The 56160-nt window shown below is 71.8% G+C and carries 54 protein-coding genes, 1 tRNA gene and 1 riboswitch (1 of these 56 only partly in view); of the genes, 28 read left to right on the plus strand and 27 right to left on the minus strand.

Going from position 1 to position 56160, the window contains the following annotated elements; genetic code table 11:
* Nucleotides 1-145: 145 nt before the first annotated feature.
* Nucleotides 146-2206 carry a glycosyl hydrolase family 28-related protein gene (locus ABZ565_RS22660; protein ID WP_361029712.1) on the minus strand — a complete coding sequence of 687 codons (2061 nt, stop codon included), beginning with the start codon at nt 2204-2206 and terminating at the stop codon, nt 146-148.
* Between the two features lie 367 nt (nt 2207-2573).
* Here ABZ565_RS22660 and ABZ565_RS22665 point away from each other — a divergent pair, with 367 nt between their 5' ends.
* The 5 genes from ABZ565_RS22665 to ABZ565_RS22685 all read left to right on the plus strand — a co-directional run bounded on the left by ABZ565_RS22665 (nt 2574) and on the right by ABZ565_RS22685 (nt 7084).
* Nucleotides 2574-3938, plus strand: a complete 1365-nt coding sequence (locus ABZ565_RS22665) for an MBL fold metallo-hydrolase (protein ID WP_361029715.1) — start codon at nt 2574-2576, stop codon at nt 3936-3938.
* Nucleotides 3939-3975: 37 nt separating this feature from the next.
* Entirely contained in the window at nt 3976-4341 is a 366-nt protein-coding gene (locus tag ABZ565_RS22670) for a rhodanese-like domain-containing protein (protein ID WP_361030089.1), read from the plus strand.
* Nucleotides 4338-5081 carry a sulfite exporter TauE/SafE family protein gene (locus ABZ565_RS22675; protein ID WP_361029718.1) on the plus strand — a complete coding sequence of 248 codons (744 nt, stop codon included), beginning with the start codon at nt 4338-4340 and terminating at the stop codon, nt 5079-5081. Before ABZ565_RS22670 ends, ABZ565_RS22675 begins: the two co-directional genes overlap by 4 nt.
* A 135-nt stretch (nt 5082-5216) precedes the next feature.
* Complete coding sequence (locus ABZ565_RS22680) at nt 5217-5792, plus strand: rhodanese-like domain-containing protein (RefSeq protein WP_361029721.1); 576 nt, start codon at nt 5217-5219, stop codon at nt 5790-5792.
* 371 nt (nt 5793-6163) lie between these two features.
* Nucleotides 6164-7084, plus strand: a complete 921-nt coding sequence (locus ABZ565_RS22685) for an SGNH/GDSL hydrolase family protein (RefSeq protein ID WP_361029724.1) — start codon at nt 6164-6166, stop codon at nt 7082-7084.
* Nucleotides 7085-7112: 28 nt separating this feature from the next.
* On the opposite strand, the gene ABZ565_RS22690 is transcribed toward ABZ565_RS22685, so the two are convergent.
* Complete coding sequence (locus tag ABZ565_RS22690; protein ID WP_361029727.1) at nt 7113-8798, minus strand: CocE/NonD family hydrolase; 1686 nt, start codon at nt 8796-8798, stop codon at nt 7113-7115.
* Nucleotides 8799-8925: 127 nt separating this feature from the next.
* Between ABZ565_RS22690 and ABZ565_RS22695 the strand changes: the two genes are divergently transcribed.
* Nucleotides 8926-9636 carry a TetR/AcrR family transcriptional regulator C-terminal domain-containing protein gene (locus ABZ565_RS22695; protein WP_361029730.1) on the plus strand — a complete coding sequence of 237 codons (711 nt, stop codon included), beginning with the start codon at nt 8926-8928 and terminating at the stop codon, nt 9634-9636.
* 87 nt (nt 9637-9723) lie between these two features.
* Here ABZ565_RS22695 and groL read toward each other — a convergent pair whose 3' ends face one another.
* The 4 genes from groL to thrC all read right to left on the minus strand — a co-directional run bounded on the left by groL (nt 9724) and on the right by thrC (nt 13877).
* Nucleotides 9724-11346: a chaperonin GroEL gene (groL, locus tag ABZ565_RS22700; protein ID WP_136201462.1), complete on the minus strand. Its 1623-nt coding sequence runs from the start codon at nt 11344-11346 to the stop codon at nt 9724-9726.
* A 369-nt stretch (nt 11347-11715) separates the two neighbouring features.
* Nucleotides 11716-11922, minus strand: coding sequence for a cold-shock protein (locus ABZ565_RS22705; protein WP_003967346.1), 207 nt, complete (start codon nt 11920-11922; stop codon nt 11716-11718).
* A 355-nt stretch (nt 11923-12277) separates the two neighbouring features.
* Complete coding sequence (locus tag ABZ565_RS22710; protein ID WP_018101573.1) at nt 12278-12556, minus strand: MoaD/ThiS family protein; 279 nt, start codon at nt 12554-12556, stop codon at nt 12278-12280.
* 28 nt (nt 12557-12584) lie between these two features.
* Nucleotides 12585-13877, minus strand: coding sequence for a threonine synthase (gene thrC, locus ABZ565_RS22715; protein WP_361029734.1), 1293 nt, complete (start codon nt 13875-13877; stop codon nt 12585-12587).
* A 17-nt stretch (nt 13878-13894) separates the two neighbouring features.
* Nucleotides 13895-14021: riboswitch (SAM riboswitch) on the minus strand.
* A 153-nt stretch (nt 14022-14174) separates the two neighbouring features.
* Between thrC and ABZ565_RS22720 the strand changes: the two genes are divergently transcribed.
* Both ABZ565_RS22720 and ABZ565_RS22725 read left to right on the plus strand, forming a co-directional pair.
* On the plus strand, nt 14175-15113 hold the full coding sequence (locus ABZ565_RS22720) for a glucosyl-3-phosphoglycerate synthase (protein ID WP_361029737.1): 939 nt from the start codon (nt 14175-14177) through the stop codon (nt 15111-15113).
* Between the two features lie 64 nt (nt 15114-15177).
* On the plus strand, nt 15178-16569 hold the full coding sequence (locus tag ABZ565_RS22725; protein ID WP_361029740.1) for a trehalose-6-phosphate synthase: 1392 nt from the start codon (nt 15178-15180) through the stop codon (nt 16567-16569).
* Here ABZ565_RS22725 and otsB read toward each other — a convergent pair.
* From otsB to ABZ565_RS22740, 3 genes are all read right to left on the minus strand, one after another.
* Nucleotides 16566-17387 (minus strand): trehalose-phosphatase, encoded by an 822-nt coding sequence (otsB, locus tag ABZ565_RS22730; RefSeq protein WP_361029743.1) that lies wholly within the window; start codon nt 17385-17387, stop codon nt 16566-16568. The genes ABZ565_RS22725 and otsB overlap by 4 nt on opposite strands.
* A gap of 217 nt (nt 17388-17604) precedes the next feature.
* Nucleotides 17605-17865 carry a DUF3263 domain-containing protein gene (locus ABZ565_RS22735; RefSeq protein WP_361029746.1) on the minus strand — a complete coding sequence of 87 codons (261 nt, stop codon included), beginning with the start codon at nt 17863-17865 and terminating at the stop codon, nt 17605-17607.
* A 44-nt stretch (nt 17866-17909) separates the two neighbouring features.
* On the minus strand, nt 17910-19160 hold the full coding sequence (locus tag ABZ565_RS22740; RefSeq protein ID WP_361030092.1) for an extracellular solute-binding protein: 1251 nt from the start codon (nt 19158-19160) through the stop codon (nt 17910-17912).
* Between the two features lie 293 nt (nt 19161-19453).
* Here ABZ565_RS22740 and ABZ565_RS22745 point away from each other — a divergent pair, with 293 nt between their 5' ends.
* The 5 genes from ABZ565_RS22745 to ABZ565_RS22765 all read left to right on the plus strand — a co-directional run bounded on the left by ABZ565_RS22745 (nt 19454) and on the right by ABZ565_RS22765 (nt 24630).
* The gene (locus ABZ565_RS22745; RefSeq protein WP_361029749.1) at nt 19454-20362 is read left to right on the plus strand and encodes a sugar isomerase; all 909 of its coding nucleotides are present in this window, start codon (nt 19454-19456) and stop codon (nt 20360-20362) included.
* A 165-nt stretch (nt 20363-20527) separates the two neighbouring features.
* On the plus strand, nt 20528-21460 hold the full coding sequence (locus tag ABZ565_RS22750; RefSeq protein ID WP_361029752.1) for an ROK family protein: 933 nt from the start codon (nt 20528-20530) through the stop codon (nt 21458-21460).
* Nucleotides 21460-22620, plus strand: coding sequence for an N-acetylglucosamine-6-phosphate deacetylase (gene nagA / locus ABZ565_RS22755; RefSeq protein ID WP_361029755.1), 1161 nt, complete (start codon nt 21460-21462; stop codon nt 22618-22620). The genes ABZ565_RS22750 and nagA overlap by 1 nt, the downstream gene beginning before the upstream one ends.
* 150 nt (nt 22621-22770) lie before the next feature.
* On the plus strand, nt 22771-23715 hold the full coding sequence (locus ABZ565_RS22760; protein WP_361029758.1) for a 1-phosphofructokinase family hexose kinase: 945 nt from the start codon (nt 22771-22773) through the stop codon (nt 23713-23715).
* A gap of 63 nt (nt 23716-23778) precedes the next feature.
* The gene (locus ABZ565_RS22765; RefSeq protein WP_361029761.1) at nt 23779-24630 is read left to right on the plus strand and encodes a class II fructose-bisphosphate aldolase; all 852 of its coding nucleotides are present in this window, start codon (nt 23779-23781) and stop codon (nt 24628-24630) included.
* A gap of 67 nt (nt 24631-24697) precedes the next feature.
* On the opposite strand, the gene ABZ565_RS22770 is transcribed toward ABZ565_RS22765, so the two are convergent.
* Entirely contained in the window at nt 24698-25672 is a 975-nt protein-coding gene (locus tag ABZ565_RS22770; RefSeq protein WP_361029764.1) for a carbohydrate-binding protein, read from the minus strand.
* A gap of 143 nt (nt 25673-25815) precedes the next feature.
* Nucleotides 25816-27450 carry a diguanylate cyclase CdgB gene (gene cdgB / locus ABZ565_RS22775; RefSeq protein WP_361029767.1) on the minus strand — a complete coding sequence of 545 codons (1635 nt, stop codon included), beginning with the start codon at nt 27448-27450 and terminating at the stop codon, nt 25816-25818.
* 325 nt (nt 27451-27775) lie between these two features.
* Here cdgB and ABZ565_RS22780 point away from each other — a divergent pair, with 325 nt between their 5' ends.
* The gene (locus tag ABZ565_RS22780; RefSeq protein WP_361029770.1) at nt 27776-28282 is read left to right on the plus strand and encodes a flavin reductase family protein; all 507 of its coding nucleotides are present in this window, start codon (nt 27776-27778) and stop codon (nt 28280-28282) included.
* A 38-nt stretch (nt 28283-28320) separates the two neighbouring features.
* Here ABZ565_RS22780 and arfB read toward each other — a convergent pair whose 3' ends face one another.
* Nucleotides 28321-28755 (minus strand): alternative ribosome rescue aminoacyl-tRNA hydrolase ArfB, encoded by a 435-nt coding sequence (gene arfB, locus ABZ565_RS22785; protein ID WP_164401788.1) that lies wholly within the window; start codon nt 28753-28755, stop codon nt 28321-28323.
* 169 nt (nt 28756-28924) lie between these two features.
* Between arfB and ABZ565_RS22790 the strand changes: the two genes are divergently transcribed.
* Entirely contained in the window at nt 28925-29500 is a 576-nt protein-coding gene (locus ABZ565_RS22790; RefSeq protein ID WP_330313017.1) for a TerD family protein, read from the plus strand.
* 239 nt (nt 29501-29739) lie between these two features.
* Nucleotides 29740-31314: a M4 family metallopeptidase gene (locus ABZ565_RS22795; protein ID WP_361029774.1), complete on the plus strand. Its 1575-nt coding sequence runs from the start codon at nt 29740-29742 to the stop codon at nt 31312-31314.
* Between the two features lie 24 nt (nt 31315-31338).
* Here the strand turns inward: ABZ565_RS22795 and ABZ565_RS22800 are convergent, their stop codons facing one another.
* Nucleotides 31339-32763 (minus strand): M1 family metallopeptidase, encoded by a 1425-nt coding sequence (locus ABZ565_RS22800; RefSeq protein WP_361029777.1) that lies wholly within the window; start codon nt 32761-32763, stop codon nt 31339-31341.
* Between the two features lie 67 nt (nt 32764-32830).
* Nucleotides 32831-33388 (minus strand): heme-binding protein, encoded by a 558-nt coding sequence (locus ABZ565_RS22805; RefSeq protein ID WP_361029780.1) that lies wholly within the window; start codon nt 33386-33388, stop codon nt 32831-32833.
* A 227-nt stretch (nt 33389-33615) separates the two neighbouring features.
* On the opposite strand from ABZ565_RS22805, the gene ABZ565_RS22810 reads away from it, so the two are divergent.
* The 3 genes from ABZ565_RS22810 to ABZ565_RS22820 all read left to right on the plus strand — a co-directional run bounded on the left by ABZ565_RS22810 (nt 33616) and on the right by ABZ565_RS22820 (nt 36050).
* Nucleotides 33616-34860: a histidine kinase gene (locus ABZ565_RS22810; protein ID WP_361029783.1), complete on the plus strand. Its 1245-nt coding sequence runs from the start codon at nt 33616-33618 to the stop codon at nt 34858-34860.
* The gene (locus ABZ565_RS22815) at nt 34857-35486 is read left to right on the plus strand and encodes a response regulator transcription factor (protein WP_361029786.1); all 630 of its coding nucleotides are present in this window, start codon (nt 34857-34859) and stop codon (nt 35484-35486) included. The genes ABZ565_RS22810 and ABZ565_RS22815 overlap by 4 nt, the downstream gene beginning before the upstream one ends.
* A gap of 66 nt (nt 35487-35552) precedes the next feature.
* Nucleotides 35553-36050, plus strand: coding sequence for a hypothetical protein (locus ABZ565_RS22820; RefSeq protein WP_361029789.1), 498 nt, complete (start codon nt 35553-35555; stop codon nt 36048-36050).
* 19 nt (nt 36051-36069) lie between these two features.
* Here ABZ565_RS22820 and ABZ565_RS22825 read toward each other — a convergent pair whose 3' ends face one another.
* A complete protein-coding gene (locus tag ABZ565_RS22825) occupies nt 36070-36759 on the minus strand; it encodes a pentapeptide repeat-containing protein (protein WP_361029792.1) in 690 nt (229 codons plus the stop codon).
* Nucleotides 36760-36863: 104 nt separating this feature from the next.
* On the opposite strand from ABZ565_RS22825, the gene ABZ565_RS22830 reads away from it, so the two are divergent.
* Nucleotides 36864-37853, plus strand: a complete 990-nt coding sequence (locus ABZ565_RS22830) for a zinc-binding dehydrogenase (protein WP_361029795.1) — start codon at nt 36864-36866, stop codon at nt 37851-37853.
* A gap of 18 nt (nt 37854-37871) precedes the next feature.
* Here ABZ565_RS22830 and ABZ565_RS22835 read toward each other — a convergent pair whose 3' ends face one another.
* Both ABZ565_RS22835 and ABZ565_RS22840 read right to left on the minus strand, forming a co-directional pair.
* On the minus strand, nt 37872-38348 hold the full coding sequence (locus ABZ565_RS22835; RefSeq protein WP_361029798.1) for a GNAT family N-acetyltransferase: 477 nt from the start codon (nt 38346-38348) through the stop codon (nt 37872-37874).
* Nucleotides 38349-38379: 31 nt separating this feature from the next.
* Nucleotides 38380-39285: an aminoglycoside phosphotransferase family protein gene (locus ABZ565_RS22840; protein ID WP_361029801.1), complete on the minus strand. Its 906-nt coding sequence runs from the start codon at nt 39283-39285 to the stop codon at nt 38380-38382.
* Between the two features lie 34 nt (nt 39286-39319).
* On the opposite strand from ABZ565_RS22840, the gene ABZ565_RS22845 reads away from it, so the two are divergent.
* Nucleotides 39320-39988, plus strand: coding sequence for a rhomboid-like protein (locus ABZ565_RS22845; protein WP_361029803.1), 669 nt, complete (start codon nt 39320-39322; stop codon nt 39986-39988).
* A 32-nt stretch (nt 39989-40020) separates the two neighbouring features.
* On the opposite strand, the gene ABZ565_RS22850 is transcribed toward ABZ565_RS22845, so the two are convergent.
* Nucleotides 40021-40097: transfer RNA gene (locus ABZ565_RS22850), tRNA-Thr, on the minus strand.
* A 180-nt stretch (nt 40098-40277) separates the two neighbouring features.
* Here ABZ565_RS22850 and ugpC point away from each other — a divergent pair.
* The 3 genes from ugpC (at nt 40278) to ABZ565_RS22865 (ending at nt 42813) form a co-directional block, all read left to right on the plus strand.
* On the plus strand, nt 40278-41414 hold the full coding sequence (ugpC, locus tag ABZ565_RS22855; protein ID WP_361029805.1) for a sn-glycerol-3-phosphate ABC transporter ATP-binding protein UgpC: 1137 nt from the start codon (nt 40278-40280) through the stop codon (nt 41412-41414).
* A gap of 210 nt (nt 41415-41624) precedes the next feature.
* Nucleotides 41625-42056 (plus strand): hypothetical protein, encoded by a 432-nt coding sequence (locus ABZ565_RS22860; protein ID WP_361029808.1) that lies wholly within the window; start codon nt 41625-41627, stop codon nt 42054-42056.
* Between the two features lie 46 nt (nt 42057-42102).
* The gene (locus ABZ565_RS22865) at nt 42103-42813 is read left to right on the plus strand and encodes a nucleotidyltransferase family protein (RefSeq protein ID WP_361029811.1); all 711 of its coding nucleotides are present in this window, start codon (nt 42103-42105) and stop codon (nt 42811-42813) included.
* A gap of 73 nt (nt 42814-42886) precedes the next feature.
* On the opposite strand, the gene ABZ565_RS22870 is transcribed toward ABZ565_RS22865, so the two are convergent.
* The 6 genes from ABZ565_RS22870 to ABZ565_RS22895 form a co-directional block, all read right to left on the minus strand.
* Nucleotides 42887-44512: a DoxX family membrane protein gene (locus tag ABZ565_RS22870; RefSeq protein ID WP_361029814.1), complete on the minus strand. Its 1626-nt coding sequence runs from the start codon at nt 44510-44512 to the stop codon at nt 42887-42889.
* Between the two features lie 190 nt (nt 44513-44702).
* A complete protein-coding gene (rlmB, locus tag ABZ565_RS22875; protein ID WP_361029817.1) occupies nt 44703-45659 on the minus strand; it encodes a 23S rRNA (guanosine(2251)-2'-O)-methyltransferase RlmB in 957 nt (318 codons plus the stop codon).
* Nucleotides 45660-45740: 81 nt separating this feature from the next.
* Nucleotides 45741-47144, minus strand: coding sequence for a cysteine--tRNA ligase (cysS, locus tag ABZ565_RS22880; protein WP_361029820.1), 1404 nt, complete (start codon nt 47142-47144; stop codon nt 45741-45743).
* A gap of 120 nt (nt 47145-47264) precedes the next feature.
* Nucleotides 47265-47783 (minus strand): 2-C-methyl-D-erythritol 2,4-cyclodiphosphate synthase, encoded by a 519-nt coding sequence (ispF, locus tag ABZ565_RS22885; protein ID WP_361029823.1) that lies wholly within the window; start codon nt 47781-47783, stop codon nt 47265-47267.
* On the minus strand, nt 47773-48519 hold the full coding sequence (ispD, locus tag ABZ565_RS22890) for a 2-C-methyl-D-erythritol 4-phosphate cytidylyltransferase (protein ID WP_361029826.1): 747 nt from the start codon (nt 48517-48519) through the stop codon (nt 47773-47775). Before ispD ends, ispF begins: the two co-directional genes overlap by 11 nt.
* A 377-nt stretch (nt 48520-48896) precedes the next feature.
* Nucleotides 48897-49379 carry a CarD family transcriptional regulator gene (locus tag ABZ565_RS22895; RefSeq protein WP_006380568.1) on the minus strand — a complete coding sequence of 161 codons (483 nt, stop codon included), beginning with the start codon at nt 49377-49379 and terminating at the stop codon, nt 48897-48899.
* A gap of 609 nt (nt 49380-49988) precedes the next feature.
* On the opposite strand from ABZ565_RS22895, the gene ABZ565_RS22900 reads away from it, so the two are divergent.
* Entirely contained in the window at nt 49989-50651 is a 663-nt protein-coding gene (locus ABZ565_RS22900; protein ID WP_361029829.1) for a DUF461 domain-containing protein, read from the plus strand.
* A gap of 83 nt (nt 50652-50734) precedes the next feature.
* On the opposite strand, the gene ABZ565_RS22905 is transcribed toward ABZ565_RS22900, so the two are convergent.
* Together ABZ565_RS22905 and ABZ565_RS22910 are read right to left on the minus strand one after the other, a co-directional pair.
* Complete coding sequence (locus ABZ565_RS22905) at nt 50735-51415, minus strand: response regulator transcription factor (protein WP_018519642.1); 681 nt, start codon at nt 51413-51415, stop codon at nt 50735-50737.
* Nucleotides 51412-52683, minus strand: coding sequence for an ATP-binding protein (locus ABZ565_RS22910; protein WP_361029832.1), 1272 nt, complete (start codon nt 52681-52683; stop codon nt 51412-51414). Before ABZ565_RS22910 ends, ABZ565_RS22905 begins: the two co-directional genes overlap by 4 nt.
* Before the next feature lie 208 nt (nt 52684-52891).
* Between ABZ565_RS22910 and phoU the strand changes: the two genes are divergently transcribed.
* Nucleotides 52892-53569, plus strand: a complete 678-nt coding sequence (phoU, locus tag ABZ565_RS22915; RefSeq protein ID WP_361029835.1) for a phosphate signaling complex protein PhoU — start codon at nt 52892-52894, stop codon at nt 53567-53569.
* 226 nt (nt 53570-53795) lie between these two features.
* Nucleotides 53796-53945, plus strand: coding sequence for a hypothetical protein (locus ABZ565_RS22920; protein ID WP_185992863.1), 150 nt, complete (start codon nt 53796-53798; stop codon nt 53943-53945).
* A gap of 19 nt (nt 53946-53964) precedes the next feature.
* Here ABZ565_RS22920 and ABZ565_RS22925 read toward each other — a convergent pair whose 3' ends face one another.
* Entirely contained in the window at nt 53965-55269 is a 1305-nt protein-coding gene (locus ABZ565_RS22925; protein ID WP_361029838.1) for an MFS transporter, read from the minus strand.
* 203 nt (nt 55270-55472) lie between these two features.
* Between ABZ565_RS22925 and ABZ565_RS22930 the strand changes: the two genes are divergently transcribed.
* A protein-coding gene (locus ABZ565_RS22930; RefSeq protein WP_361029841.1) for a phosphoglyceromutase crosses the window boundary here: on the plus strand, nt 55473-56160 show its 5' portion. It continues 74 nt past the right edge of the window; only the first 688 of its 762 coding nucleotides appear in the window; it begins with the start codon at nt 55473-55475; the stop codon falls past the right edge of the window.

The raw sequence follows: 56160 nt of genomic DNA on the forward strand, positions 1-56160 counted from the left end.
ACAAGGCGGTGGTGGGGCTACAAAGCGAACTGGTTCAAGTGCCGGACCCGTTCGGTACGCCGCGACCGCCACAGCCCGCCGCCGGAGCCCTTTTCGCGGGCCCCGGCGGCGGAACCACGGGTGGCGACCGCCCATCAGGCGGCGGTCACCAGCCGGACGGCGCCGGCGGCGGGACCACCGCCGGGCGGTCGTCGCAGGTGATCGTGTTGGGCAGCAGCCACGGCGCGAGCCAGCCGCCGTCGTTGCCGCCCAGGTCCGTGAGGCCGAACTCCGACCCCGTCGACGGGAAGTGGAACGAGCCGCAGTTGTTGACGCCCACCGCGCCCACGTTGCGCGCGTCCACGTTCTCGAAGGTGGCCCCGCCCGCCGCGCGGGCGCTCAGCACCGAGGTGCCCGTGCCGTCGACCCGGATGTCCTTGAAGTGGATGTTCTCGATGACGTACCGGTCCTTCACCGCCCAGTCGGAGACCAGCATGATCGCGTTGTACGTGCTGTCCAGGAAGTCGTTACCGGTCACCCGGATATCCGCGCCGTCGATGCTCCGGTCCAGGGCGAAGACCCACAGCGCGCCGAGCCCGGTCTTCCAGTTCAGCTCGAACGTGCCCGCGCGGACCGTGGTGTTGCGGGCGAGGTCCACCTTCCCGGCGAAGGGCTCGGCGCCGAAGCGGGAGCCGAGGTGCAGCGCGCTGCCCTCGCGGACCGGGTCGGCGACGAGGTTGTCCGAGACGGTGATGTCGCTGCCGCCGTAGATCGCGATGCCGTTGGCGAGGACCGGGGTCTGCACGGTGTTGTGGTCGAACGTGTTGCGGGCGTTCGTGGTCTTCTCGGCCCACATGGCGAGGCCGTCGTCGCCCGAGTTGCGTACGAAGGTGTTCGTGACGCGTGAATCGGTCACGCCGGTGTGGAAGTTGATGGCGTCCGCGATCTGGTCCACGATCACGGTGTCGGAGACCTTCAGGTTCCTCATCGGGCCGTCGAACCACATGCCGACCTTGGTGTGGCTGATGTGCAGGCCCTTGATGGTCGAATCGCTCATCGCGCCGCCGATCGCGTTGACCTGGTCGGTGTCGATGCGCTCGCGCACGTCGCCCTCGATGGCGAAGCCGGACAGATGCACGTTGCGGCTGCCGCCCTCGGCCGCGGACTTCCCGTAGAAGCCGGCGCCGGTGTGCGTGGACCCGTCGGCGGCGGGCTCGGCGAGCGCGACCTCACGGCCCTTGATCTTCGTGTACCAGTTGCCCGCGCCGACGATCGTGACGTCGTCCACGAGGATGTGCCGGTCCACCCGGTACGTCCCCGGCGGGATGTACACCTTCAGCTGGGCGCGCCGGGCGAACGCGATCGCCTTCTCGATCGCCCCCGCCGCGTCCCGCCGCCCGGTCGGGTCCGCGCCGAACGCGAGGACGTCGGCGGCGAGCGGTTCGACGTGCGGCAGCCCGACGCGCTCGGAGTCCAGCAGGTCGATCGCCGTCCACGCGGCCCGGCTCCCGGCCGGCACGGTCAGCCGTACGGTGTCGCCCGCGCGGTACGTACGGCCGAGCAGGAGGCGCTGCTCGTCGTAGAAGTGGCTGGGCCGGAACGGCTTGTCCACGACCGGGGCGGGCGTCGTGTCGGCGGGCACGCAGCCGCACTCGGTGATCCACCAGTCGGGGTGGAGGAGCCCGGCCCCCGGGTCGTTGGAGAACGGGTACTGGTTGTACAGCCAGGAGTACCGCGAGGTCAGCGTCATCGTGGACCGCTTGTGGCCGTTCACCGAGACGTCGAGCGGAGCCGTGATCCCGCCGCCGCCCGGCGCGTCCGGGATGCTGTAGCGCACGGTGATGGCGTTGGCCGCCGCCGGAAGCGTGAACTCCACATGCTGCCCGGGCGCCAGCTCGACCGCCTGACGCCCCGACGCCTCGGACGGCAGCGTGTACGCGTCCCGGTCCGGCCCGATCACGGTCCCGTCGGTCACCGCGTTCTCGGCCTCCTGCTCCGCGAACGCCACCTTCGCGCCCCGGCCCTGCACCAGCGCGGGATCGAGGGCGGCGCGCGTGACGGCCGGGGCCGGAACGGCGGCGGGCCGGGGCCCGGCGAGCGCGGGGGCACCGGCCAGCACCCCGAACCCGACGGCGGCCGCGGTCACCGAGGCGACCGTGGACGCGTACAGCCCGGCCCGACGCGGTCTTCGCACCGCCGCCGCGACAACGGCGAACTTCCGTGACATCGCATGCCCGTTTCTCTGAGTCCTGGGTGCCAACGGCCAAGCGCGCGTGGGGAATCGCCGCCGTCGTGGGTGAGGCGACAGTAGGGCGGGCGCCTGCCCGCACACAAGCTCCGTGCATGAATTTTCCGAGCACGTGAAGCGTAGATGCATGACTGGGTCGGCTTTTTGCGCAGTGAGCGCAAGGGGCGGCGAGGTGCCCCGCGCAAAGCCAGGTCCCTCGACACCTCGGGGGGTACCCGCCGCAGTGGGAGCTGCCGCACCCGCGGTTTTCGGGGCAGGCAGAGGCCAGGAATACCCCCGGGGGTACCCCTGTTAGGGTGAGTGACAGATACCCCCCGGGGTACATCGTTCGAGAGGAGTCGTAGTCGTGTTCTTCGTTGACACCCTGGAGTTCGAGGGGCTTGGCAATCGCAGCTACCTGGCCGGCGGGGCCGCGGCCGCGGTGGTCGTCGATCCGCCGCGCGACATCGACCAGGTGATCGCCGCCGCCGCCCGGCGCGGGGTGCGCATTGCGTACGTGGCGGAGACCCACGTGCACAACGACTACGTCACCGGCGGCCTGGAGCTGGCCCGCGTCACCGGCGCCCAGTACCTGGTGCCCGCGGCGGCGCACGTGTCCTTCGCCCGCACCCCGGTCGCCGACGGCGACACCGTGGACGTGGACGAGAATCTGGTGCTGCGGGCGATCGCGACCCCTGGGCACACCCCGCACCACACCTCCTACGTCCTGGAAGAGGACGGGCGTGGCGTGGCGGCGTTCACCGGCGGATCGCTGCTGATCGGCACGGTGGGCCGCCCCGACCTGGTCGAACCAAGGCTGACCGAGCAGCTGGCCCGGGCCCAGCACGCCTCCGCCCGCCGCCTGGCCGCCGAGCTGGACGACGAGGTGCCGGTACTGCCCACCCACGGGTTCGGCAGCTTCTGCTCCTCCGCCCAGTCAGAGGGGGACGCGACCACGATAGGCAGGGAACGCACCAGCAACGACGCGCTCACCCTGGACGTGGACACCTTCGTTCAGCGGATGCTTGCCGGGCTGGAGGACGTGCCCGCCTACTACGCGCACATGGGCCCGGCCAACGCCGCGGGCCCCGCCCCCGTCGACCTGACCCCGCCACGGCGTGCGGACGCGGGCGAGATCGCCTCCAGGCTGGCGGCGGGTGAGTGGGTGGTGGACCTGCGCAGCCGCCTGGCCTTTGCCGAGGGGCATGTGGCCGGGTCGTTCAACTTCGAGGGCGAGGGCAAGCTCGCCACCTACCTCGCCTGGCTGATCCCGTGGGGCAAGCCCGTCACCCTACTCGCCGACACCCCCGCGCAGATCGCCGACGCGCAGCGGGAGCTGGCCCGGGTCGGCATCGACCGCCCGGCCGCCGCCGCCACCGGCGACCCCGCCACCTGGGTCGGTGAGGGCGAGCAGCTCGCTTCGTTCCCGCGGGCCCGCTTCGCCGACCTCGCCCACGCGCGCGACCGCGGCGATGACGTGGTCGTCCTGGACGTGCGCCGGGACTCCGAGCGGGCGGGCGGCTACATCGACGGCTCGGTCCACATCCCGGTCCACGATCTGCACGACCGCATCGGCGAGGTGCCGCACGGCACGGTGTGGGTGCACTGCGCCGGCGGGATGCGCGCGGCGATCGCCGCCTCCCTGCTGGATGCCGCCGGCCGCGACGTGGTCGCCGTCGATGACGGTTTCGACGCCGCGGCGGATGCCGGGCTGTCCCTGGCCTCCGGCTGATGTCCGACCGTTCTCCCCGCAAGGAAGTAAGCGTGTGATGTTCCTCTTTCGCCGAAACGGGCCCCGTGTCACGGTCGATGGGGCACGCAGTCGTACCAGCGGCGACCGGCCTGACGCTGTCCTGCTGGATGTCCGTGAGAAGCCCGAATGGACCGCGGGCCACGCCCCGGGCGCCGTCCACGTACCGCTGACGAAACTGGTCGCCGGCGCCGCCCTGCCCGCCGAGGCCGAGGGGCGTCCGCTGGTGGTGATCTGCCGCAGCGGTCACCGCTCCCAGCAGGCGGCGAAGCTCCTCACCGAGCGCGGAGCGCAGGCGGTGGACGTCGAGGGCGGCATGAACGCGTGGGCCGCCGCCGGGCACCCGGTCGTCGACGAACGCGGGAACAGCGGCCGGATAGCGTGACCGTACTCGTTCTCGCCCTCATCGCCGGGGCCGTCGTCGGTCTCGCCCTCGGAGCCCTCGGCGGCGGTGGCAGCGTCCTTGCCGTGCCGGCACTGATCTACCTGCTCGGCTTCACCCCGGCCGCCGCCACCACCGCCGGCCTGATCATCGTCACCGCCACCTCCGCCACCGCCCTGTACGCCCACACCCGGGACGGGAACGTGGCTTGGAAGACAGGGGCCCTGTTCGCCGCAGCGGGCATCGTCCCCGCCTTCCTCGCCGGCGCTGTCGCCGGGAGCCTGCCCGAAGCGGTACTGACGGCAGCGTTTGCGCTCATCGCCGCGCTGGCTGCCCTGCGCATGCTGCGGCCCTCCGCGTCCGAGCCGCCGGACCGGATCCGTCCCGGCAAGGCGGCCGGTGCCGGTGCCGGACTCGGCGCCGTGACGGGCTTTCTGGGCGTCGGCGGGGGATTCCTCGCCGTGCCCGCCCTGGTGAGCGTCCTGGGCCTGACCATGCGGCGAGCGGTGGGCACCAGCCTGCTCGTCATCACAGTGAACTCACTCGCCGCGCTCGCCGCACGCACCGGCACCACCGGCGGGCTCCACTGGGAGATCATCGGCCCCTTCACCGGAGCCGCGATCCTCGGCGCCTGGGACGGCAAACGACTCGGGACGAAGATCTCCGGCACCACCCTTCAGAAGGTCTTCGCCTGCGTCCTGCTGGCGGTAGCGGCCTTCATGCTCGTCGACGCGATCACCTGAACACGACGGCCGCCAACGGCTCGGACCAGGGAGGCGGGAGAACTCCTCCGGCCCACCGCGCATCCCAGGACCGCCTCCGGCCCGCTTTCGTCGGATCACGCTCCACCACGACTTCCGAACCGTAAGGACATTGCCATGACCACCCCCACAGTCCTCGCCACCGACGAGGCGCGCAGCCGCCTGCACGAACTGACCATCATCGACGTGCGCACCCCGGGTGAGTACGCCGGCGGCCATCTCCCCGGCGCGCTCAACATCCCCCTCGACCAGATCCAGCGCGCGCTGCCCGACATCCGTCACGCCACCGGCCGCGGCGACGTCCTGGTCGTCTGCGCCTCCGGCGCACGCTCCGAGAACGCCTGCAAGATCCTCGCGGAGAACGGCATCACCGCCGCCACCCTGTCGGGAGGCACCGGCGCCTGGGCAGCCGACGGCCACGAGCTCCACCGCCCCCAGGGTGCCTCCCGCGCCACCTGGGGAATGGAGCGGCAGGTGAGGCTCACCGCAGGAGTGACCGTGCTGCTCGGCCTGCTGCTCGGGCTCGTAGTCCACCCCGCCTTCCAGCTCATCTCCGCCGGCATCGCGGCCGGTCTGGTCTTCTCCGCCCTGACCAACACCTGCGGCATGGCCGCCATGCTCGCCAAGCTCCCCCACAACCGCCCCCGCGCCGCCGACCTCGACAACACGCTGGCCGCACTGCGCAGCCGCTGAACCACACGACGAAGGGGAGGGATCCGGAGCCGGATCCCTCCCCACTACAAATACCCCCCCGGGTATCTGCCCTAAGGGGTAACCCCACCCGAGCAAAGAGTGGCGCGGCGGTCCCCGAGCCCCGCACGGAAGCGGAAGCCCTGGAATGACGCTGAGCTACCCGTCCTCTCGTCGTAGCTATACGAGACCAGGGCCCAGTCCTTTGTTCGGACTGAGTCCGATCACTGGTCTCACGGTCTACTGGCCGGTATACAGAGGAGGTTGGGTCCGCCGGGCACGAGCCGCCGAGCGGCCGGGTGCCTTCTGACGCCCTGTGCGCCCCGGTCACCGCTGCCCGTCCGCGGACTGTCGTCATTTCTGGGGAGGGCACGATGATCCACCGCACGCGTCCGGGCAGGGCCGTATCCAAGCGACGTACCGCCATCGCGCTGGCGGCGCTGAGCAGCTGCGCGCTCACCGCCGGCTTCACCGGCACGGCCTCGGCCGCGACAGGGGGCGCGCACGGATCCCCCCGCACCTCCTACGTGGCGCTGGGCGACTCCTACACGTCCGGCCCGCTGATACCCACACAGGTCGACGCCAACTGCGCCCGGTCCGACCACAACTACCCGTCGATCACCGCGCGCGAGCGCCACGTCGCCTCGTTCACCGACGTGAGCTGCGGCGGTGCGACGACCGCGGAGATGTGGCAGGCCCAGGGCACCAATGGGCCTCAGCTGGACGCGGTGAAGAAGGACACGGATCTCGTGACCCTACAGATCGGCGGCAACGACGTCGGCTTCGGCTCCATCATCGGCACCTGTGCGACCCTCAGCGCCAAGGACCTCGCCGGCAATCCCTGCCAGCAGTACTACGGGGCCGAGGGGTACGACCAGTTGACGCTGAAGATCCTCCGGACGGCCCCCAAGATCGCCCGCGTGCTGCGGGAGGTGCACCACAAGGCTCCCCACGCACGCGTGGTCGTCGTCGGCTACCCGGACCTCCTTCCCGAGGACGGCACCGGCTGCTTCCCCCAGGTCCCGTTCGCCGCGAAGGACTTCCCCTACCTGCGGGACACGGAGAAGCGCCTCAACCTGATGCTGCGCACGGTGGCGCTGCTGAACCGGGCCGACTACGTGGACACCTACGGGCCGACGGTGGGCCACGACATGTGCAAGGCGCCCGCCGACCGGTGGATCGAACCGCTGAGCCCCGCGGCGCCCGCCGCTCCGGCCCACCCCAACGCCAAGGGCGAGGAGGTCATGGCACAGGCGCTCCTGAAGACCCTGACCAGGGGCGCCGGGCGCCACTGACCTCTGGCGCGCGGGGGCGCGCCTCCACCTACCCGGTCGGCTCCACCGGCAGCGTCAACTCCGAGTCCGCGTGCACCGTCACCCGCACGGGTACGAACTCCGTCGCGTCGACCCGGCCCTCTCCCGTGCCCGGGTTCAGCGCGAAGCGCGGGTGGGGGCCGGGGCTGATCTGCCAGCGGATGCGGTGGCCCGGGGCGAAGCGGTGGGCGGTGGCGGTCATCGGGATCGTGACGTGGACCGGGTCCGTGCCCGTGGTGCGGAGCCGGGCCAGGCCGTCGCAGACGTTGACCGAGCGCCCCTCGGGGTCCACGTCGCACAGCCGGACGAACACCTCGCCGTGCCCCGTGTCCGTGGCGGCGCTGATCCGGGCGGAGACCGGGCCGAGGACGGTGAGGGGTTCGGCCAGGGCGGGCCCGGTGAACGTGAGGACGTCCCCGCGCGCCTCCAGCGACGCGTTGTCCCGCGCCCCGGCCGTACGGGAGAGCAGCGCGCCGCCCAGCGTGGGGACCGGATCGTCCGGGTCGTGGCGGAAGGAGGCGACGGGGGCGGCGTCCGAGGGCGCCTCGCGGGTGAGGTGGCCGTCGGCGGTCGGGTACCAGGAGGCCGTGGCCGCGACCGGAGGCCACGCGTCCAGGTCCCGGGCGCCCGCCTCCGCGCCGCCCACGTGCACACGCACCGGCGTCGGGCGCAGTCCGGACGGGTCGTCGCACAGGTGGGCCCGGAGCCAGGCCAGGGATTCGGTGAACACCTCGGCCCAGCCCGCCTGGAGCGCCGAGGTGTGCGTCCACGGGCCGACCAGCAGGGACGCCTCGCCGCCCGCCCGGCGCAGCCGGCCGTACTGCGCGAAGGTCTGGTCCACGAGGGCGTCGTGCCAGCCGGTGACAAGGGCGGTGGGCACGGCCGCCCGGTCCGCCGCCCCGGCCAGGGACGCGCCCTGCCAGTACGGGTCGCTCGCGTCCGGGTGGGCCATCACCTCGTCCAGCCAGGGGATCTCGCCGCCGAGCGCGTCCGCGTACGCCCCGCGCAGCGGACGCGCGGTGACGGCGGAGCGCACCCGGCGCTGGAGGCGCAGGGTCGCCCGGACGAACGCGCCCATGCCCCGGTGCTGGTACGTCATGCCGGCGCCCACGGCGAGCGCGGTCTCCAGGTTGAGGACGCCGTCCGTGTGGAAGAGGGCGTACGGATCGTGCAGCCCCACCTGGACCACCATGGCCTTCAGCTCCGGCGGCGGATCGAGGGCCAGCGCCCACTGGACGTACCCGAGGTAGCTGGGGCCGACGGTGCCCAGACGGCCGTCGAACCAGGGCTGTTCGCGCAGCCAGGCGACCGTCGCGAGGCCGTCGGCGGGCTCGTTGCGCCAGAGGTGGAAGTCGCCGCCAGAGCCGCCGGTGCCCCGGCAGCTCTGCAGGACCACATGGAAGCCCTGCTCGGCGAAGAGGAGGCCGTACTGCGGGGACCATGGCACTCCCCGCCCGTACGGCGTACGGACCAGGAGGGTCGGGAAGTCGCCCTCGGCGCGCGGGAAGTAGTGGTCGGTGAGCAGCGGGCTGCCGTCTGCGGCGGGGACCGTCAGACCGCGCTCCACGCCCACCTGGTGGCGCGCGGCGGGCAGGCCGCGCCATGAGGCGCGCATCAGCCGGGAGGCGAGCGGCGGCTTCGCGGACGACGGGGTCCATGCGGCCCGGGGGTGGGCGTCGTGCGTCGGTCGGGTCATCTTCGCCTCCATCGGTACGGCACGCAGGGGTGCGGCAAACCCCGCACCCCTATTCTCGTACTAAGTACGAGAATACTGGATGCTTGGATGGACCGCGGAGGCGACCAGGGTGAGAGAGGCAGAGCACGTGACCCGCACCGAAGGTGCCGGAGGCATCGATCCGCGAGTTCTCTGGCGGGAACCGGACCGGCCCCGGCGCGGGCGCAGACCCGCCTTCAGCCGCGAGGCGATCACGGCCGCCGCCGTCGTCGTCGCGGACGCCGAGGGCATCGACGCGGTCACCATGCGGCGGGTCGCCGCGGAAGTGGGCGCCGGCGTCATGTCGCTCTACAGCTACGCCCCGGACAAGGAGACGCTGCTGGACCTGATGATCGACCACGTCTCCGGCGAACTGCCCACGTCCGGCCCGCTCACCGGCGACTGGCGCGCCGACCTGAAGACCATCGGCCGCCACCAGCGCGCGAACATGCTCCGCCACCCCTGGCTGCCCGCCGCCGTGCAGACCCGCCGGTCCCTGGGCCCCCGCACGCTGGCTTTCGTGGAGCACGCGCTGGCCGCCCTGCGGCCCAGCGGGCTCGACGGGGCGGCGCGCCTGGAGGTCTTCGCCCAGCTCACCGCGTTCGTGGCGGCCCAGGTGGGCTACGAGGTCGGCCAGACACAGGTGGCCCAGGACCCCGGCCGGGCCGCTGCCGAGGCGCGGTATCTGGCGGAGGTCGCGGCGGACGGCAACCATCCGGAACTGGCGGAGGCCCTGGCGACGGCCGGGCGGCCGGTCACTCCGGACGCCATGTTCGACCGCTTCCTCACCCGTCTCGTGGACGGCCTCGACGCGGGCTGACCCCGTACGCGCAAAGACACCGGCCCCCGGGGACGAATCCCCGGGGGCCGGTGCCGTGGAACTGCTGGAACCGCCGATCCGTCAGGATCAGAAGTCCATGTCACCGCCCGGCATGCCGCCCGGAGCGGCCGCGGCGGCCTTCTCCGGCTTGTCGGCGATGACGGCCTCGGTGGTGAGGAACAGCGCGGCGATCGACGCGGCGTTCTGCAGGGCGGAGCGCGTGACCTTCGCCGGGTCGAGAATGCCCTCGGCGATCATGTCGACGTACTCGCCGGTCGCGGCGTTGAGGCCGTGACCGATCGGCAGGTTGCGCACCTTCTCCACGACGACGCCACCCTCGAGACCACCGTTGACGGCGATCTGCTTCAGCGGGGCCTCGAGCGCGAGCTTGACTGCGTTGGCGCCGGTCGCCTCGTCACCCGAGAGCTCCAGCTTCTCGAAGACGGCCGAAGCCTGGAGCAGAGCCACGCCACCACCGGCGACGATGCCCTCCTCGACGGCGGCCTTGGCGTTGCGCACCGCGTCCTCGATGCGGTGCTTGCGCTCCTTCAGCTCGACCTCGGTGGCGGCACCGGCCTTGATGACGGCCACGCCGCCGGCCAGCTTCGCCAGGCGCTCCTGGAGCTTCTCGCGGTCGTAGTCCGAGTCGGAGTTCTCGATCTCGGCACGGATCTGGTTGACGCGGCCCTGGACCTGGTCGCTGTCACCGGCGCCGTCGACGATCGTCGTCTCGTCCTTGGTGATGACGACCTTGCGGGCGCGGCCGAGCAGGTCGAGACCGGCGTTCTCCAGCTTGAGGCCGACCTCCTCGGAGATGACGGTGCCGCCCGTGAGGATGGCGATGTCACCGAGCATGGCCTTGCGGCGGTCGCCGAAGCCCGGGGCCTTGACGGCGACGGACTTGAACGTGCCGCGGATCTTGTTGACGACCAGGGTCGACAGGGCCTCGCCCTCGACGTCCTCGGCGATGATCAGCAGCGGCTTGCCGGACTGCATGACCTTCTCCAGCAGCGGAAGGAGGTCCTTCACGTTGCTGACCTTGGAGTTCACGATGAGGATGTACGGGTCGTCCAGGGACGACTCCATGCGCTCCATGTCGGTGGCGAAGTACGCCGAGATGTAGCCCTTGTCGAAGCGCATACCCTCGGTGAGCTCCAGCTCCAGACCGAAGGTCTGGGACTCCTCGACGGTGATGACGCCTTCCTTGCCGACCTTGTCCATGGCCTCGGCGATGAGCTCGCCGATCTGGGTGTCGGCGGCGGAGATGGAGGCGGTCGAAGCGATCTGCTCCTTGGTCTCCACGTCCTTGGCCTGCTCCAGGAGGGCGGCGGAGACGGCCTCGACGGCCTTCTCGATGCCCCGCTTGAGAGCCATCGGGTTCGCACCCGCGGCCACGTTGCGCAGGCCCTCGCGGACGAGCGCCTGGGCGAGAACGGTGGCGGTGGTCGTACCGTCGCCGGCGACGTCGTCCGTCTTCTTGGCGACCTCCTTGACCAGCTCCGCACCGATCTTCTCGTACGGGTCCTCCAGCTCGATCTCCTTGGCGATGGAGACACCATCGTTGGTGATCGTGGGGGCGCCCCACTTCTTCTCGAGGACGACGTTGCGACCCTTGGGGCCAAGGGTGACCTTGACGGCGTCGGCGAGCTGGTTCATGCCGCGCTCGAGACCGCGCCGGGCCTCCTCGTCGAACGCGATGATCTTGGCCATGTGAAGTGGTCCTCCCGGACAGGGGTGGATTGCTCCGGACCGAGTGGCGCCCGCGACGGACGGCCTGCCTGCCCTGCGGTTCCTTCCCCGCCTGGCGTGCGGGCCTCACCGGCCCGGTCCAAAATTCTGTCACTCTCACCTGGAGAGTGCTAAGCCCAATGATTAGCACTCGACCCCGTCGAGTGCAAGCGCCGAAGGCTCCTTGAGGGGTGGTGGTCGGGCGACGGGAGGGCGCAAGCCCCCCCGGCCGGAGTGTGGACAACCCCCGGGCGGCACCCGGGCGGCCCCGGACACGCGAAGGGCCCGTACCCCTATAGGTACGGACCCTTCGTACGTGCGTGGCGTCGCGGCCGACGTGCCGTGCCGGGCTCAGCCGACGGCGAGCTTGACCATGTCCGCCTGCGGCCCCTTCTGGCCCTGCGAGATCTCGAACTCGACCCGCTGACCTTCTTCGAGGGTGCGGTACCCGTCCATCTGGATCGCGCTGTAGTGGACGAATACATCCGCACCACCGTCGACCGCGATGAAGCCGTACCCCTTCTCCGCGTTGAACCACTTGACGGTGCCCTGAGCCATGCCTAACTCCCCTGTAACGTGTGTGCGCCGAAGCGCGTCGACCGCGGCTGAATGTATCTGCCCAACTGCCCTCTGCAACAGGTCAATTGGACGACAATTCTGGGCGGCACCGATCGCCCGAATATGGGGAATTCATGAGCTTGCGGGGCAAGTCGGGCCCGGCAAAGGCGACTTATGGCACAAGAGGGCCGGGCACATTGGCTGCTTCTGATCGTGGCGCGGCGCATTCTCATATGCGAGGGGCACGGGCAGCGAAGGGGACTTCCCACACTCTACCCCGCTCAACCATGCAGAATTGCCCCCTCCGCTTCTCTCGCGGAGGGGGCAATTGCGGTGACGCTACGCAGCCGTGGGCTCAGCAGCCGCCGGCCACGGCGGGAATGATCGAGACGCCGGCACCGTCCGGGGTCGCCGCGTCGAGGCCGCCTTCAAAGCGCACGTCGTCGTCGTTGACGTACACGTTGACGAAGCGGCGGAGCTTGCCCTGGTCGTCCAGCACGCGGGCGGCGATGCCCGGGTGGTCCTTCTCCAGCGAGGCGATGACCTCGGAGAGGGTCGCGCCCTCGGCCGGAACCTCGGCCTGGCCGCCGGTGTAGGTGCGGAGGATGGTGGGAATGCGGACCTTGACGCTCATGGCGGTGCCTTCCTGAATTCTCGGGTGGTCAGCTGGTGGCGAGTCCGGCGGCGCGGAAGGCGTCCAGGCTCGGGCGGATCGTGGCGGTCGCCTGTGAGGTGTCGGCCACCGCGTCCAGCGTCTTGAGGCCGTCACCCGTGTTCAGGACGACGGTGGTGAGCGCCGGGTCGAGCAGGCCGGCCTCGATCAGCTTCTTCGTCACGCCGACCGTCACCCCGCCCGCCGTCTCGGCGAAGATGCCCTCGGTGCGGGCCAGCAGCTTGATCGCGTCCACGACCTGCTCGTCGTTCACGTCCTCGACGGCGCCGCCGGTGCGGCGGGCGATGTCCAGGACGTACGGGCCGTCGGCCGGATTGCCGATCGCGAGGGACTTGGCGATCGTGTTCGGCTTCTGCGGGCGGACCACGTCGTGACCGGCCTTGAAGGCGGTGGAGACCGGGGAGCAGCCCTCGGCCTGGGCGCCGAAGATCTTGTAGGGCTTGTCCTCGACCAGCCCGAGCTTGATCAGCTCCTGGAGGCCCTTGTCGATCTTCGTGAGCTGCGAGCCGGACGCGATCGGGATGACGATCTGGTCGGGCAGCCGCCAGCCGAGCTGCTCGCAGATCTCGTACGCCAGCGTCTTGGAGCCCTCGCCGTAGTACGGACGCAGGTTCACGTTGACGAAGCCCCAGCCCTCGCCCAGCGGGTCGCCGATGAGCTCGGAGCAGAAGCGGTTGACGTCGTCGTAGTTGCCCTCGATGCCGACCAGCTCACCGCCGTACACCGCGGCCATGACGACCTTGCCCTGCTCCAGGTCGTGCGGGATGAACACGCAGGAGCGCAGGCCCGCCCGGGACGCGGCGGCGCCGACCGCACCGGCGAGGTTGCCGGTCGAGGAGCAGGAGAGCGTGGTGAAGCCGAAGGCGCGGGCGGCCTCGACGGCGATCGCGACGACGCGGTCCTTGAAGGAGTGCGTCGGATTGCCCGAGTCGTCCTTCACGTACAGGCCGCCGGTCACACCCAGCTCGCGGGCGAGGTTGTCGGCCTTGACCAGCTTGGTGAAGCCGGGGTTGAGATTGGGCTTGTCGGCCACATCGGCGGGCACCGGCAGCAGCGGCGCGTAACGCCAGATGTTGTTCGGGCCGGCCTCGATGCGCTTCTTCAGCTCGTCGGGGGAGCCGCTCGGCAGGTCGTACGCCACTTCGAGCGGCCCGAAACAGGACGCGCAGGCGAAAATGGGACCGAGTGCGAACCGTTCACCGCATTCGCGGCAGGAAAGGGCCGCTGCGGGACCGAGGTCCACGGAAGATTCGGTGGGTGCTGCGACAGTCTCAACAGCCATGATGGCGAGGCCCTTTCTCCTCATCTTCCTCACGGCGCGTTTCGCCGCGAGACGGAATTGGCACCTTCCCCACCTGACCTCGCGGTCGGCAGGAGGGTTGCCGGGACTTCAACGGGCCGTTCCCTCTGTCCCTCTGGATGAGCGCTGTGGCGACGGATCATGGATCCGCGCATTTGTCGGCGGACCGACCCCGGCATGCGATGGCCGTCCGCGTTGTTCAAGACTGTAACCGAAGGAGCGGACGGGTGAGATAGCCGTCCGTACCGCGAGATGGATCACATACAGGGAGTATCGACCGTGCTCGAAGAGGTCGAAAGCTGGCTGACCAGGCGTTCCTGGTCAGCCGCCGACCACCCGCCGGCGAGCGTGCGGGCCGCCGCGAACGGTACGGGCGTCAGTGTCGTTCTACCGGCCCTCAACGAGGCCGCGACCGTCGGGGACATCGTCGCGACGATCCGGCGCGAGCTGATGGAGCGCGTTCCGCTGGTGGACGAACTGGTCGTGATCGACTCGGGCTCCACGGACGCCACCGCCGAGGTCGCCCGCCGCGCGGGCGCCCGCGTCGTCCACCGCGACGCGATCCTGCCCCGCCTCCCCGCCGTCCCCGGCAAGGGCGAGGTGCTGTGGCGGTCGCTCCTCGTGACCAGCGGCGACATCCTGTGCTTCATCGACGCGGACCTGAAGGACTTCTCGGCCGACTTCGTCTCCGGCATCGTCGGCCCGCTGCTGGCCCACCCCGAGGTGCAGTTCGTCAAGGCGATGTACGACCGGCCGCTCGGCACGGTGGCCGGCCAGGGCGGCCGCGTCACCGAGCTGGTGGCCCGCCCCCTGCTGAATCTGCACTGGCCGCTCCTCGCGGGCTTCGTCCAGCCGCTGGGCGGCGAGTACGCCGTACGCCGCTCGCTCCTGGAGCGGCTGCCGTTCCCGGTCGGTTACGGGGTCGAGCTCGGCCTGCTCGTGGACGCGCTGCACACCGTGGGCCTCGACGCCCTCGCCCAGGTGGACGTCGGCGTCCGCGTCCACCGCCACCAGGACGGCCAGGCGCTCGGCCGGATGGCCGCCGCGATCTACCGCACCGCGCAGGTGCGGCTCTCCCGGGGTCATCTGGTGCGCCCCTCGCTGACCCAGTTCGAACGGGGACCGGACGGGTTCGTTCCGCGCACCTACCCGGTGGACACGCAGGAGAGGCCGCCCATGTGCGAGATCGAGGAGTACCTGGCACGCCGCGCGGCCTGATCGCGACTGCATCCCGTCCGACTTCGTACGTTTGGGCGGATCGGGTTCGGGCTAGATTCCGGCCATGGTCTCCGAGCACGCCCCCCAGCCCGCTGCCCAGGTTCTCGTCGCGTCCAACCGCGGCCCCGTCTCGTACGCCCTGGGCGACGACGGCACCCTCGAAGCGAAACGGGGCGGAGGCGGACTCGTCTCCGGCCTCAGCGCCGTGGACGACAAGATGTGGGTCTGCGCCGCCCTCGGCGACGGCGACCGGGAGGCGGTGCGCCGAGGGGTCGGCGAGCCGGGCGTCCGGATGCTCGACATCGACGCCGGGGTGCACGCCGACGCGTACAACGGCATCGCCAACTCCGTGCTGTGGTTCGTCCACCACATGCTGTACCAGACGCCCGTCGAGCCCGTCTTCGACGCGGAGTTCCGCAGGCAGTGGGCCTCCTTCGAGGCGTACAACCGCGCCTTCGCCGAAGCGCTGGCCGAGGAGGCGGGCGAGGGCGCGGCCGTCCTCGTGCAGGACTACCACCTCTCGCTGGTCCCCGGCATGCTCCGCGAGCTGCGCCCCGACCTGCGGATCGGCCACTTCTCGCACACCCCGTGGGCGCCCGTCGACTACTTCCGGCTGCTCCCCGACGACATCGCCGAGCAGCTGCTGCGCGGCATCCTCGGCGCCGACCGCGCCGCCTTCCTGACCCGCCGCTGGGCGGACGCCTTCATCGGCTGCTGCACGGAGATCCTGGGCGGCACCGGCCGCACCCGCATCGGTGTCCACGGCCTGGGCGCCGACGCCGGATTCCTGCGGAGCCGCGCGCACGAGGCGGACGTGGACGAGCGGATGGCCGCCCTGCGCGAGCAGATCGGGCCGGACCGGAAGACGGTCGTCCGGGTCGACCGCACGGAGCTGTCCAAGAACATCGTCCGGGGCCTCCACGCCTACCGCACCCTGCTGGACGAACACCCCGAGTGGCGCGAACGCGTCGTGCACGTCGCCTTCGCCTACCCCTCGCGCCAGGACCTCGCGGTCTACCGGGAGTACACCGCGGAGGTCCAGCAGGTCGCCGACGCGATCAACAAGACGTACGGCACGGCGGGCTGGACGCCGGTCGTCCTGCACGTCAAGGACGACTTCGCCCGCTCGCTCGCCGCGTACCGGCTGGCCGACGTCGCCCTCGTCAACCCGATCCGGGACGGCATGAACCTGGTCGCCAAGGAGGTCCCGGTCGTCTCCGACGAGGGCTGCGCGCTGGTCCTGTCGCGGGAGGCCGGCGCGTACGAGGAGCTGGGCGAGCACGCCTTCACGGTCAACCCGTACGACGTCTCCGCCACGGCCGAGGCGCTGCACCGGGCGCTGACGCTCCCGGACGACGTACGGGCCGCCCGCACGGAACGTCTGGCCGAGGCGGCCACCGCGCTGCCGCCGCAGCAGTGGTTCCTGGACCAGCTGGAGGCGCTGCGGCGGGGTTAGGCGAGCCGGTCGGCCAGGGCGCGCAGGTAGTCCACGACCGCGCCCGGCCCCGGCAGGGACAGGTCGGCGCGCTCGGCGAGCTCCGGCACCTCGCCGCTCCCGCTGCAGATGAGCAGGCCGGGGACGGGGTCCGCCTCGTCCGTGCGCAGCTTCTCCACGGCCGCGTACGCGGCGAGGTCGCCCAGGTCGTCGCCCGCGTACAGCACGGACGTGGCGCCGATCTCGCGCACGTACTCGGTGAGCGCGACGCCCTTGTCCATGCCCGGCGGGCGCAACTCCAGGACCAGCCGCCCCGGCTCCACGATCAGCCCGTGGCGCGCGGCCAGCTCGCCGAGGGGCCCGCACAGCGCGTCGAACGCGGCCTGCGGATCGGCGGCGCGGCGGGTGTGCACGGCGAGGGCGTGGCCCTTGTCCTCGGTCCAGGTCCCGGACTCCGTCAATACGTCGGGGAGTTCGGCGCGCACGGCCGCGACGCCCGGGTGCGGGTCGGGGGCGTGCACGGTCCCGGTCACGGCGTCCCAGCGCTCGGCGCCGTAGTGCCCGAGCACGACGAGGTGGTCGAGCCCGGCGACCCCGGCGACCCCGGCGTACCGCACGGCGACGTCGGCGGGGCGCCCGGTGATCACGGCCACGGACGCGACCTTCGGCGCGAGGGCGGCGAGCGCCTCCACGGCTCCGGGGTGCGCCCGCGCCTGCTCCGGGTCCGGCACGATGTCCGCCAGCGTCCCGTCGAAGTCGAGCGCGACGAGGGCCTCGGCGGGCCGGGCGAGGATGGCTTCCAGCCCGGTACGGCCTGCGGTTGTCTGTGGGGTGCCCATACGGTGAGCGTATCGCCGCGCGCCTTTGTCGCGGGGGCGCTGCCCCCGTACCCCCGCTGCGGAGCCCCGAAATCCAGCCCCTGCGGCGCTTGAGCAGCGGGGCCCGGGGCAGCGCCCCGAAACCCAGCCCCTGCGGCGCTTGAGCAGCGGGGCCCGGGGCAGCGCCCCGGTTTCGGGAAGGGGCGGGGTGGGGAACTGGCCCGCCGCAGGCGCCCCGCTAGCGCCTCCCCCGGCGGGCATCCCGGACGCGCCGAAGGCGATTCACCGTCACCGGGTCCTCCTCCAGCGCCCGCCGATCGTCCAGCAACGCGTTCAGCAGTTGGTAGTACCGGGTCGGCGACAGCCTCAGCCGCTCCCGGATCGCCCGCTCCTTCGCCCCCGCCCCCGCCCACGACTGCCGCTCCACCGCCAGCACCGCGCGATCACGGTCGGACAGCGGCGCGGACTCGGCAGGGCCGTTCGGGGGGTGGGCGGTCATATCAGCCAATATATGGCGCGCCCCGCCCCCGCGGAACGCGGAGGCTACTCCGCCGCCTCCGCCTGCGTCGCATCCCGCGAAATCCGCTCCAGCACGCTCTGCGGGTTCGCCCCCGGCTGCACCGTCTTGCCGATGTTCTCCTTGATCGACTCGCTCGCCGCCGCCCAGGACGTCTTGCCGAACGGGTAGAACTCCGACTCCGGCAGCGCCGCCAGGAACTGGTGCAGCGGCTTGTACTTGGCGTCGTCCTCCATCGCCGCGGACGCGCTGCCCGTGACCGGCAGCATGTCGTACATGTCGGCGAACTCGATCACGTTCTTGTCGGTGAACAGGAAGTCGAAGAACTTGCCGATCTCGACCCGGTGATCGTTCTGCTTGAAGCCCATGATCCAGTCGGCGACGCCCATCGATCCTTCGGTGGGGCCGTGCTCGCCGGGCAGCGGCACCATGCCGACCTCGACGCCCTCCTTCTGCGCCTCCTCCATCAGCGTGGGGTGGCCGTTGAGCATGCCGACCTTCCCCTTCGAGAACTCCTCGAACGCCTTGGCGCGGTTCAGCTTGCCGGGGGCGACCGGGCCGACGAGGCCCTTGTCCACGAGGTTCGACTTCAGCCAGTCGAACGTCTTGATGTTCTCCTCGGAGGCGATGTTGTACGAGCCGACCTCGTCGGTGTAGCCGCCGCCCCCGCTGAGCATCCACATCAGGGTCTCGGCCTGGGACTCCTCCGGGCCGAGCGGCAGTGCGATGGGGTAGGACACCCCGCGCTGCTTGAGCGCGGCGGCGTCGGAGGCTATCTCGCTCCAGGTCCTGGGGGCGTCCAGGCCGGCCTGCGAGAAGAGCTTCTTGTTGTAGAAGAGCAGGCGGGTGGAGGCGACGAACGGCAGCCCGTACTGGATGCGGTTGACCTGGCCCGCTCCGATCAGCTTCGGCAGGAAGTTGGCCTGGGTCGGGATGCTCAGCATCTCGTCGGCGGAGTAGAGCTTCCCGGCCTTCGCGTAGTCCGCGTAGGCGCCGATCTGCGCGATGTCGGGGGCCTTGCCCTCCTTGACCATCTTGGCGACCTCGCGGTCGACGTCGGTCCAGGGCAGGACGGTCACGTCGACCTTGATGCCGGGGTGGGACGCCTCGAAGCTGCGGGCGATGCCGTCCCAGTACTTGTCGGACTTGTTCGCCTCGCTCGTGCCGTAGTCGGCCGCGACCAGCTTCAGCGTCACATCGCCGGGGCCGCTGTCCGCGCCGCAGCCCGACAGCGTCGCCGTCATCCCCAGTACGGCGACAGCCGCCGTCAGTCCCAAGTAACGCCGCTGCACAGCTCAGTCCATCCTCGTCGATCGCACTGCCCGCGGCTCCCGCATCCGCGCGGGGCACTCCGGGTGAGCTGCGATTTTCCCCGCCACCGGCATAGAGGTCTACACCACGGAGGTATCGCTTCCACAACGCAGCAGCATTGCACGGGGCCTGCGGCGACTGCTAAGTAGGTCTCGACGTACGGGTCTTATTGGTCCAGACCTTTAATCGACGGTACGTCAGTTCTCGTACGGGTCCACCCCGTCACGTCCGACCCGCCCAGCCCGAGGAGCCGCTCCGCATGTCGCGTACCGCATCTGAGATTGCCACCCAGCCCAGCTGCTGGCGGCGTGCCGCGCAGGCGGGCGCGGAGTTCGAGGGACTGCCGAAGCCGGGCGAGCGCGTCGCCGTCACGGGATGCGGCACCTCGTGGTTCATGGCCATCGCGTACGCGGCCCTGCGGGAGGCCGCGGGGCAGGGCGAGACGGACGCGTACGCCTCCTCGGAGTTCCCGGTGGGGCGGCCGTACGACCGGGTGGTCGCGATCACCCGCTCCGGTACGACGAGCGAGGTGCTGGCGCTCCTGCGCGAGCTGCGCGGGAGGACCGCGACCGTCGCGCTGACCGGCGATCCGAAGACGCCCGTCATGGAGGCCGCCGACGCGGTCGCGGTGCTGGACTGGGCGGACGAGGAGTCAGTGGTCCAGACCCGGTTCGCGACGACCGCGCTCGCCTTCCTGCGGGCGGGCCTGGAGGCGGCCGGTCCGCTTCCGGCGGGCGTGAAGACGGTCGCCGAGGCGGCGGTCGACGCGGAGCTCGCGGTGACCGAGCCGCTGGACGAGGCGGTGGTCGCGGCCGAGCAGTGGACGTTCCTGGGGCGCGGCTGGACCTACGGTCTCGCCCAGGAGGCCGGGCTGAAGATGCGCGAGGCGGCCGGCGCCTGGACCGAGTCGTACCCGGCGATGGAGTACCGCCACGGCCCGATCGCGATCACCGGTCCGAACCGGGTGGCCTGGGTCTTCGGCGCCCTGCCCGAGGGGCTGGCCGGCGAGGTCGCGGCGGTCGGCGGGACGCTCGTCGCCAATGGGGCGGCGGACCCGATGGCCGACCTGATCCGCGCACAGCGGCTCGCGGTGGTCCTGGCCGAGTCGAAGGGGTACGACCCCGACCACCCCCGCAACCTCTCGCGCAGCGTGATCCTGCCGGAGTAGCGCCTTCCCGGGCCCGGGATCGGGCAGGCGCCGGGCCCTTCCCGGGCGGCCTTCTCGACAAACCGGGCCCTTCCCCGTAACCGGTACCGGGATTTTGTATGGATGCGCAACAAACAGCACTAGTGGACTAGACCTTTTGGGGTCGCTCGGGCGAAACTGTTCCACGTGAAACACGTCATCGCCCTCGATGTGGGCGGCACCGGAATGAAGGCCGCACTGGTCGGGGCCGACGGCGCCCTGCTCCACGAGGCGCGACGCGCGACCGGCAGAGAGCGTGGCCCCGACGCCGTCGTGGAGTCGATCCTCGCCTTCGCCGCCGACCTGCGCGCGTACGGCGAGGAGCACTTCGGCGAGAGCGCCCTCGCGGCCGGTGTCGCCGTGCCCGGCATCGTCGACGCGGAGAAGGGGATCGCCGTCTACGCGGCGAACCTGGGCTGGCGCGACGTACCCATGCGGCAACTGCTCGGCGAACGGCTCGGCGGCGTGCCCGTGGCGCTCGGCCACGACGTCCGCACCGGCGGGCTCGCCGAGGGCCGGATCGGCGCCGGCCAGGGCGCCGACCGCTTCCTCTTCATCCCGCTCGGCACCGGGATCGCCGGAGCCATCGGCATCGCCGGCGCGATCGAGGAGGGCGCCCACGGCTACGCGGGCGAGATCGGCCACATCGTGATCCGGCCGGACGGCCCGGACTGCGGCTGCGGCCAGCGCGGCTGCCTGGAGACCCTGGCCTCCGCCTCCGCCGTCAGCCGCGCCTGGGCGGCCGCGTCCGGCGACCCGAAGGCGGACGCCGCCGACTGCGCCAAGGCCGTCGAATCCGGCGACCCGAAGGCCGCCGAGGTCTGGCAGAACGCCGTCGACGCGCTCGCCGCCGGACTCGTCACCGCGCTCACCCTGCTGGACCCGCGCACGCTCATCATCGGTGGCGGGCTCGCCGAGGCCGGGGAAACCTTGTTCACACCACTCCGTGCGGCCGTCGAGGAACGCGTCACGTTCCAGAAGCTGCCCCACATCGTCCCGGCGGCCCTCGGGGACACCGCCGGATGCCTGGGCGCAGGGCTGCTCGCCTGGGATCTACTCTCCACGGAGGTATCCGCCTGATGGCCGGACGCGCAGACAGCACCGTTCTCGCAGGGGCCCGGGTGGTACTGCCCACCGGCACCGTCGAGGACGGCCGGGTGACCGTCGAAGGCACCCGCATCTCCGGCACCCAGGCCGAGAACGCCCCGGTCCTGGACCTCTCCGGCCACTGGATCGTCCCCGGCTTCGTGGACATGCACAACCACGGCGGCGGCGGCGCCTCCTTCACCTCCGGCACCGTGGACGAGGTCCTGACCGGCGTCCGCACCCACCGCGAGCACGGCACCACCACCCTCGTCGCCTCCACGGTCACCGGTGAGATGGACTTCCTCGCCGAGCGCGCCGGCGTCCTCTCCGAACTGGTCGAACAGGGCGACCTCGCCGGCATCCACTTCGAGGGCCCCTTCATCTCCCCCTGCCGCAAGGGCGCCCACAGCGAGGCCCTGCTGCGCCACCCGGACCCGGCCGAGGTCCGCAAGCTGATGGACGCCGCGCGCGGCACCGCGAAGATGTTCACCCTCGCCACCGAGCTGCCCGGCGGCATCGAGTCGGTACGGCTGCTCGCCGAGCACGGCGTCATCGCGGCCATCGGCCACACCGACGCCACGTACGAGCAGACCGTCGAGGCGATCGACGCCGGCGCCACCGTCGCCACGCACCTCTACAACGCGATGCCTGGCATCGGGCACCGCGCGCCCGGCCCGATCGCCGCCCTCCTGGAGGACGAGCGGATCACCGTCGAGCTGATCAACGACGGCACGCACCTGCACCCGGCCGCGCTCGAACTGGCCTACCACCACGCGGGCGCCGACCGCGTCGCCCTCATCACCGACGCCATGGACGCGGCCGGCTTCGGGGACGGCCGCTACCAGCTCGGCCCGCTCGCCGTGAACGTCGAGAACGGCGTCGCCCGGCTGGTCGAGGGCAACTCCATCGCCGGCTCCACCCTCACCCTGGACACCGCCTTCCACCGCGCCGTGACCATCGACCGCATCCCCGTCGAGGACGTCGTCACGTCCATCTCCGCCAACCCGGCGCGGCTCCTCGGGGTGTACGACAAGGTCGGCTCGCTGGAGCCCGGCAAGGACGCCGACCTGGTCGTCCTGGACGAGGACTTCCGGCTCAAGGGCGTCATGCGCAAGGGCGAGTGGATCGTCCGCCCCGAGGCCGCGACGCGCTGACCCGCACGTAACGAAGAGACGGCGGTTGGCCCCGAGGTCTGGGCCGACCGCCCCCTCTTTGGCATGATCGCCTGGGAAACCAGCACGGAAAGCGCGTTCCGGCAGGGAAAACAGCGCGCAGCACGGAACGAACGCGAAAGGGCGGCCGCGGTGATCCTCACGGTCACGCTGAACACGGCACTCGACCTCACCTACTCCGTCCCCGCCCTCGTACCGCACTCCAGCCACCGGGTCACCGATCTCTCCGAGCGCCCCGGCGGCAAGGGCCTCAACGTCGCCCGCGTCCTCACCTCCCTCGGCCACGACACCGTCGTCACCGGCTTCGCCGGCGGGGCCACCGGGGCCGTTCTGCGCGACCTGCTCGCCGCGCTCCCCCGGCAGAGCGGCACCCTCACCGACGCGCTCGTCCCCGTCTCCGGCGACACCCGCCGCACCCTCGCCGTGGCCGACACGGCCACCGGCGACACCACCCAGTTCAACGAGGCGGGACCGCACGTCACCGCCGGCGAATGGGCCGCCCTCCTCGACGCGTACGCCGGTCTGCTGAAGACCGCCGACGCCGTCGCCCTGTGCGGGAGCCTCCCGCCCGGCATCCACGTCGGAGCGTACGGCGAACTCGTCCGGCTCGCCCGCACCGCCGGCGTCCCCGTCCTCCTGGACACCAGCGGCGAACCGCTGCGCCGGGGCATCGCCGCCCGCCCCGACCTGATCAAGCCGAACGCCGACGAGCTCGCCCAGCTCACCGGCTCCCGCGAGCCCCTGCGCGCCACCCGCGACGCCCGCCGCCGCGGCGCCCACGGCGTCATCGCCTCGCTCGGCCCGGACGGCATGCTCGCCGTCACCCCGGAGGGCGTCTGGCGGGCCTCGCCGCCCGCGCCCGTCAAGGGCAACCCGACCGGAGCGGGCGACTCCGCGGTGGCCGGGCTGCTCTCCGGCCTCGTGGAGTCCCTGAGCTGGCCGGACCGGCTGCGCCGGGCGGTGGCACTGTCGACGGCGACCGTGCTGGCCCCCACCGCGGGCGACTTCGACCGCACGGCGTACGAGGAGCTGCTGCCGCGCGTCGCCATCGAGGAACACGCAGCGGGGGCGGCCTGAGCGCCGCGCCCGCCCCGCACCGGGCCCGCCCGCCGGGCCCGGAGAAACAAACAGAGGTCAGCAATGCCGCTCGTCAGCACCGGTGAACTCGTCTCCGCCGCCCAGGCCCGGGGACGCGGGATCGCCGCCTTCAACGTCATCACCCTGGAACACGCGGAGGCCATCGCCACCGGCGCCGAACGGGCCGGCGCGCCCGCCATCCTCCAGGTCTCCGAGAACGCCGTGAAGTTCCACGGCGGCCGGCTCACCGCCATAGCCGCGGCCGCCGCCGCCGTCGCCCGGACCTCCTCCGCACCACTCGCCCTGCACCTCGACCACGTCGAGTCCGTGGACCTGCTCCACCAGGCCCACGACGAGGGCTTCGGCTCCGTGATGTTCGACGCGTCCAAGCTCGGTTACGCGGACAACGTCCGGGCCACCGCCGAGGCCGTCGCCTGGGGCCACGAACGCGGCATCTGGATCGAGGCCGAGCTCGGCAAGGTCGGCGGCAAGGAGGGCGAGGCCCCGCTCGATGCCCACGCCCCCGGCGTCCGCACCGACCCGGACGAGGCCGCCGCGTACGTCGCCGCGACCGGCGTGGACGCCCTCGCCGTCGCGGTCGGCTCCTCGCACGCCATGACCGAGCGCACCGCCGCCCTCGACCACGAGCTGATCGGCCGCCTCCGCGCCGCCGTCCCCGTCCCGCTCGTCCTGCACGGCTCCAGCGGGGTGCCGGACGACGAGATCCGCCAGGCCGTCGCCGCCTCCGGCATGGTCAAGATCAACGTCGGCACCGCCCTGAACACCGCGTTCACCGGCGCCGTCCGCGCCCACCTGGCCGAGAACACCACGGGCGTCGACCCCCGCAAGTACATCGCCCCCGGCCGCGAGGCCATGGCCGCGACGGTCGCCGCCTTCCTCGCCCTGATGGGCTGAGCGGGCCCGGGAAACGCACCGGCCCCCTCGCTCGGAAGCGAGGGGGCCGGAAGGCGCGAGGCACCGGTCAGCGGGTCTGGTGACCGGCCTCCAGCGACAGCTGGTCCAGGTTGGCGTCGCACTGATCACCCTCGTTGCACGAGATCATCAGCGTGTTCTGGCCCTTGACGAGGTTGACGTAGGCGTACGTCTTCGTCCAGCCCTTCTCCAGATCGCCCTCAGGGGCGTTGGCGAAGTTCTTCATGTTGATGGAGCGCGGCGCCTCCTGGTTGACCGTCAGCGAGGTCTTGGCGTCCTTGCCCGGTACGCCGTACGTCACGAACAGCGTGTACTCACCGGCCTCCGGCACCTCCACCGTCCAGGTCGCGGAACGGCCCACCTCATTGAGGTTGATGTACTGCCCGTTCGCGCTCTTGGCGCCCTTCACGGAGTTGTCGAGCTGCGCCGTGCCGCCCAGGTGCAGCGAGGCCGCGTCCTGCTCCGGCAGCTCCGCCGGGGCCGAGGAGGAGGGGGACGTCTCCGGTGCGGGGGACTCCTCGACCTTCGAGCCGGGCTCCTGCGAGGAGTTCGCCTCGGCCTTCTTGTCCTTGTCGCCGTCGCTCGTCATCAGCGCCACGCCGATGCCGATGAGCACCACCGCGACCACCGCGACCGCCGCGATCAGCAGGCCCTTGGTGTTCGGACCGCCCTTGCCGGAACCGCCACCGCGACCGCCCTGCTGCGGCACCTGCGTGGTGGCCGCGCCGCCGGGATACGTCTCGGGAGCCGCGTACTGCGGGCTGGGCTGACCGTACTGGCCCTGGGGCGCCTGGGGCGGGTAGCCGTACGCCTGCTGGTGCGGCACCTGCTGCCCGTACTGGCGCTCGCCGACGGTCCGCACCTGGTTGTACGAGGTTCTGGGCACACCCGGCTGGGCGGCGGGACCCGGGTAGCCGTAGCCGCCCTGCCCCGGCGGCTGCGCACCGGCCGCCTGCCCGTCCGCGTAGAGGTAGCCGAACGGATCGTCGTCCTCGGGTGTGCTCGCGCCGTTGTTCCCGGCCATCCCTGGGTCACTCCTCACCATGTCGCCGGCCGTCGCCGAATATCGCCAGCCGTCGCCGACCGGCCGAGCCTACCTCGAATGGACGAGGCCGAGAGTGGACTAGGACCTCGGCGGCAACCCGGGCGGGGACGCGCGGAAGAACGTCAGCCGGCCCTGCGGTGAACCTTCGACCGCGACCGCTTCTCCACGTACATCCGCTGGTCGGCGGAGCGCAGCACCTCTTCCGCGGTCATCCCGCAGGCCGCCCAGCCGATGCCGAAACTCGCTCCCACGCGCACCGCGCGCCCGTCGACCCGAATGGGCGGAATGATGGCATTTCGCAGGCGAACGGCCAGGTCAGCCGCGTCCGCCGCGCCCAGGCCGTCCGCGAGGACGACGAATTCGTCACCCCCGAGCCGGGCGACGGTGTCCCCGTCCCGGACGCAGGTGCTCAGCCGCCGGGCCACCTCGATGAGCACCACGTCACCCGTGTGGTGCCCGAAGCGGTCGTTGATCGACTTGAAGCCGTCCAGGTCGCAGAAGAGGACCGCGAGCCCCTTCGTCCCGTCGTCCCGCGATGTGTCCGGCGCCACCGCGTGCACATGGTGGTCGAACGGGTGCATACCCGGACCGCCGACCGGGTAGTGCCCCCGCGTCTCGCCCACGTCCCCGTACGCCGCGTCCAACGCCTCGACGTCGGTCGTCGCCGCCGCGTCCGGGCGGGCACACAGCCGGGCGCCGAGCCGGGTCCGCAGCTCCGCGCTGTTGGGCAGCCCGGTGAGCGCGTCGTGCGAGGCCCGGTGCGCGAGGTTCAGCTCATGGCGCTTGCGCTCCTCGATGTCCTCCACGTGCGTCAGCAGGAAGCGCGGCCCGTCCGCCGTGTCCGCGACGACGGAGTTGCGCAGCGACACCCACAGGTACGAGCCGTCCCGCCGGCCCAGGCGCAGCTCGGCCCGGCCGCCCTCGGCGGAGGTACGGAGCAGGGTGCCGATGTCCTCGGGGTGGACCAGGTCGGCGAAGGAGTAGCGGCGCAGCACCGACGCGGGGCGGCCGAGCAGCCGGCACAGCGCGTCGTTCGTCCGCAGCAGCCGCCCCTGCTGGTCGCCGCCCAGCTCGGCGATCGCCATGCCGCTGGGGGCGTACTCGAAAGCCTGGCGGAAGGATTCCTCACTGGCCCGGAGCGCCTGCTGCTCGCGCTCCAGCCGGACCAGGGCCCGCTGCATGTTGGCCCGGAGCCTGGCGTTGCTGATCGCGATGGCGGACTGCGAGGCGTACATATGGAGCGCCTCGCGGCCCCAGGCGCCCGGGCGGCGTCCGTTGCGCGGCCGGTCGACGGATATGACGCCCAGGAGGTCCGAGCCGCCGCCGGACGCGTACATCGGGGCGTACAGCCGGTCCTGGGGGTGCCACTCGTCCTCGAAGCGGGGCTCCGGGCCCTCCGTGTGCCACTGCGGCACGTCGTCGTCGAGGAGGACCCAGCCCTCGGTGTGCGGTATGAACCGGAGCCCGTCCCACGCCTCGCCCATGAGGAGCCGGCGCTCCCAGGAGGCGCGGGAACCGACCCGGCCGGTGATCAGGGCCTCGGCGGCGTGGTTCCCGGCGAGGGCGGCGACGACGAGGTCGCCGTCGGGACGGACGAGGTTGACGCAGGCAAGCTCGTAGCCGAGATTGGCGACGATCCCGTCGGCCACGGTCTGCAGTGTGTCGGCCAGGCTACGCGCCGTGTTGAGATCGGCGACGGCCTGGTGCAGCTGCCGCATCGTCGCGAGACGGACATAGGGCTCCGACTCGGCGTCCATCGCTCGCACTCCCCGAGACCTCGACAGCACTCCAGAATTCATATCGACGTACGTGACGTACTTACTGCAGTGTCACGGCCACTGAATCACAGCGAGCTGTGCACCCGGTACACAGGGTCAGCAAATATTGCACTCTGTGACTCAAGTCACAAACGAGCGGGAAGAGGTCACGGCAGGTCAGCGCGGTGGCGGAACCCGCGGGTCCTAGGACCCGGCTGGTCCCCTGGCCCGATGCGGGGGCCCCGGAGGCGCGGCTAGCGTTCCCGGTGTGTTGCAGACGAAACCCCCCACCCCGCGTACCGAGCCCGTCCCCCATGCTGAGGGGGTGAGCAACGAAGAGTTCCGTGCCGCCCTGTCCCGCCTGGCGGCCGGCGTGGTGCTGGTCACCGCCCAGGAGCCGCCGCTCGACGAGAGCGGACGCGGTGAGGACGTCGGCATGACCGCGACCGCCTTCATGTCCGTGTCCCTGGACCCGCCGCTGGTCATGGTGAGCCTGCGCAACGATTCCCGGATGGACGACCTGCTCGCGGAGCAGCCGCTGTGGGCGGTGTCCGTGCTGGCGGAGAGCCAGCGGCACATCGCGGGCCGGTTCGCGATGAAGGGCCGGATCAGCGACCGGCTGCTCTTCGAGGACATCCCGTACGCACGAGGCGAGGTCACCGGTGCACCGCTGGCGGGCGGCGCGCTGGCCACGCTGGAGTGCCGCACGGAGCAGCGGGTGGTCGCGGGCGACCACACCCTGGTGATCGGCCGGGTGCTGAGCGCCCACGTCCCGAGCGGGGAGGGCGGCCCGCTGACGTACTTCCGGGGGAAGTACCGGCAGCTCGGCTGAGGGGCGGGGCCGGAGGCCCCGCCGTGTCCGGGACCGCGCTACCAGTCGCGCCCCGAGCGGCCCCGCTTCGTATCGCCGCGCTGCTTCTTCTCACGGAGCCGGCGTTCGTTGATCCCGCGGGGGACCTTCTTCTTCACGCGCGGCCTGGGCGGCGGGGCGGACGCCTCCGCCAGGAGCGCCGCAAGGCGTACGGCGGCCGTCTCGCGGTTGCGCCACTGCGAGCGGTGCTCCGAGGCGCGTACCGCGATCACACCGCCGGTCAGCCGGCCCGCCAGCCTTTCCAGCGCGCGTTCCTTCCACACCTCGGGCAGCGCCTCGGTGGCCGCGAGGTCGAAGCGCAGCTCGACCTGCGAGTCGCTGGTGTTGACGTGCTGGCCGCCGGGCCCGGAGGAGCGCGAGAAACGCCACATCAGTTCGGCCTCCGGCAGGGAGACCGAACCTCGGATGACATAGGGCCCGGACATGACACCCATGTTCCCCGCCCCACCAGCGGTTCGTCACCTCTTTTTGCGGCGCTCCGGCCTCCCTTCGGCAAAGAAAGTAAAGGCGCGCGGAACCTCTCGGTCCCCTGTCGGCGTTATGACCTGTGACGGTAGCTTCGTGACCGCGAAGCCCGCACCCGACAGATGAAAGGGACTTCCCATGGCAGTAAGCCTGTCCAAGGGCGGCAACGTCTCCCTCACCAAGGAGGCCCCCGGCCTCACCGCCGTCACGGTCGGCCTCGGCTGGGACGTCCGTACCACCACCGGCACCGACTTCGACCTCGACGCCTCGGCGATCGCGGTCAACACGGGCGGCAAGGTCTACTCCGACGGCCACTTCGTCTTCTTCAACAACAAGGCGACCCCGGACCAGACCATCGTGCACACCGGTGACAACCTCACGGGTGCGGGCGAGGGCGACGACGAGCAGATCAACGTCAACCTGGCGGGCCTGCCGGCCGACGTCGACAAGATCGTCTTCCCGGTCTCCATCTACGACGCCGAGACCCGCAGCCAGAACTTCGGCCAGGTCCGCAACGCGTACATCCGCATCCTCAACCAGGCCGGCGGCGCCGAGATCGCCCGCTACGACCTGAGCGAGGACGCCGCCACCGAGACCGCCATGGTCTTCGGCGAGCTGTACCGCAACGGCGCCGACTGGAAGTTCCGCGCCGTGGGCCAGGGCTACGCCTCCGGCCTGCGCGGCATCGCGCAGGACTTCGGCGTCACGCTCTGACGCCACCAAGCCCTCACAAGGAGCCCCCGGCCGAACGTCCTGCGGCCGGGGGCTCCCGCGTGTCCGGACATCCGGTCACGTCCGGTCGAAGGCCGCCGAATAACGAACATGACAGCACCTCAGTCGGACAAGAACTGGTCAAAGAAATGTGAGGTATTTGTTGGTGCACCGTCAATAGTGCTCATTCGATGGCAGGCTCCCCGCTCGTAACCCCCCACGGAACGAGCAACGGAGCTTGCATGACCCCCCACATGAACACCCGTCGCGCCGCAGCCCTGGCCGCCGTGGCCGCGATGGTCGTCGTCGGCATGCAGACCGGTGCGGCGAACGCCCACCCGAACACCCCCGGCGACACCCCCTCCGCCTCCACCTCCCCGGCCTCCGGCAGCGCCTCGGCGCGCACCGCCGCCATCAAGTCCGCCCAGTCCGACGCCTCCTCCACCGCCTCCGCGCTCAAGCTGGGCGCCAAGGAGAAGCTGGTCGCCCGTGACGTGATCAAGGACGCCGACGGCACCGTCCACACCCGCTACGAGCGCACCTACGCCGGGCTGCCCGTCCTCGGCGGCGACCTCGTCACCCACACCGCCGCGAACGGCAAGCTCAAGAGCGTCACCAAGGCCACCACCGCCCGCATATCCGTGCCGTCCACCACGCCGAAGATCAAGACCGCGGCGAGCGCCCGCAAGGTGATCTGGGCCGGTGACGGCACCCCCGTCCTCGCCCTGGAGTCCGTGAGGACGGGCGTCCAGAAGGACGGCACCCCCAGCCGCAAGCGCGTCATCACCGACGCCACCACCGGCAAGGTCCTCCAGAGCTACGAGGAGATCGAGACCGCAGGCGCCGGCAACAGCCAGTACAGCGGCAAGGTCGACCTCACCACCACCGCGTCCGGCTCCGGATTCGAGCTGACCGACGGCGACCGCGGCGGCCACAAGACGTACGACCTGGGCCAGGGCGAGAGCGGCACCGGTGACCTCGTCACGGACGACGACGACACCTGGGGCGACGGCACCGGCAACGACCGCCAGACCGCAGCCGTCGACGCCCACTACGGCGCCGCGCAGACCTGGGACTTCTACAAGTCCGCCTTCGGCCGCAACGGCATCGCGGGGGACGGCAAGGCCGCGTACTCCCGGGTCCACTACGGCGACGCGTACGTCAACGCCTTCTGGGACGACAGCTGCTTCTGCATGACGTACGGCGACGGCGCCGACAACAAGAGCGCCCTCACCGCCCTCGACGTCGCCGGCCACGAGATGAGCCACGGCCTCACCTCTTCCACCGCCAACCTGAACTACTCCGGCGAGTCCGGCGGGCTCAACGAGGCCACCAGCGACATCCTCGGCACCTCCGTCGAGTTCTTCGCCGGCAACGCGACCGACGTCGGCGACTACCTCATCGGCGAGCAGATCGACATCAACGGAGACGGCAGCCCGCTGCGCTACATGGACCAGCCCAGCAAGGACGGCGGCTCGGCCGACTACTGGGACAGCGGCGTCGGCGACCTCGACGTCCACTACTCCTCCGGCGTCGCCAACCACTTCTTCTATCTGCTGTCCGAGGGCAGCGGCGCCAAGACGATCAACGGCGTCGACTACGACTCCCCGACCGCCGACGGCTCCACCGTCACCGGCATCGGCCGGGACAAGGCCGTCCAGATCTGGTACAAGGCCCTGTCCGAGTACATGACCTCCACCACCGACTACGCGGACGCCCGCACCGCCACCGCGAAGGCGGCGACCGACCTCTACGGCGCCGACAGCGCCGAGCTCAAGGCCGTCGACGCGGCCTGGAGCGGCGTCAACGTGAAGTAACCCGTACGCGGGAGCGGGAGCCGGTCAGCCGTCCGCGGCGGGCCGGCTCCTGCCGTACAGCCACGCCTTCCACAGCCCCGACAGGTCCCGGCCGGTCTCCTCCTCCACGTACGCCGTGAAGTCCGCCGTCGACGCGTTGCGGTGCCGGTACTTCTTCGTCCAGCCCTTCAGCAGCGCGAAGAACTCCTCGTCGTCGTCCACCGCCTCGCGGATCCTGTGGATCACCATCGCCCCGCGGCCGTACACCGGGTCGTCCGAGATGGCCGCGGCCGACGGCGGATCGGCGGGCGGGAACGCCCAGTTGTCCTTGTCCTCGTAGGCGTCGTCGAACGACTCCTCGGCCGGGGTGTCCTCCTTCTCCTCCTCCCACAGCCACTCCGCGTACGTCGCCAGGCCCTCGTTCAGCCACATGTCGCGCCAGCTCTCCGGCGTGACCGAATCGCCGAACCACTGGTGCGCCATCTCGTGGACGAGCAGTCCGGCGCTCGGCGGGCCGGGGAAGAAGGGCCGGGTCTGCGTCTCCAGCGCGTACCCCGCGTCGTCCTCGCGGTCCACGATCGCGCCCGTCGCGGAGAACGGATACGGACCGAAGTGCTCCGCCTCCCACGCCACGACCTCGGGGACCCGGCCGACCGTCCGCGCGCTCGCCTTCGCCACCTCCGGGTCCACGGCCGTGAACACGGTGATGCCGCCCGCCATCGTGGACGTCTTCGTCTCGAATTCCCCGATGGCCAGGGTCGCGAGATAGCTCGCCATCGGCTCGGCGGTGTGCCAGCGGAAGGTGGTCCGGCCCTTCTCCGTCACCGGCGGCCCGGCGAGCACCCCGTTGGAGACCGCCGTGAGCCCCTTCGGGACGGTGACCGTCAGGTCGTACGCGGCCTTGTCGCTCGGGTGGTGGTTGCCCGGGAACCAGGCCATCGAACCGGTCGGCTCACCGAGTGCCAGCGCCCCGTCGTCGGTCGGCAGCCAGCCCTCCTCGGACTCGTCCGGGTCGGTGATCGTCTTCGGGGAGCCCGAGTAGCGCACGACGGTACGGAACGTCTCGCCCTTCCTCAGCCGGTCCTCGGCCTTCGCGTCCGTACGGAGCGTCAGCTCGTTGCCCGCCCGGTTCACGGCGGCCGGACGCCCCTCAACGGTCGCCGACTTCACGGTCAGCCCGGCCAGGTCCAGATTGAACGAGCTGAGGTCCTGCGTGGCCCGCGCGGTGATCTCGGCCGTCCCGCGCAGGGTCTGCTCGTCCGGGTCCACATCGAGTGTGAGGGCGTAGTGCGTGACGTCGTAGCCCCCGTTGCCCAGCTTCGGGAAATACGGATCGCGCACCCCGGACGCGCCCGGCTTGCCCTCGACCCCGCCGGAGCAGGCGGGCGCGAGGAGGGCGAGGGCGAGCAGGGGGACGGCGGCGCGGGCCGCCCCGGGGGCCCTTCGACGTACCGGAGTTCGATGATCCACACGGATGATCCTATGTGCGGAATGTCGTAATCCGGGTGCGGTGGGCCGACTCCCGGGGGCGTACGTCCTACTTGGCGAGGGCGGCGGCACCGGCCTGCGCGAACTTCTCGTCCAGGTCGCCGCTGGGGGCGCCCGCGACGCCGATGCCCGCCACCGGGGCGCCCTTGACCTGCACGGGGGCGCCACCCGCGAGGAACAGCGTGCCGGGGATGTCCTTCAGGTTCGGGGCCTGGTCGAGCCGCTTGGCCAGCTCGGAGGTCGGGGCGTTCCACGACACGGCGGTGTACGCCTTCTTCTCGGCCGACTCGTACGCCTGCGGGCCCGAGCCGTCGCCGCGCAGGGTCAGGATCGTGTTGCCGTTGCGGTCGACCACCGAGACCGCGACGCGCTGGTTCTCCTTCTTCGCCGCGTCCAGGGCGGCCTTCGCGGCCTTCGTCGCGGCGTCGAGGGTCAGGTGCGTCGTCTGCTGGAGGTTGCGGTGCGCGGTGTCGGCCTTGACGGTGGTCGCGGGGGCGGCGGCCGGGGTGGAGGCGTTCGCGGACATCGCGCCGAAGGTGCCGGCCCCGAGGGCGGCGGCGGCGACGGCACCGGTCAGGACACGGGTACGCAGCGACATCTTCTTCATCAGGGGCTCCTCAGCGGGGGGCGGAAACGGGTGGTTCCCGCGTCCTGCCATCCATCGTTGGCCCGGAACCGCCCCCGGACGGTCGTCGTACCGGCTCGACCCGGAGCCCAGGACGGCTGACGTCCCCATCGGCCGATCGGTTGATGCGCCGACGCCCGTCCGGGGTGACGATGGAATGTCCACGCAGGTCAGCGGGGTCCTTCGGGAGCGGAGAACAGGGGTACGAGGTGGAGCACGGGTACGAGGACGGGTCCCGGCCCGCCCCGGAGCGGGACGCCGACGACGCCGGCACCCGCGCCCTCGCCCTCCTCATGCACGCCGCGTTCTTCCTGCTCCTCGGCGCCTCGCTCGCCCGGTTCCTGCTCCGGCACCCCGGTGAGGCCCGCACGCCCTGGATCATCGGGCTGTCCCTCGCCCTGGCCGCGCTCTACGTCATCGGGCCCGTGCTCGGCTCGCGCCCCACCACCCGCAGCCTCGTCTGGCTCGGCGGGCTCGTCGTCGTGTGGATGGTGGTGGTCGTCCTCGCTCCCAGCTTCGCCTGGTGCGCGGTGCCGCTCTTCTACACCGGGCTGCGCATCCTCCCGCCCCGCGCCGCGTACGCACTCGTCGCCCTGCTCACCCTGTTCGTCGTCGCCGCGCAACTCCGCCTCGCGCACGGCTTCGACCCCAACCTGGTGCTCGCCCCGCCCGCCGTCGCCGCCGTCGCCACCGCCGTGTTCGTCCATATGCGGCGCCAGGCCGTACGGCAGGGCCGGCTCATCGACGACCTGCTCCGCACCCGCCGCGAACTCGCCGCCACCGAGCGCCGCGAAGGCACCCTCGCCGAACGCCAGCGGCTGTCCATGGAGATCCACGACACCCTGGCCCAGGGCCTGTCCAGCCAGCAGATGCTTCTCCAGGCCGCCGACCGCACCTGGGACACCGATCCCGCCGCCGCCCGACGCCACGTCCGTACCGCCGAAGGCATCGCCGAACGCAACCTCGCCGAGGCCCGCCGCTTCGTCCACGACCTGGCCCCCGCCGACCTGGCCGAGGGCGGCGGCCTCGACGCGGCCCTGCACGCACTGGCCGCCCGCGAAACCGCCCAGGCGCAGGGCAGGCTCACCGTCCGCTGCCACATCGAGGGCGCCCCGCACACCGTCCTGCCCGACCGCACCCAGTCCGCGCTGCTGCGGATCGCCCAGGGCGCCCTGGCCAACGTCACCGAACACGCGGGCGCCACCGAGGCCGCCCTCACGCTCACGCACCTGGACGACCGCACCGTCCTCGACATCGCCGACAACGGCCACGGCTTCACGCCCACCACCGCCACCGGGACCCCCGGCGGGGAGCGCGGCCACGGGCTGCCCGCCATGCGCGCCCGGCTCCACCAGCTCGGCGGCACCCTCACCATCGAATCGGCCCCCGGCGAAGGCACCGTCGTGACCGCCACCGTCCCCGTCGTCGCCCCCACACCCCAGGACCCCGCATGACCACCGACCGCATCCGCATCCTGCTCTGCGACGACCACGCCGTCGTACGCGCCGGGCTCCTCGCCCTCCTCGGCAGCGAACCCGACATCGAGGTCATCGGAGAGGCGGGCAGCGGCGAGGAAGCCGTCGCGCTCGCCGCCCGGCTCACCCCCGACGTCGTCCTGATGGACCTCCAGCTCGGCACCGGCATCGACGGCGTCGAGGCGACCCGCCGCATCGTGGCCGGTCCCGGCACCCACGTCCTCGTCCTCACCACGTACGACACCGACGCCGACATCACGCGCGCCATCGAGGCCGGCGCCACCGGCTACCTCCTCAAGGCCGAACGCCCCGAGGAACTGTTCGCCGCCATCCGCTCCGCCGCCCAGGGCCGCACCACGCTCTCCCCGCCCGTCGCCAGCCGCGTGATGGCCCGCATGCGCGCACCCCGCCCCACCCTCACCGACCGCGAACGCGACATCCTGGGCCAGCTCTCCCGGGGCCTCGGCAACCGCGAGATCGCCCGCGCCCTGTTCATCAGCGAGGCCACGGTCAAGACGCACCTCGGCCGCATCTACGACAAGCTCGGCGTCGACACCCGCGCGGGCGCCGTCGCCGTCGCGAAGGAGCAGCGCCTGCTGTCCTGAAGTCCCCGGACCGGCCCCCCGACCGCTGGTGCCGGACCGACACGCCGGGCATGACACCATCGAACCGTGCTCGACATCGGCTACTCCCTCTCCCGCCGCTTCCCCGACCCCCCGCAGACCGACTACCGCCGCGCGGACGTCCACGCGCTGCGGCACGACCTGTTCTCCGGGGACGTCTACCTCGCGGACACCAAGGAGGACCGCGAAGTATCCACAGCCTGGGGATGGGTGCCGGTGCTCGACTTCGCCTGGGCGCTGTGCGACATCGTGGAGCGGATCGACCAGGACCCGCGCGGCAACCGCTCGCACCGCCGCCAGCAGGCCGAACTCGACTTCACCGAGTCCTCCGACCGCATGCTCTTCGAGCGCCGCTTCGGCTGGGTCGACATCGAGGCCGACTGGATGGACCCCGAGGAACCGCCGCTCACCTTCAGCCACTCCCTCCTGCGCCGCGAAGCCCGCGACTTCCTGCACGACCTGATCACCGACCTGGCCGACATGCACGAGGGCCTGGCCGACAACCCGGCCGTCTGGGACCTCCAGGCCCGCTTCCCCCGTCTCTGACCCGGCCCGGCCCGCTCCCTCACGCCTCCACCCGCACCCCGATCTGCGCCGCGAACGCGGGCGCCAGCTCCATCAGCTGGACCGGGCTGATCACCGCACCCGCCAGCCGCTCCACCCCCCGCGCGATGTCCAGCTCGGCGACCGCCCGCAGATCCACCGCCTCCATCCGCGCCGCGCTGAAGTCCGCCCGCCTCAGCACGCAGTCCCGGAACTCCACCCGCGTCAGCCGCGCACCCCCGAAGTCCGGCTCCGCCAGCACGCAGCCCTCGAAGACGACATCCGTCAGCCGGGCCTCCCGCAGATTCAGGTAATCGATCTTCCCGCCCCGCACGAGCACCCGCTCCAGCACCGCGCCGTGCAACTGCGTCCCGCCCAGCCGCGCGTCCACCACCTCCACGTCCCGCAGCGACGCCTCCGCGAGATCGGTGCCCACCCCCCGCACCCCCGTCAGCACCGAGTCGATGAACCGCGCCCGCACCAGCTCCGCCCGGTCCAGGGCGCAGCCCTCCAGCGCGCAGTCCATGAACCGCGCACCCCGCCCCGACGCGTCCGCCAGATCCGCCGACGCCCCGAACCGCACCCCGTCGTAATCCCCGTCCGGTTCGAGCCCGCCCTCCTCGAACTCCACCAGCGGCGGCAACCGCACCTCCGGCCGCCGCGCCGCCTTCACACCACCACTCCGACCACCACCGCGCACCATGCCTCCCATCGTGACGCACGCCACTGACAACGCCCCGCCCGCGCTTGACCTCAACCTCGCTCGAGGTCACAGGCTGGGGCCACCAGAACCCACACCACCCCGGGGGACCCGCCATGCACGCCGTACGCCTCCACGCCTTCGGCCCCGCCGACAACCTCACCTACGAAGAGACCGACGACCCGGCCCCCGGCCCCGGCCAGGTCCGCATCGCCGTCCGCGCCGCGGGCGTCCATCTCCTCGACACCCTCCTGCGCCAGGGCATCCCCGGCCCCCGCCCGGTCCCCACCCGCCTCCCCACCGTCCCGGGCCGCGAAGTCGCCGGCACCGTCGACGCACTCGGCGAGGACACCGACCCCACCTGGCTCGGCCGCGATGTCGTCGCCCACCTCGGCGACGTCCCCGGCGGCTACGCCGAACGCGCCGTCACCGACGCCGACCGGCTCCACCCCGTACCCGAAGGGCTCGGCCACGCCGAAGCGGTCGCCATGATCGGCACCGGCCGCACCACCCTCGGCATCCTCGCCGCCACCCCGCTCGGCCCGGACTCCGTCGTCCTCGTCACCGCGGCCGCCGGAGGCATCGGCACCCTGATCGTCCAGCACGCCAAGAACCACGGCGCCACCGTCATCGGGCTCGCCGGCGGGCCCGCCAAGGCCGCCCGCGTCCGGGACAACGGCGCCGACCTCGCCGTCGACTACACCCGCCCCGACTGGCCGCGCCACGTCCGCACCCACCTCGACGCCCTCGGCCGCCGCGCCACCGTCGTCTACGACTCCGTCAGCTCCACCACCGCCCGCGCCGCCTTCGGCCTCCTCGGCGAGGGCGGCCGGCACATCGTCTACGGCTGGTCCGGCGGCGACGGCCCCTTCACCCCGTCCGCCGACGAACTCGCCGCCCGCTCCCTCACCTCCGAGAACGTCCTCGGACCGGCCATGATCCGCAAGGGCGGCGGACTGCGCGCCCTGGAAACCCGCGCCCTCGCCGAAGCCACAGCCGGCCGCCTGCGCCCCGCGGTCCAGAGCTACCCGCTCGCCCGCGCCGCCGACGCCCACCGCGACCTGGAGACCCGGGGCACCATCGGCAAGGTGGTCCTCATCCCCTGACGGCGGACCCCGCCCGCCTCACGCCCCGCCCAGCTCCGCCAGCGCCCCGTCGGTCAGCCGGTACACCGTCCACTCGTCCTGCGGACGCGCGCCCAGCGACTCGTAGAACGCGATCGACGGGGCGTTCCAGTTCAGCACCGACCACTCCAGGCGCTCGTAACCCCGCTCCACACAGATCCGCGCCAGCTCCGTCAGCAGCGCCTTCCCGTGCCCGCCGCCGCGCCGCTCCGGGCGTACGTACAGGTCCTCCAGGTAGATCCCGTGCACCCCGCGCCACGTCGAGAAGTTCAGGAACCACAGCGCGAAGCCGACGACCCCGCCGTCCTCGTCCGACTCCGCGATGTGCGCGAACGCGGCCGGCCGCTCCCCGAACAGCGCCTCCCGCAACTGCTCCTCCGTCGCACGCACCTCGTGCAGCGCCTTCTCGTAATCGGCCAGCTCGCACACCATGGCGTGGAGGACGGGGACATCGGCGGGGGTAGCGGTACGAATCATGGGGGCAGCGTAAACAGCGCCCCGCCGCCCCCTACCCCCGGCCCAGCACCACCCGCGCGACCTCCGCCTGCTCCGGCGCCAGCCGCCGCGCCCCGCCCTCCACCGACCAGCGCGCGTTCTGGAGCACCCGCCCCAGGGTCCAGGCCGTCGCCCGCCCCCGGTCGAGCCCCAGCGCCCCGGTCAGCACATCGAACCGCTTCCCCACCGCGTCCGCGTCGAACCGGTCCACCAGCGCGGGCAGCAGCTCGAACCCCGCGTCCCCCACCAAGGGCTTCGGGTCGATGGCCACCCACCCGGACCCGCCCTCCGCCGCCAGCACGTTCCCGAAGTGCAGGTCCCAGTGCAGCAACCGGTCCCCCGGCTCCCCCGCCACCTCACGCACCGCCGCCGCGCAGTCCCGTACGAGCCCCCGCTCCTCCTCGTCCGCCAGAGCCGCCGCGACGTCCGGCGCGGCGGTCAGCATCCGGGAAGCCGCCTCCCCTAGCCCTCTCAGCCCGGCCCCCGCCCCCGGCCGCACCGCCGTCAGCCCCGCCAGCAGCCCGGCGATCACCCGGACCGCCCGGTCCGTGTCCGGCTCCCCCTGGAGCGACCGGCGTCCGTCCAGCCGCTCCAGCAGCATCGCCCCGGTCACCGGATCGTGCTCCAGCAGCCGCACCGCCCCGGCACCCGCCGCACCCCACAGCCGCAGCGCGACCGGCTCCCCCGCCGTCTCCGCGTCCACCGGCTGCAGCTTCAGCACCGCCCGCCGCCCGTCCCGCACCCGCACCACCGGCAGGACCAGCGCGCACACCCCGTGCATCGCCGCACCGTCCCGGCGCAGCCCCCACCGCTCCAGCAACTCCGCCGCCATCCCCGGCAGCGCGGCCACGAACGCCCGGCCCGCCTCCCCGTTGTATGCGGACTGAGTAGCGATGAGCGCATCCGGAATGTCAATCACGCCCCCGATCGTAGGAGCGTGCGTCAATCGGGCCATGCCTTCCGGCCACCCAGCCCCGCCCGCCCGGCCCCGCACCACCCCCGCCGCCCGGCTCCGCGCCGTCCGCTCCTGGGTCCGCAGCGCCCCCGGCACGTACCTCTGGCTGACCGCCCTCTTCGTCACCACGGTGATCGTCCACCAGATGTCACCGGCCTTCGAGGAGGAGTTCCTCCGCCGGCGCTCCACCAACATCCACGAACTGTCCCGCAACCCCGTCCGCGTCCTCATCACCAGCGCCTTCTGGATCGACAGCGGACAGTGGCTCCCCTACGCCCTCCTCTACACCGTCTTCCACGCCCCCGCCGAACGCCGCCTCGGCACCCTGCGCTGGCTCACCGTCGCCGCGACCGCCCACGTCCTCGCCACCCTCGTCAGCGAGGGGATCCTCGCCTGGGCCATCCGCCACGGCCACGCCCCGCCCTCCGCCGCCGACACCCTCGACGTGGGCGTCAGCTACGCCCTGGCCGGCGTGGTCGCGGTCCTCACCTACTACGTCCCCCGCCCCTGGCGCCCGGCGTACCTCTTCGCGGTCCTGGTGATCTACACGGTCCCCCTGATCACCCGCCCCACCTTCACGGACATCGGCCACCTGACAGCGGCACTGATCGGACTGGGCTGCTACCCGCTGACGCGGCGCGGGGGCACGAGAGAACGCGGGGCATGAAAAAACCAGGCCGGGGAAGACCGGCCTGGCGGTGGAGCCCCCTGTCGGATTCGAACCGACGACCTACGCATTACAAGTGCGTTGCTCTGGCCAGCTGAGCTAAGGAGGCGTGCCGGAGCAGTCTAACCAACCCTGCACCCGGCACAGTGCAGAAATTTCACAGCCATGGAACTACTGACAGATCCGAAACCGCCAGGTAGCGTCCTTGCAGGTTCACTCCGATGGACCAGACCACTCCCTTACAACGGATCGTCCGGCACGTACCTGCCGGTGGAGGAGAAGCATCAGCATGGCCAGTGTCACGTTCGACAAGGCGTCCCGCGTCTACCCCGGCTCCACGAAGCCCGCGGTGGACCAGCTCGAGATCGACATCGCGGACGGTGAGTTCCTCGTCCTCGTCGGTCCCTCCGGTTGTGGCAAGTCCACCTCGCTCCGCATGCTCGCGGGTCTCGAGGACGTCAACGGCGGTGCCATCCGCATCGGTGACCGCGACGTCACGCACCTGCCGCCGAAGGACCGGGACATCGCCATGGTGTTCCAGAACTACGCGCTCTACCCGCACATGACCGTCGCGGACAACATGGGCTTCGCGCTCAAGATCGCCGGTGTCAACAAGACCGACATCCGGGCGAAGGTCGAAGAGGCCGCCAAGATGCTGGACCTCACCGACTACCTGGACCGCAAGCCGAAGGCGCTCTCCGGTGGTCAGCGCCAGCGTGTCGCGATGGGCCGCGCGATCGTGCGTGAGCCGCAGGTCTTCCTCATGGACGAGCCGCTGTCGAACCTCGACGCCAAGCTCCGTGTCTCCACCCGTACGCAGATCGCCTCGCTCCAGCGCCGCCTGGGCATCACGACCGTGTACGTCACCCACGACCAGGTCGAGGCCCTGACCATGGGCGACCGCGTCGCGGTCCTCAAGGACGGTCTCCTCCAGCAGGTCGACTCGCCGCGCAACATGTACGACCGCCCGGCGAACCTCTTCGTGGCCGGCTTCATCGGCTCCCCGGCGATGAACCTGGTCGAGGTCCCGATCACCGACGGCGGCGTGAAGTTCGGCAACAGCGTCGTCCCGGTCTCCCGCGAGGCGCTGACCGCCGCCGCGAACCGCGGTGACACCACCGTCACGGTCGGCATCCGCCCCGAGCACTTCGACATCGTCGAGCACGGCGGTGCCGCCGCGAAGACCCTCACCAAGGACTCCTCGGACGCCCCGGCCGGCCTGGCCGTCTCGGTCAACGTGGTCGAGGAGCTCGGCGCCGACGGCTTCGTCTACGGTGGCGCCGAGGTCGGTGGCGAGCACAAGGACCTGGTCGTCCGCGTCGGCGGCCGCGCCGTCCCGGAGAAGGGCACCAAGCTGCACGTCGTGCCCCGCCCGGACGAGCTGCACGTCTTCGCCACGTCGACGGGTGAGCGTCTCACCGACTGACCCCGCACACGCTGTACGGTGGCCCCGCACGATCTTCGTGCGGGGCCACCGCGCGTTGTGAGCCGGTGTGAAGCGGCGGAGGCGGATTCCCCGCCAGAACGGTCATTTCGCTCCCGTTCGTCAACACGCGATTCGAAAAGCACACTCGAACCATCCCCCGCCAGGGTGACGTAATGTCGCCCTGCCATCACCGGCCGCTACGCTCGCTGCGTGACCCACACCGTGCGCCGTATCGGCCGAACCCTCGCTTTCGTACTGCCCGTCGTCATGGTCCTGTCCGGGACCCTCGCGGTCACCGCCGTGCCGTGGGCAGCCAGCAACTCCGACTCGCAGCTCCTCGCCGCGTCGGCCCGCACCGTCTCCGACGCCAAGGGTGCCGAGGCCGCCGTCAAGCCGCGCGCCCCGCAGGACGTCCTGCGCGACCGGCTCCTCCAGGAGCTCCGCGCCAAGGACCCCGGAGTCGCGCTGACGGACCTCCAGCGCGCCGTCGAAGGGCGCCCGTCCCTCGCCAAGCACTGCATGTCCATCGCGAGGACCCTGGGCAAGGCCGCGGTCGAGAAGTACGGCCCGACGCGCGCGCACCGCTTCTCGCGCCCCGTCTGCGACACCTCGTTCGCCTCGGGCGTCGCCCGGTTCAGCTGACCGACGCACCACTCCCCGCTGCCGGGCACGGCTTATCGTGCCTGGCATGCATACGTTTCCGACGCAGGCCGTGATCCTGGCGGGTGGCCAGGGGTCACGGCTGCGCCCGTATACCGATGACCGCCCCAAGCCGATGGTCGAGATCCCGGGTACCGGGACGCCGATCATCGGCCATCAGCTTTCCTGGCTGGCCGCCGAGGGCGTGACCGACGCCGTGGTGTCGTGCGGGCATCTGGCCGAGGTGCTCCAGGAGTGGCTGGCCGACGCGGTGCTGCCCTTGCGCGTGACGACGGTGGTGGAGTCCGAGCCGCTGGGACGCGGCGGCGGCCTGAAGTACGCGGCGGCGCGGCTGCCCGAGCCGGGCGAGCCGTGGTACGCGACCAACGGGGACATCTGGACGCGGTTCTCGCTGCGCGAGATGGCGGCGTTCCACGCGGAGCGCGACGCGACGGCGACGCTGGCGCTGGCGCGGCCCCGGATTCCGTGGGGCGCGGTGGAGACGGACGCGTTCGGCCACATCACCGACTTCATCGAGGCGCCGCCGTCCCCGTATCTGATCAACGCGGGGGTGTACGTGTTCTCCCCCGCGTTCACGGGAATGCTGCCGGACCGGGGCGACCACGAGCGGACGACGTTCCCCCGCCTGGCCCGCGAACGCCGGCTTGCCGGCTATCCGTTGCCGCACGGGGCGTACTGGCGGGCGATCGACACCGCGAAGGACCTGACGGAGGCCGCCAAGGAGCTGGACGGCCGCTAGGACGTACGGAAACGGGGCGGGCCCGGAGGGTTTCCTCCGGGCCCGCCCCCTGTGCCGCCGCAGGGGTCCTCGGTCAGCCGAGGAGGCCGCCGATCGGGTTGCGGCCCCCGCTGCCGCCGTCGCCGCCGCCCGAGGTGGAGCCGGGGTCGGGGGCGGTGCCGCCGGTGGTGGAGCCGCCGCCGGTGCCGGTGGTCCCGGAGGAGCTGGGGCCGGAGCTGGTGGCGGGGGGCTGCTGGGGGGTGGTCCGCTGCGGGGGCTGCTGGCCGGTGCCCTGGGTCTGGCTGGGCTGTCCGGTGGTCGCGCCCGCCGCCTGGCCCGTTTCGCGGACGCTGTCCGACGAGGGCGTGGAGGCGTCGGCGGACGGGGTGCGGGGAGCGGTGCTGTGGGACGGGGTGGGTTGGTGCCCGGTGGGGCTCTTGGACGCCTTGCCCTTGCGGGACTTGTCGGGGAGGGGCGAGCCGGGGAGCTGGTTGGTGGGCACGCCGTGCGGGCCGGGGACGGTGACGACCTCCGTGGAGCGGACGGCGCCGCCGAGGACGGAGCCGATGAGCAGGGTGAGGCCGACGACGACGCTGGCGACGACCGCGCCCCGGCGCAGGACGCGGCGGCGCAGGTCCCAGATCTCGGAGCGGGGGCCGAGCTTGCGCCAGGCTTCTCCGGCGAGCCGCCCGTCGATGGAGTAGACGGGGGCGCCCGCGATGATCAGGGGGCTCCAGGCGGCGAGGTAGATGATGTCCGGCGCGTCGTAGGCGGCGACGGTGCGCCAGCTGACGGTGACCAGGAGGGCGGCGGACAGCAGGGCGCCGACGGTGGCGGCGACGCGCTGCCAGAGCCCGAGGACGGTGAGGACGCCGACGACGACCTGGAGGAAGGCGATCGAGAGCCCGGCACCGACGGGGTGCGAGAGGGCGAACTCGCGCAGCGGCTCGGCCAGCGCCCACGGGTGGAGCGAGTTGAGCCACTTGACCATCGAGCCGCGCTCGCCGCCGTCGAAGTACACGGGGTCGCAGAGCTTGCCCATGCCGGCGTAGATGGAGATGAAGCCGAGGAAGACCCGCATCGGCAGGAGGACGACGCCGAGGTTCATGCGGCGGCCCGGGTAGTACGCGTGCCGGACGTCGTCGGTGCCGCCCTGGCGCCGCCCCCGGTCCTCCTCGTCGGTGAGGTCGACGGCGGGCTCGTCGTCGTACGGGCCCCGCTCGTCGTAGCCGTCCGGGTCGTACGGGCCGGGGTCGACGGGGTCGTAGGCGCCGACCGCCCGGCGCATGGGGGGCAGCAGGGGGCCGCCGGAGCGGGGTGCGCCGATGACGGGGTTGGGCTGGGTCTCTTCGAGGGGGGACTCGTCGAGGCGCGGGATGACCTGGGTGCCGGCCCCGCCGCGTCCGTGGTCGAACTCGTAGGAGGCGTACGGGTCGTAGGGGTCGTAGGGGTCGTACGCGGCCTCGGGGCGGCCGGCGGTGGAGTTGCGTACGGCCTGGAGGAGTCCGGTGGCGCCGGGGTCGCCGGGGGCGGACCTGCCGCTCCAGACGACGGGGGCGCGGCGGCCGCGTCCGGCTCCGGGGGCGCTCATGGCGGGGATCCTGGGCGCGCCGGCGGGGGTCACACCGCGCAGCCGTGCGCGCTGGCCGGGGGCGAGCTGCACCCGGAAGCTGGCGTGGTTGACGATGACCTGCGCAGGGTCGCAGTCCACCTTGGTCATGCTCAGGGCGGGTAGTTCGTCGAACCGAGGCGTTCTGGTGTCCACACTCATCTAACCGAGTGATGTGTGATTAGGACACTGCCTTGACGGTGTCGAAGGTGTCCGAGACCCGTCAACAGGTGGTGGGGGGTTGCACGGGGGCGCGTGCACGTGCGCGCGCGCCCCCGCGGGGCCCCTCGGACCGGGTCGGTCAGGCGCGGCGGCGCGCGACCTCGTACATGACGATCCCGGCGGCGACACCGGCGTTGAGGGATTCCGCGCCGCCCGGCATGTTGATGCGGACGCGGTAGTCGCAGGTCTCGCCGACGAGGCGGCCGAGGCCCTTGCCCTCGCTGCCGATGACGATGACGACCGGACCGCCGAGCGCTTCGAGGTCCTCGACGGTGTGCTCACCGTCGGCGGCGAGGCCGACGACTGCGATGCCGTCCTTCTTGAACGCTTCGAGGGCCCGGGTCAGGTTGGTGACCTTGGAGACCGGGGTGCGGGCGGCGGTACCGGCCGAGGACTTCCAGGCCCCGGCGGTCATGCCGGCGGCGCGGCGCTCCGGTACGACGACCCCGTGGCCGCCGAAGGCGGAGACGGAGCGGACGATCGCGCCGAGGTTGCGCGGGTCGGTGACACCGTCGAGGGCGACGATGAGCGGGTCCTCGCCGTTGTCGTACGCGGCCTCGAGGAGGTCCTGCGGGTCGGCGTACTCGTAGGGCGGGACCTGGAGGACGAGGCCCTGGTGGTTGAGCCCGCCCGTCATCCGGTCGAGCTCGGGGCGGGGCGCTTCCATCAGGTTGATGTTGCCGCGCTCACCGGCGAGCTGGAGGGCCTCGCGGACGCGCTCGTCGTTGTCGATGTACTGCTGGACGTAGAGCGTGGTGGCGGGCACGCCGTCGCGCAGGGCCTCGAAGACCGGGTTGCGGCCGACGACCATCTCGGAGGTGCCCTTGACGCCGCCGCGCCGGGGGGCTGGGCGGCGGTTGGCGGCCTGCTTGGCCTTGGCGGTCGCGATGCGGTTCTTCTTGTGCTTCTTGCGCTCCTCGGCGGGCGGGGTGGGGCCCTTGCCTTCGAGGCCCCGGCGTCGCTGGCCACCGCTGCCGACCGTGGCGCCCTTCTTGTTGGACGTGCGGCGGTTCCTGCGCTGGCTGTTCCCGGCCATGACCTACCTGTTTCGTTGCTTCGGTCGTGCGTACGTATAAGTGAAGTGTGCCGCCCGGCGGACCGGGCGGCATGCGGTGGGCTACTGGCGGGGGCCGAGTGTCCACCGGGGGCCGGACGGGCTGTCCTCGATGACGAGTCCGGACTGGTTGAGCTGGTCGCGGATCGCGTCGGCGGCGGCCCAGTCCTTGCGGGCGCGGGCGGACTGCCGCTGATCGAGGACGAGGCGGACGAGTGTGTCCACGACGCCGTGCAGGTCGTCGCCGCGGTCGCTCTCACCGGCCCAGTGGTCGTCGAGCGGGTCGAGGCCGAGGACGCCGAGCATGGCGCGGACCTCGGCGAGGCGCGCGACGGCGGCCTCCTTGTCGTCGGCGGCGAGGGCGGAGTTGCCCTGGCGGACCGTGGTGTGGACGATCGCGAGGGCCTGGGGGACGCCGAGGTCGTCGTCCATGGCTTCGGCGAAGGCGGGCGGCACCTCGGCGGCCGGGGCGACGGTCTCCCCGGCCTTCTCGGTGACCCGCTGGATGAAGCCCTCGATGCGGGCGAACGCCGACTCGGCCTCGCGCAGGGCTTCCTCGCTGTACTCGATCATGGACCGGTAGTGCGGGGTGCCCAGGTAGTAGCGCAGGACGATGGGGCGCCAGTTCTTGACCATCTCGCTGACGAGGACGGAGTTGCCGAGGGACTTCGACATCTTCTCGCCGGACATGGTGACCCAGCCGTTGTGCACCCAGTAGCCCGCGAAGTCGTCGCCGAAGGCCTTGGCCTGGGCGATCTCGTTCTCGTGGTGCGGGAAGATCAGGTCGATGCCGCCGCCGTGGATGTCGAAGGCGGTGCCGAGGTACTTGTGGGCCATGGCCGAGCACTCGAGGTGCCAGCCGGGGCGGCCGCGGCCCCAGGGCGTCTCCCAGCTGGGCTCGCCGGGCTTGGACGCCTTCCACATGGCGAAGTCGCGCTGGTCGCGCTTGCCGGTCTCGCCTTCGCCGGAGGGCTGGCGCAGGTCGTCCAGCTCCTGGTTGGACAGCTCCAGATAGCCGGGGAACGAGCGCACGTCGAAGTAGACGTTGCCGTCGGCGGCGTAGGCGTGGCCGCGCTCGATGAGGCCGCGCATCATCTCGATCATCTCCGGGACGTGCCCGGTCGCGCGCGGTTCGTAGGTGGGCGGCAGGCAGCCGAGCGCGTCGTAGCCCGCGTTGAACGCCCGCTCGTTCTCGTAACCGATGGACCACCAGGGGCGGCCCTGCTCGGCGGATTTGGCGATGATCTTGTCGTCGATGTCCGTGACGTTCCGGACGAACGTCACGTCGTAGCCGCGGTGGGCGAACCAGCGCCGCATGATGTCGAAGTTCAGTCCGGACCTGATGTGCCCGATGTGCGGGGCGGCCTGGACGGTAGCGCCACAGAGGTAGATCGAGACACAGCCCGCTGTGAGCGGGACGAAGTCACGGATCTGCCGGGCGCTGGTGTCGTACAGGCGAATAGTCACCCCTCAAGGGTAGTGGGCCCGCACCAGTGCCCCGCGCCCCTGTGGATATTGCGGGCGCAGTTGTTACGGGGGCCTGGCGCGGCGGTTCGAACACGGCTCGCGGGCGCTCCCGCGCGCGGGTCAGCCGGTGCGGTAGACGAGGGCGGTCGCGAGGCCGGCGATGCCCTCGCCGCGTCCGGTGAAGCCGAGCCCGTCGGAGGTGGCGGCGGACAGCGAGACGGGAGCGCCGACGGCGTCGGACAGCACCCGCTGCGCCTCCTCGCGCCGCTTGCCGATCTTCGGGCGTACGCCGACGACCTGGACGGCCACGTTGCCGATCTCGAACCCGGCCGCGCGGACGATGCGGGCGGCCTCGGTGAGCAGGGTGACCCCGGCGGCGCCGGACCACTGGGGGCGTCCGGTGCCGAAGTGCTGCCCGAGGTCGCCGAGGCCGGCGGCGGAGAAGAGCGCGTTGCACGCCGCGTGGGCGACGACGTCCGCGTCGGAGTGGCCGGCCAGGCCGGGGCCCTCGCCGTCCCAGCGCAGCCCGGCGCACCACAGCTCGCGGCCCTCTTCGAAGGCGTGGATGTCGGTGCCGATACCGACGAGCGGGATCACCGGCGCGGGGGCCCGGTCGGGCCCGGGGGTCTCAGAAGCCATCGTTGGCCCTCCTGCGTGCGAGAACCGCCTCGGCCAGGACCAGGTCCAGGGGGCGGGTGACCTTGAACGCCTCTTCGTGTCCGGGGACGACGACGACGGGCGCGCCGAGCTGTTCGACCATGCCGGCGTCGTCGGTCGCGCCCTCGCCGCTGACGGCGACCTGCTCGTGGGCGCGGAGCAGGGTGGCGCGGTCGAAGCCCTGCGGGGTCTGTACGGCCCTGAGCCGGGCGCGGGCCGGGGTGGAGAGCACCGGCTCGGGCGCGCCGGGGGGCCCGGGCTCGACCTCCTTGACGGTGTCGGCGAGCGGCAGGGCGGGAACGACGGCGGGGGCGCCGTCGCGTACGGCCTCGACGACGGCGTCGACGGTGTCCACGGGCACGAGAGGCCGGGCCGCGTCGTGCACCAGGACGGCGGAGATGGTGTCGGGAAGCGCGTCGAGGCCGCGCTTCACGGATTCCTGGCGGGTGTCGGCGCCGGGCACGACGAGGAAGTCGGTGCGTTCCGGCAGGGCGTACTCGTCCAGGAGGTTGCGGACCTCGGTGGCGCCCTCGGGCGGTGCGACGACGACGACCAGGGACACGTGCCGGGAGGCCGCCATGGCGCGTACGGCGTGCACGAGCATGGGCGTACCGCCGAGCGCGCGGAGCGCCTTGGGGGCGCCCGGGCCGAGCCGTACGCCGCGGCCGGCCGCGGGGATCACGGCGGCCGTGCGGTAAGGACGCGGTTGTTCAGACATCGGTTGCACTCCGAGGCTTCGGCATGTTTGTGTCCACGGCCGACGTGGGTATGGCCACAAGCGAGCCGGGCGCTGCGCCATGACTCGACCGGGACCCTTTCCGTGACCCCGGGCGAGCCGGGACACGCCGCGGCCGTTCGGGGTCGGTCTCGCACGCCGGGTTCAGCAAGATCGCGAGCAACGTACCAAGGACATGTACCGGGGGATCGCCGGCAAGTGGCCGGAATTCGCCGCTTGGATTGCGGTATGCCGACGGATCAGGGCCCGGACATGCCGCAGCGCCCGACGACACAGCGTGAATACGGCTGGTCAGCGGGCACCGCGGCACATTTTCTACGGCCGGTGCGATCCGGTCGTCAGGACCGGTGCCATCCGGTTCAGGATGCGAGGACCTCGTCGAGGAGAGCCTCGGCCTTGTCCTCGTTGGTGTTCTCCGCGAGAGCGAGCTCGCTCACCAGAATCTGGCGGGCCTTGGCGAGCATGCGCTTCTCACCTGCGGAGAGTCCGCGCTCACGCTCACGACGCCACAGGTCGCGCACGACTTCGGCGACCTTGATGACATCGCCGGACGCGAGCTTCTCGAGATTTGCCTTGTAGCGCCGGGACCAGTTCGTCGGCTCCTCGGCATACGGTGCGCGCAGCACCTCGAAGACGCGGTCCAGCCCTTCCTGCCCGACTACGTCGCGCACGCCCACGAACTCCGCATTGTCCGCCGGCACACGCACCGTCAAGTCGCCCTGAGCGACCTTGAGCACCAAGTAGGTCTTGTCCACGCCTTTGATCTGGCGAGTTTCGATAGCCTCGATCAGCGCGGCCCCGTGATGGGGATAGACCACGGTGTCGCCAACCTTGAACGTCATGTGACAGGTACCCCTTCCGTGGCTATCAAGCGTAACACGAGAATCGCTACTCCTGAATGGCGTTTTCGCAGGTCAGGGCATATCTCGGGGCTTGACAAGAGAGACGGGGTCGTGCTGCGGAGGGCCCGCGGAAGACGGTATTCGCAGGTCGGAGCGGCTGTCCGACGATGGAGAAACGCGGACGTTACACACCCTCCACCCCGCTTCAAAGGGGTCGAACGTCCCGTTTTGTCGGGTTCCGCTTGCTGAACATTCCGTAGTCCGTTCGGTGATGGACCACCCGTTCGGGCGTAAGTACCGGTGGCCAATGAAATTGATCAACGTACGCCCCCGGCGCGGATTATGCGCAATGAATGCGCCACCGTCCGTGAACAGCGACGAAGCCCGGGGCGAACGCGTGGCCGGAATTTGATCAAGCGCGTTATGTGCAGGGACTGCGAATGTCCGTACGTGTCCGAGGCCCGCGATCACGGGCCCGCCAGGGGCGGGTCGGGTGCGGGGCGGCGGGGAGGGCTCGGTAACCTGACGGCTGACAGACCCTTAGGGCGGCTTTACCCCAGGCGCCCGACCCGTCCGCACCGTCCGCACGTTCAAGGAGTTGCCGCCGCCGTGAGCCGCAGCCTTCGACACGGCGCCCTCGCCGCCACTGCCATCGCGTTCTCGTTCACCGCGCTCACCGCATGCGGCGCGGGCAACAACGCGCAGACGCTCGAGGTCCGGCCGGACAACGCCTCCACCCGGTCCGGCGCCATCAAGGTCCAGAACGCCAACGTCATCACCCAGCCCGAGCGCGACGCCAAGGGCCCGGCGGTCGTCACCGCCACGCTGTTCAACAACGGCTCCAAGCCGGAGACCCTGGACTCCATCACCCTGACGGGCAGCAGCGGCTCCGTGCAGCTGCACCCCGCCGAGGGTTCGGGTCCCGTCGTCGTCCCGGCCGGCGGCCGGGTGATCCTCGGTGGCCGGGGCAACGCCTCCGCCGTGATCGAGAACGGCGACGAGGCCACGGAGAACGGCAACGTGCAGCCGCTGGTCTTCAAGTTCAGCCGTACCGGCGACATCTCGCTGGGCGCCTCCGTCGTCCCGGCGGAGCACTACTTCAAGGGCTTCGGCCCCAGCGCGCTGCCCGAGCCGTCGAAGACGCCGGACGCCTCACCGTCCGGCTCCCCCTCCGGCTCCCCGACCGGGTCCGCGTCGCCGGACGCGTCCGGGAGCCCGTCCGGCGAGCCCGGCGCCACGTCCTCGGCCTCCGCGTCCGGCCAGCCCGGCTGAGCCGCCCCCGCACCGCACATGGCCGAGGCGCCTTCCCCACCCGGGGGAGGCGCCTCGGCCATGTCTCAGGGGCCCGGGCCGGCCTACGGCTCGAACTTGTACCCGAGGCCCCGCACCGTCACCAGGAACCTGGGCGCGCCCGGGTCCGGTTCGATCTTGGCGCGCAGCCGCTTCACGTGGACGTCGAGGGTCTTGGTGTCGCCCACGTAGTCCGCGCCCCAGACCCGGTCGATGAGCTGCATCCGGGTCAGCACCCGGCCCGCGTTGCGCAGCAGCATCTCCAGCAGGTCGAACTCCTTCAGCGGCAGGTCCACCTTGCCGCCTGACACCGTGACGACGTGCCGGTCGACGTCCATGCGGACCGGTCCGGCCTCCAGGGCGGCGGGGGCCACCTCCTCGGGCTCGCCGCGCCGGCGCAGCACGGCCCGGATGCGGGCGACGAGCTCGCGGGAGGAGAAGGGCTTGGTGACGTAGTCGTCGGCCCCTATCTCCAGGCCGACGACCTTGTCGATCTCGCTGTCCTTGGCGGTCACCATGATCACGGGAACGTTGGAGCGGCTGCGCAGCTGGCGGCAGACCTCGGTGCCGGGGAGGCCCGGCAGCATCAGGTCGAGCAGCACGAGGTCGGCGCCGTTGCGCTCGAACTCGTCCAGGCCGTCGGGTCCGGTGGCCGCGATGGCGACCTCGAAGCCTTCCTTGCGGAGCATGTAGGACAGGACGTCGCTGAAGGATTCCTCATCCTCGACGACAAGCACTCGGGTCACGGAAGGGCCTCCGGGGAAGGGAATGAATCGAAGGAGTCGGGGGCGGCGTCCGGGTGGGACGCCTCGCCGTTGACGATGAGCGGGCCGCCGGACGCACGGTCCCGGCCGCGTGCGGAGCCCGCTTCGGGCAGCCGCAGGGTGAAGGTGGAGCCCTGTCCCTCCGAGCTCCACACGGTGACCTCCCCGCCGTGCGAGGCGGCCACGTGTTTGACGATGGCCAGGCCGAGGCCCGTACCACCGGTGGCGCGTGAGCGGGCCGGGTCGACGCGGTAGAAGCGTTCGAAGACCCGTTCCCGGTCCTTCTCGGAGATGCCGATGCCCTGGTCGGTCACGGCGATCTCGATCTCGTCCCCGCCGGGCACGACCACGCGGCGGGCGGCGATGCCGACGCGGGTGCGGGCGGGGCTGTAGTTGACGGCGTTCTCGACCAGGTTGCCCAGGGCCGCGGCGAGCTGGCCGCGGTTCCCCCATATCCGCAGGTCGGCGGTGCCGCCGGCGGCCATGGTGATCTGCTTGGAGCCGGCCTGCTGGCGGCAGCGGTCGATGGCCTCGGCGACCAGCTCGTCCACGCGGACCGGCTCGGCGTCCTCCAGCGGGTCGTCGTTCTGCACCCGGGAGAGGTCGATCAGCTCCTGGACGAGGTTGGTGAGCCGGGTCGCCTCGATCTGCATGCGGCGGGCGAAGTGCTCGACGGCCTCCTGGTCGTCGGAGGCGTCGAGCACGGCCTCCGAGAGCAGGGACAGGGCGCCGGTCGGGGTCTTGAGCTCATGGCTGACGTTGGCGACGAAGTCGCGCCGGACCGCCTCGATGCGGCGGGCCTCGGTGAGGTCCTCCACGAGCAGCAGCACCAGCCGGGAGCCGAGCGGGGCGACCCGCGCGGAGACCGCCAGGGCCTCGCCCCGGCCCGTGCCGCGGCGCGGGAGGTCCAGTTCGACCTGGCGTATCTCGCCGTCGCGGCGGGTGTCCCGCGCCATGTTGAGCATCGGCTCGACGGCGAGGCGGCCGCCCCGGACGAGCCCCAGCGCGTACGCGGCGGAGCTGGCCTTGACGACGCTGTCGCTCTCGTCCAGCACCACCGCGGAGGAGCTGAGCACGGACAGGACCGTGTCGACGCCCGGGGGCAGGGGGGCGCCGCTGACGGGCCGCAGGGAGGTGCGCGTCGGCTTCTTCTGGTCGCGCTCGCTCCAGCGGAACGCCAGCATGGCGATCACACCGGTACCGACACCGGCGATCGCGGCAGCTGCGGCGACCGCCGCGTTCACGTCCATGTGTCCAGGTTATGCGGCACCTCGGACACTCTCCCAGCCGTCCGGGGGCCTCCTCGGCCACTCGTCGCCCAGAGTTCACCGAGGGGCAAGGGCCGGTTCACTTGGCCGGTCGGAACCCGACGCGTACGCCCGTCACGGTGGCGTCGTGGGGTTCGGAGCCGGTCATCGGCGGGCCCCGGCCTCGGTCAAGGACTGGAGAGGGACACCCATGCGTGACGCGTACCACGAGGAACTCGACTCGATCGGCGAGGGCCTGGTCGAGATGGCCCGGCTCGTCGGCTCGGCGATAGGCCGGGCGACGACGGCGATGCTCGACGCCGATCTGAAGCTGGCCGAGTCGGTGATCGCCGCCGACCAGAAGGTGGACGACCTCCAGCACGAGCTGGAGGCGCGGGCCATCGCACTCCTGGCCCGGCAGCAGCCGGTGGCGACCGATCTGCGGATCGTGGTGACGTCGCTGCGGATGAGCGCGGACCTGGAGCGCTCGGGCGACCTGGCCCAGCACGTCGCCAAGCTGGCCCGGCTGCGCTTCCCGCAGGCCGCGGTCCCGCACGACCTGCACGCCACCATCCTGGAGATGGGCCAGCTCGCGCAGCGCCTGATGGCGAAGGCGGCGGAGGTGATCGTCACCAAGGACGTCGATCTCGCGCTCCAGCTGGAGCAGGACGACGACGAGATGGACCTGCTGCACCGCGCGCTGTTCCAGCACCTGATGGACGACCGCTGGAAGCACGGCATCGAGACGGCCGTCGACGTGACGCTGCTCGGCCGCTACTACGAACGGTTCGCCGACCACGCGGTCTCGGTGGCGAAGCGCGTGGTCTACCTGGTGACGGGTGAGCACGCGGACGAGATCCAGCAGCCGGCACCGGTCGAGGGGGCTTAGCCGGCCGAGGGGGCTTCAGAAGCATCCGGCGCGGGAAGGGCGGGGCGCGAGCGGCCCGGCGCACGCCCGCGCGCACGGCTCGCACATACGTTCCTGCGCGTGTGCGCCGTTGATGCGCCCATCTGGGTGGGCATGCAATGGGACGGGGCGGCACGACGTGTCCGTACGCCCCGGTCGCGGGCCCCTGGCGGGCGTGCGGCCCTGTCGTACGCCTTGAGGAGGAACCATGGCCGACTCCCCCATGACCGAACCGGAGCGGGAGGCCCCCGCCGAGGTGGTGCCGCTGACCGTCCTGGGCGCCTGCGGTTGCGGCTCGGGCTGCGGGTGCGGCTGCCAGTCCGGAGCGCCGTGCCAGTGCGGGGGCTGCTCCGGCTGACACCGCCCGGCCGCACGGGTTACGAGGGTGACGCCTCCGCCTTCGTGACCCGTGCCCCGGTCCGCCGCGCCGGTGCGGCGGTCTCCGCCACCGCGGTCTCCCCCGCCGGCAGGCCGCGCATGAGCAGCCAGTACCCGGCGGCGGCCGCCGTGCCCAGGAGGGCGGTGGTCGCCCACAGCCAGCCGGCGCCCAAGTGGTCGATGACCACACCGGACATCAGCGGGGCGATGAGCGCGGCGGCCGACCAGGACAGGGTGTACATGCCCTGGTAGCGGCCCCTGCCGTGGGCCGGGGACAGCTGGACGACCAGGCCGTTCTGCACGGGCGCGTTGATGATCTCCGCGACCGTCCACACGCTGATGGTCAGCGCGTACACCCCGACGGAACCGGCGAACGCGGTCAGCCCGAACCCGTACCCCGCGAGCAGCGAGGAGGCGACGAGCAGGCGCCGCGGGTCGCGGCTCTGGATGAACCGGGTGACGGGGATCTGGAGCACGACGATGAGGACGCCGTTGACGGCGATCGCCGTACCGAAGTCGGAGCTGCTGAGTCCGTCGGTGCCCATGGCCACCGGCAGGCCCACGTAACCCTGCTGGAAGATGAGCGCGATCACGAACGACAGGCCGACGACGCCCATGAACCGTCCGTCGCGCAGCACGGTGGAGAGCCGTACGCCGTCGTCGGCCGGCGCACCGCCGGGCACGGTCGGTGCCGAGCGCTCCGGACGGGATTCCGGCACCTTAAGGAAGACGACGACCGCGCAGACGAGGGTCATCGCGGCCTCGCCGACGAAGCCCGCGCGATAGCTGTACTCGGCGACGAACCCGGCGCCGGCGGAGGAGACCGCGAAGCCGAGGTTGATGGCCCAGTAGTTGAGCGAGAAGGCCCTCACCCGGTCCTTCGCGGGGACGATGTCGGCGATCATCGCCTGGACCGCCGGGCGGGAGGCGTTGCTCGCCATGCCGACGAGGAAGGCGACGCCGGCGATGGCCACCGGGTGCGTCATGAAGCCGAGCACCGCAACCGCGGCGGCGGTGGAGAGCTGGGCGGCGAGCATGGTGGGCCGCCGCCCGATGCGGTCGGTCAGCACCCCGGCCCCGAGCGACGAGACGACCCCGCCGAGCCCGTGGAGCGCGGCGACGAGGCCGGCGTACGAGGCGGAGTAGCCGCGGTCCAGGGTCAGATACAGGGCCATGAAGGTGGCGACGAACGCGCCCAGGCGGTTGACCAGGGTGCTGGTCCACAGCCACCAGAACTCCCTGGGGAGCCCGGAGACGGTTTCCCGGGTGGCACGGGTGGCCCGTCCGAGACCGGTGGCAGACATACGGGTTCCCCCCAGGGACGTACGACGGTTGGGGCCGGGGGAGGTAAGTGGCCCACCGACGGTCCGAACATTACGAATCCGCAGGGCCCGCCTGCCACTCAATTGACGGGCGCCGTCAAACGACGGAAGGCCCCCTCCCGCGGCCCTGTCCGCTCTGTGACCGGTCGCGCGCCGCCCGGACGGGTTCGATTACGCTCGGACTCATGGCCGACGCACCGTACAAGCTGATCCTCCTCCGCCACGGCGAGAGCGAGTGGAACGCGAAGAACCTGTTCACCGGATGGGTGGACGTCAACCTCACCGAGAAGGGCGAGAAGGAGGCGGTCCGCGGCGGTGAGCTGCTGAAGGACGCCGGCCTGCTCCCCGACGTGCTGCACACCTCCCTCCAGAAGCGCGCCATCCGCACCGCCCAGCTCGCGCTGGAGGCCGCGGACCGCCACTGGATCCCCGTACACCGCTCCTGGCGCCTGAACGAGCGCCACTACGGCGCGCTCCAGGGCAAGGACAAGGCCCAGACGCTCGCCGAGTTCGGCGAGGAGCAGTTCATGCTCTGGCGCCGCTCGTACGACACCCCGCCGCCCGCCCTCGAGGACGGCACCGAGTTCTCCCAGAGCGACGACGCGCGCTACGCGACGATCCCGCCGGAGCTGCGCCCGCGCACGGAGTGCCTGAAGGACGTCGTCACGCGCATGCTGCCGTACTGGTACGACGGCATCGTCCCGGACCTCCTCACCGGCCGCACGGTCCTGGTCGCCGCCCACGGCAACAGCCTCCGCGCCCTGGTCAAGCACCTCGACGGCATCTCCGACGCCGACATCGCGGGCCTGAACATCCCCACGGGCATCCCGCTCGCCTACGAACTCGACGCGGACTTCCGCCCCCTGAACCCGG

This window comes from Streptomyces sp. NPDC016469 (genome assembly GCF_040632905.1).
In the GTDB taxonomy this organism is placed as follows: domain Bacteria; phylum Actinomycetota; class Actinomycetes; order Streptomycetales; family Streptomycetaceae; genus Streptomyces.

Coding starts and splice junctions, on each gene's coding strand:
- ABZ565_RS22660 (WP_361029712.1), bottom strand. CDS start 2,206: ATGTCACGGAAGTTCGCCGTTGTCGCGGCGGCGGTGCGAAGACCGCGT.
- ABZ565_RS22670 (WP_361030089.1), top strand. CDS start 3,976: ATGTTCCTCTTTCGCCGAAACGGGCCCCGTGTCACGGTCGATGGGGCA.
- ABZ565_RS22680 (WP_361029721.1), top strand. CDS start 5,217: ATGACCACCCCCACAGTCCTCGCCACCGACGAGGCGCGCAGCCGCCTG.
- ABZ565_RS22685 (WP_361029724.1), top strand. CDS start 6,164: ATGATCCACCGCACGCGTCCGGGCAGGGCCGTATCCAAGCGACGTACC.
- ABZ565_RS22690 (WP_361029727.1), bottom strand. CDS start 8,798: ATGACCCGACCGACGCACGACGCCCACCCCCGGGCCGCATGGACCCCG.
- groL (WP_136201462.1), bottom strand. CDS start 11,346: ATGGCCAAGATCATCGCGTTCGACGAGGAGGCCCGGCGCGGTCTCGAG.
- ABZ565_RS22705 (WP_003967346.1), bottom strand. CDS start 11,922: ATGGCTCAGGGCACCGTCAAGTGGTTCAACGCGGAGAAGGGGTACGGC.
- ABZ565_RS22710 (WP_018101573.1), bottom strand. CDS start 12,556: ATGAGCGTCAAGGTCCGCATTCCCACCATCCTCCGCACCTACACCGGC.
- thrC (WP_361029734.1), bottom strand. CDS start 13,877: ATGGCTGTTGAGACTGTCGCAGCACCCACCGAATCTTCCGTGGACCTC.
- ABZ565_RS22725 (WP_361029740.1), top strand. CDS start 15,178: ATGGTCTCCGAGCACGCCCCCCAGCCCGCTGCCCAGGTTCTCGTCGCG.
- otsB (WP_361029743.1), bottom strand. CDS start 17,387: ATGGGCACCCCACAGACAACCGCAGGCCGTACCGGGCTGGAAGCCATC.
- ABZ565_RS22735 (WP_361029746.1), bottom strand. CDS start 17,865: ATGACCGCCCACCCCCCGAACGGCCCTGCCGAGTCCGCGCCGCTGTCC.
- ABZ565_RS22745 (WP_361029749.1), top strand. CDS start 19,454: ATGTCGCGTACCGCATCTGAGATTGCCACCCAGCCCAGCTGCTGGCGG.
- nagA (WP_361029755.1), top strand. CDS start 21,460: ATGGCCGGACGCGCAGACAGCACCGTTCTCGCAGGGGCCCGGGTGGTA.
- ABZ565_RS22765 (WP_361029761.1), top strand. CDS start 23,779: ATGCCGCTCGTCAGCACCGGTGAACTCGTCTCCGCCGCCCAGGCCCGG.
- ABZ565_RS22770 (WP_361029764.1), bottom strand. CDS start 25,672: ATGGCCGGGAACAACGGCGCGAGCACACCCGAGGACGACGATCCGTTC.
- cdgB (WP_361029767.1), bottom strand. CDS start 27,450: ATGGACGCCGAGTCGGAGCCCTATGTCCGTCTCGCGACGATGCGGCAG.
- arfB (WP_164401788.1), bottom strand. CDS start 28,755: ATGGGTGTCATGTCCGGGCCCTATGTCATCCGAGGTTCGGTCTCCCTG.
- ABZ565_RS22790 (WP_330313017.1), top strand. CDS start 28,925: ATGGCAGTAAGCCTGTCCAAGGGCGGCAACGTCTCCCTCACCAAGGAG.
- ABZ565_RS22795 (WP_361029774.1), top strand. CDS start 29,740: ATGACCCCCCACATGAACACCCGTCGCGCCGCAGCCCTGGCCGCCGTG.
- ABZ565_RS22805 (WP_361029780.1), bottom strand. CDS start 33,388: ATGAAGAAGATGTCGCTGCGTACCCGTGTCCTGACCGGTGCCGTCGCC.
- ABZ565_RS22815 (WP_361029786.1), top strand. CDS start 34,857: ATGACCACCGACCGCATCCGCATCCTGCTCTGCGACGACCACGCCGTC.
- ABZ565_RS22825 (WP_361029792.1), bottom strand. CDS start 36,759: ATGGGAGGCATGGTGCGCGGTGGTGGTCGGAGTGGTGGTGTGAAGGCG.
- ABZ565_RS22830 (WP_361029795.1), top strand. CDS start 36,864: ATGCACGCCGTACGCCTCCACGCCTTCGGCCCCGCCGACAACCTCACC.
- ABZ565_RS22835 (WP_361029798.1), bottom strand. CDS start 38,348: ATGATTCGTACCGCTACCCCCGCCGATGTCCCCGTCCTCCACGCCATG.
- ABZ565_RS22845 (WP_361029803.1), top strand. CDS start 39,320: ATGCCTTCCGGCCACCCAGCCCCGCCCGCCCGGCCCCGCACCACCCCC.
- ugpC (WP_361029805.1), top strand. CDS start 40,278: ATGGCCAGTGTCACGTTCGACAAGGCGTCCCGCGTCTACCCCGGCTCC.
- ABZ565_RS22865 (WP_361029811.1), top strand. CDS start 42,103: ATGCATACGTTTCCGACGCAGGCCGTGATCCTGGCGGGTGGCCAGGGG.
- ABZ565_RS22870 (WP_361029814.1), bottom strand. CDS start 44,512: ATGACCAAGGTGGACTGCGACCCTGCGCAGGTCATCGTCAACCACGCC.
- rlmB (WP_361029817.1), bottom strand. CDS start 45,659: ATGGCCGGGAACAGCCAGCGCAGGAACCGCCGCACGTCCAACAAGAAG.
- ispF (WP_361029823.1), bottom strand. CDS start 47,783: ATGGCTTCTGAGACCCCCGGGCCCGACCGGGCCCCCGCGCCGGTGATC.
- ispD (WP_361029826.1), bottom strand. CDS start 48,519: ATGTCTGAACAACCGCGTCCTTACCGCACGGCCGCCGTGATCCCCGCG.
- ABZ565_RS22895 (WP_006380568.1), bottom strand. CDS start 49,379: ATGACGTTCAAGGTTGGCGACACCGTGGTCTATCCCCATCACGGGGCC.
- ABZ565_RS22910 (WP_361029832.1), bottom strand. CDS start 52,683: ATGGACGTGAACGCGGCGGTCGCCGCAGCTGCCGCGATCGCCGGTGTC.
- phoU (WP_361029835.1), top strand. CDS start 52,892: ATGCGTGACGCGTACCACGAGGAACTCGACTCGATCGGCGAGGGCCTG.
- ABZ565_RS22920 (WP_185992863.1), top strand. CDS start 53,796: ATGGCCGACTCCCCCATGACCGAACCGGAGCGGGAGGCCCCCGCCGAG.
- ABZ565_RS22925 (WP_361029838.1), bottom strand. CDS start 55,269: ATGTCTGCCACCGGTCTCGGACGGGCCACCCGTGCCACCCGGGAAACC.